Origin of the sequence: Pseudomonas sp. PB105, from assembly GCF_009764655.1 — a bacterium.
Classification (GTDB): Bacteria; Pseudomonadota; Gammaproteobacteria; order Pseudomonadales; family Pseudomonadaceae; genus Aquipseudomonas; species Aquipseudomonas cyclaminis.
Genome location: NZ_RWIO01000091.1, coordinates 1 through 57671, shown reverse-complemented (window position 1 = coordinate 57671; position 57671 = coordinate 1). Strand labels below are relative to the sequence as shown.

49 protein-coding genes and 1 pseudogene (1 of these 50 running past the window's edge) are annotated in these 57671 nt (G+C 62.1%); 33 read left to right on the top strand and 17 right to left on the bottom strand.

Annotated features, from left to right (window positions below; all coding sequences use genetic code 11):
* On the bottom strand, nucleotides 1-256 hold the 5' end (the start) of the coding sequence (gene treS, locus EJD88_RS21680; protein ID WP_158879000.1) for a maltose alpha-D-glucosyltransferase. Its footprint begins 3092 nt before the window's first position; 256 of the gene's 3348 nt are visible here — the first part of the coding sequence; the start codon lies at nucleotides 254-256; its stop codon lies off the left edge, out of view.
* A gap of 93 nt (nucleotides 257-349) precedes the next feature.
* Nucleotides 350-2338: an alpha-1,4-glucan--maltose-1-phosphate maltosyltransferase gene (locus tag EJD88_RS21675; protein ID WP_112195104.1), complete on the bottom strand. Its 1989-nt coding sequence runs from the start codon at nucleotides 2336-2338 to the stop codon at nucleotides 350-352.
* A 204-nt stretch (nucleotides 2339-2542) separates the two neighbouring features.
* On the opposite strand from EJD88_RS21675, the gene EJD88_RS27040 reads away from it, so the two are divergent.
* On the top strand, nucleotides 2543-2719 hold the full coding sequence (locus tag EJD88_RS27040) for a hypothetical protein (RefSeq protein ID WP_178075366.1): 177 nt from the start codon (nucleotides 2543-2545) through the stop codon (nucleotides 2717-2719).
* Here EJD88_RS27040 and EJD88_RS21670 read toward each other — a convergent pair.
* Nucleotides 2697-3188, bottom strand: coding sequence for an MgtC/SapB family protein (locus EJD88_RS21670; RefSeq protein WP_112195102.1), 492 nt, complete (start codon nucleotides 3186-3188; stop codon nucleotides 2697-2699). The genes EJD88_RS27040 and EJD88_RS21670 overlap by 23 nt on opposite strands.
* Nucleotides 3189-3308: 120 nt before the next feature.
* Between EJD88_RS21670 and EJD88_RS21665 the strand changes: the two genes are divergently transcribed.
* The 3 genes from EJD88_RS21665 (at nucleotide 3309) to mapR (ending at nucleotide 6590) form a co-directional block, all read left to right on the top strand.
* A complete protein-coding gene (locus EJD88_RS21665; protein ID WP_158878999.1) occupies nucleotides 3309-3548 on the top strand; it encodes a DUF3203 family protein in 240 nt (79 codons plus the stop codon).
* A gap of 184 nt (nucleotides 3549-3732) precedes the next feature.
* Complete coding sequence (gene ccoG, locus EJD88_RS21660) at nucleotides 3733-5142, top strand: cytochrome c oxidase accessory protein CcoG (RefSeq protein WP_158878998.1); 1410 nt, start codon at nucleotides 3733-3735, stop codon at nucleotides 5140-5142.
* 38 nt (nucleotides 5143-5180) lie between these two features.
* On the top strand, nucleotides 5181-6590 hold the full coding sequence (gene mapR / locus EJD88_RS21655) for a GntR family transcriptional regulator MpaR (RefSeq protein ID WP_158878997.1): 1410 nt from the start codon (nucleotides 5181-5183) through the stop codon (nucleotides 6588-6590).
* A gap of 122 nt (nucleotides 6591-6712) precedes the next feature.
* On the opposite strand, the gene EJD88_RS21650 is transcribed toward mapR, so the two are convergent.
* The 7 genes from EJD88_RS21650 to tpx all read right to left on the bottom strand — a co-directional run bounded on the left by EJD88_RS21650 (nucleotide 6713) and on the right by tpx (nucleotide 19871).
* Nucleotides 6713-7459, bottom strand: coding sequence for an SDR family oxidoreductase (locus EJD88_RS21650; RefSeq protein ID WP_158878996.1), 747 nt, complete (start codon nucleotides 7457-7459; stop codon nucleotides 6713-6715).
* A gap of 53 nt (nucleotides 7460-7512) precedes the next feature.
* Entirely contained in the window at nucleotides 7513-9609 is a 2097-nt protein-coding gene (locus EJD88_RS21645; RefSeq protein WP_099585178.1) for a bifunctional diguanylate cyclase/phosphodiesterase, read from the bottom strand.
* Nucleotides 9610-10172: 563 nt separating this feature from the next.
* Nucleotides 10173-11642: an efflux transporter outer membrane subunit gene (locus tag EJD88_RS21640; RefSeq protein WP_158878995.1), complete on the bottom strand. Its 1470-nt coding sequence runs from the start codon at nucleotides 11640-11642 to the stop codon at nucleotides 10173-10175.
* Nucleotides 11639-14746, bottom strand: a complete 3108-nt coding sequence (locus EJD88_RS21635) for an efflux RND transporter permease subunit (RefSeq protein WP_112195093.1) — start codon at nucleotides 14744-14746, stop codon at nucleotides 11639-11641. The genes EJD88_RS21640 and EJD88_RS21635 overlap by 4 nt, the downstream gene beginning before the upstream one ends.
* The gene (locus tag EJD88_RS21630) at nucleotides 14743-17844 is read right to left on the bottom strand and encodes an MdtB/MuxB family multidrug efflux RND transporter permease subunit (protein WP_112195091.1); all 3102 of its coding nucleotides are present in this window, start codon (nucleotides 17842-17844) and stop codon (nucleotides 14743-14745) included. The genes EJD88_RS21635 and EJD88_RS21630 overlap by 4 nt, the downstream gene beginning before the upstream one ends.
* A complete protein-coding gene (locus tag EJD88_RS21625) occupies nucleotides 17841-19139 on the bottom strand; it encodes an MdtA/MuxA family multidrug efflux RND transporter periplasmic adaptor subunit (RefSeq protein WP_158878994.1) in 1299 nt (432 codons plus the stop codon). Before EJD88_RS21625 ends, EJD88_RS21630 begins: the two co-directional genes overlap by 4 nt.
* A gap of 231 nt (nucleotides 19140-19370) precedes the next feature.
* Nucleotides 19371-19871, bottom strand: a complete 501-nt coding sequence (gene tpx / locus EJD88_RS21620; RefSeq protein ID WP_158878993.1) for a thiol peroxidase — start codon at nucleotides 19869-19871, stop codon at nucleotides 19371-19373.
* Nucleotides 19872-20029: 158 nt separating this feature from the next.
* Between tpx and EJD88_RS21615 the strand changes: the two genes are divergently transcribed.
* The 11 genes and pseudogenes from EJD88_RS21615 to EJD88_RS21570 all read left to right on the top strand — a co-directional run bounded on the left by EJD88_RS21615 (nucleotide 20030) and on the right by EJD88_RS21570 (nucleotide 31378).
* The gene (locus EJD88_RS21615; protein ID WP_158878992.1) at nucleotides 20030-21319 is read left to right on the top strand and encodes a glycosyltransferase; all 1290 of its coding nucleotides are present in this window, start codon (nucleotides 20030-20032) and stop codon (nucleotides 21317-21319) included.
* Nucleotides 21320-21391: 72 nt separating this feature from the next.
* Nucleotides 21392-22297 (top strand): AraC family transcriptional regulator, encoded by a 906-nt coding sequence (locus tag EJD88_RS21610; RefSeq protein ID WP_099585185.1) that lies wholly within the window; start codon nucleotides 21392-21394, stop codon nucleotides 22295-22297.
* A gap of 218 nt (nucleotides 22298-22515) precedes the next feature.
* Nucleotides 22516-23799 carry a sugar ABC transporter substrate-binding protein gene (locus tag EJD88_RS21605; protein WP_371926577.1) on the top strand — a complete coding sequence of 428 codons (1284 nt, stop codon included), beginning with the start codon at nucleotides 22516-22518 and terminating at the stop codon, nucleotides 23797-23799.
* 88 nt (nucleotides 23800-23887) lie between these two features.
* The gene (locus EJD88_RS21600; protein WP_099585188.1) at nucleotides 23888-24778 is read left to right on the top strand and encodes a carbohydrate ABC transporter permease; all 891 of its coding nucleotides are present in this window, start codon (nucleotides 23888-23890) and stop codon (nucleotides 24776-24778) included.
* A 10-nt stretch (nucleotides 24779-24788) separates the two neighbouring features.
* The gene (locus EJD88_RS21595; protein WP_017848429.1) at nucleotides 24789-25619 is read left to right on the top strand and encodes a carbohydrate ABC transporter permease; all 831 of its coding nucleotides are present in this window, start codon (nucleotides 24789-24791) and stop codon (nucleotides 25617-25619) included.
* A gap of 23 nt (nucleotides 25620-25642) precedes the next feature.
* The gene (locus EJD88_RS21590) at nucleotides 25643-26746 is read left to right on the top strand and encodes an ABC transporter ATP-binding protein (RefSeq protein WP_158878991.1); all 1104 of its coding nucleotides are present in this window, start codon (nucleotides 25643-25645) and stop codon (nucleotides 26744-26746) included.
* 18 nt (nucleotides 26747-26764) lie between these two features.
* Nucleotides 26765-28246 (top strand): mannitol dehydrogenase family protein, encoded by a 1482-nt coding sequence (locus EJD88_RS21585; protein ID WP_158878990.1) that lies wholly within the window; start codon nucleotides 26765-26767, stop codon nucleotides 28244-28246.
* 126 nt (nucleotides 28247-28372) lie between these two features.
* Complete coding sequence (xylB, locus tag EJD88_RS21580; RefSeq protein ID WP_158878989.1) at nucleotides 28373-29854, top strand: xylulokinase; 1482 nt, start codon at nucleotides 28373-28375, stop codon at nucleotides 29852-29854.
* A gap of 12 nt (nucleotides 29855-29866) precedes the next feature.
* Nucleotides 29867-30805, top strand: coding sequence for a carbohydrate kinase (locus tag EJD88_RS21575; protein WP_158878988.1), 939 nt, complete (start codon nucleotides 29867-29869; stop codon nucleotides 30803-30805).
* Between the two features lie 15 nt (nucleotides 30806-30820).
* Nucleotides 30821-30901 (top strand): annotated as a pseudogene (locus EJD88_RS27310) (DUF2790 domain-containing protein); the annotation flags it as partial.
* Nucleotides 30902-30979: 78 nt separating this feature from the next.
* The gene (locus EJD88_RS21570; protein ID WP_112195076.1) at nucleotides 30980-31378 is read left to right on the top strand and encodes a hypothetical protein; all 399 of its coding nucleotides are present in this window, start codon (nucleotides 30980-30982) and stop codon (nucleotides 31376-31378) included.
* Here EJD88_RS21570 and EJD88_RS21565 read toward each other — a convergent pair.
* Together EJD88_RS21565 and ilvA are read right to left on the bottom strand one after the other, a co-directional pair.
* Complete coding sequence (locus EJD88_RS21565; protein ID WP_158878987.1) at nucleotides 31375-31644, bottom strand: DUF1652 domain-containing protein; 270 nt, start codon at nucleotides 31642-31644, stop codon at nucleotides 31375-31377. The genes EJD88_RS21570 and EJD88_RS21565 overlap by 4 nt on opposite strands.
* A gap of 218 nt (nucleotides 31645-31862) precedes the next feature.
* The gene (gene ilvA / locus EJD88_RS21560; protein WP_158878986.1) at nucleotides 31863-32894 is read right to left on the bottom strand and encodes a threonine ammonia-lyase, biosynthetic; all 1032 of its coding nucleotides are present in this window, start codon (nucleotides 32892-32894) and stop codon (nucleotides 31863-31865) included.
* A 272-nt stretch (nucleotides 32895-33166) separates the two neighbouring features.
* Between ilvA and EJD88_RS21555 the strand changes: the two genes are divergently transcribed.
* Entirely contained in the window at nucleotides 33167-33367 is a 201-nt protein-coding gene (locus EJD88_RS21555; protein ID WP_099585196.1) for a ParD-like family protein, read from the top strand.
* Nucleotides 33367-34122 carry a type I methionyl aminopeptidase gene (gene map, locus EJD88_RS21550; RefSeq protein WP_158878985.1) on the top strand — a complete coding sequence of 252 codons (756 nt, stop codon included), beginning with the start codon at nucleotides 33367-33369 and terminating at the stop codon, nucleotides 34120-34122. The genes EJD88_RS21555 and map overlap by 1 nt, the downstream gene beginning before the upstream one ends.
* Before the next feature lie 13 nt (nucleotides 34123-34135).
* On the opposite strand, the gene sfnG is transcribed toward map, so the two are convergent.
* A complete protein-coding gene (gene sfnG, locus EJD88_RS21545; protein WP_099585198.1) occupies nucleotides 34136-35221 on the bottom strand; it encodes a dimethylsulfone monooxygenase SfnG in 1086 nt (361 codons plus the stop codon).
* Between the two features lie 266 nt (nucleotides 35222-35487).
* Here sfnG and EJD88_RS21540 point away from each other — a divergent pair, with 266 nt between their 5' ends.
* On the top strand, nucleotides 35488-36726 hold the full coding sequence (locus EJD88_RS21540) for an acyl-CoA dehydrogenase family protein (RefSeq protein ID WP_158878984.1): 1239 nt from the start codon (nucleotides 35488-35490) through the stop codon (nucleotides 36724-36726).
* A 28-nt stretch (nucleotides 36727-36754) separates the two neighbouring features.
* On the opposite strand, the gene EJD88_RS21535 is transcribed toward EJD88_RS21540, so the two are convergent.
* Entirely contained in the window at nucleotides 36755-37540 is a 786-nt protein-coding gene (locus EJD88_RS21535; protein ID WP_099585200.1) for a sulfite exporter TauE/SafE family protein, read from the bottom strand.
* A gap of 194 nt (nucleotides 37541-37734) precedes the next feature.
* Here EJD88_RS21535 and EJD88_RS21530 point away from each other — a divergent pair, with 194 nt between their 5' ends.
* The 3 genes from EJD88_RS21530 (at nucleotide 37735) to EJD88_RS21520 (ending at nucleotide 39514) form a co-directional block, all read left to right on the top strand.
* Complete coding sequence (locus EJD88_RS21530) at nucleotides 37735-38256, top strand: DUF3455 domain-containing protein (protein ID WP_158878983.1); 522 nt, start codon at nucleotides 37735-37737, stop codon at nucleotides 38254-38256.
* 68 nt (nucleotides 38257-38324) lie between these two features.
* Entirely contained in the window at nucleotides 38325-38843 is a 519-nt protein-coding gene (locus tag EJD88_RS21525) for a sigma-70 family RNA polymerase sigma factor (RefSeq protein WP_256674405.1), read from the top strand.
* A complete protein-coding gene (locus EJD88_RS21520; RefSeq protein ID WP_158878981.1) occupies nucleotides 38840-39514 on the top strand; it encodes an anti-sigma factor domain-containing protein in 675 nt (224 codons plus the stop codon). The genes EJD88_RS21525 and EJD88_RS21520 overlap by 4 nt, the downstream gene beginning before the upstream one ends.
* On the opposite strand, the gene EJD88_RS21515 is transcribed toward EJD88_RS21520, so the two are convergent.
* Both EJD88_RS21515 and EJD88_RS21510 read right to left on the bottom strand, forming a co-directional pair.
* Entirely contained in the window at nucleotides 39515-40816 is a 1302-nt protein-coding gene (locus EJD88_RS21515) for an ATP-binding protein (protein ID WP_099585204.1), read from the bottom strand.
* Between the two features lie 3 nt (nucleotides 40817-40819).
* Nucleotides 40820-41521 (bottom strand): response regulator transcription factor, encoded by a 702-nt coding sequence (locus EJD88_RS21510; protein ID WP_099585205.1) that lies wholly within the window; start codon nucleotides 41519-41521, stop codon nucleotides 40820-40822.
* Nucleotides 41522-41698: 177 nt separating this feature from the next.
* On the opposite strand from EJD88_RS21510, the gene EJD88_RS21505 reads away from it, so the two are divergent.
* From EJD88_RS21505 to EJD88_RS21460, 10 genes are all read left to right on the top strand, one after another.
* A complete protein-coding gene (locus EJD88_RS21505) occupies nucleotides 41699-42856 on the top strand; it encodes an efflux RND transporter periplasmic adaptor subunit (protein ID WP_099585206.1) in 1158 nt (385 codons plus the stop codon).
* Between the two features lie 13 nt (nucleotides 42857-42869).
* Nucleotides 42870-45971: an efflux RND transporter permease subunit gene (locus EJD88_RS21500; protein WP_158878980.1), complete on the top strand. Its 3102-nt coding sequence runs from the start codon at nucleotides 42870-42872 to the stop codon at nucleotides 45969-45971.
* A gap of 136 nt (nucleotides 45972-46107) precedes the next feature.
* Nucleotides 46108-46749: a DUF1345 domain-containing protein gene (locus EJD88_RS21495; RefSeq protein WP_158878979.1), complete on the top strand. Its 642-nt coding sequence runs from the start codon at nucleotides 46108-46110 to the stop codon at nucleotides 46747-46749.
* A 71-nt stretch (nucleotides 46750-46820) separates the two neighbouring features.
* Nucleotides 46821-47675 carry an AraC family transcriptional regulator gene (locus EJD88_RS21490; protein ID WP_158878978.1) on the top strand — a complete coding sequence of 285 codons (855 nt, stop codon included), beginning with the start codon at nucleotides 46821-46823 and terminating at the stop codon, nucleotides 47673-47675.
* 40 nt (nucleotides 47676-47715) lie between these two features.
* The gene (locus EJD88_RS21485; RefSeq protein ID WP_158878977.1) at nucleotides 47716-48291 is read left to right on the top strand and encodes a LysE family translocator; all 576 of its coding nucleotides are present in this window, start codon (nucleotides 47716-47718) and stop codon (nucleotides 48289-48291) included.
* 107 nt (nucleotides 48292-48398) lie between these two features.
* Complete coding sequence (locus tag EJD88_RS21480; protein WP_158878976.1) at nucleotides 48399-49418, top strand: LacI family DNA-binding transcriptional regulator; 1020 nt, start codon at nucleotides 48399-48401, stop codon at nucleotides 49416-49418.
* A 181-nt stretch (nucleotides 49419-49599) separates the two neighbouring features.
* Nucleotides 49600-50382, top strand: a complete 783-nt coding sequence (locus tag EJD88_RS21475; protein ID WP_099585213.1) for a sugar phosphate isomerase/epimerase — start codon at nucleotides 49600-49602, stop codon at nucleotides 50380-50382.
* On the top strand, nucleotides 50375-51316 hold the full coding sequence (locus tag EJD88_RS21470; protein ID WP_158878975.1) for a sugar kinase: 942 nt from the start codon (nucleotides 50375-50377) through the stop codon (nucleotides 51314-51316). Before EJD88_RS21475 ends, EJD88_RS21470 begins: the two co-directional genes overlap by 8 nt.
* A 45-nt stretch (nucleotides 51317-51361) precedes the next feature.
* On the top strand, nucleotides 51362-52654 hold the full coding sequence (locus EJD88_RS21465; protein ID WP_112195045.1) for an MFS transporter: 1293 nt from the start codon (nucleotides 51362-51364) through the stop codon (nucleotides 52652-52654).
* Entirely contained in the window at nucleotides 52651-53628 is a 978-nt protein-coding gene (locus EJD88_RS21460; RefSeq protein WP_158878974.1) for an NAD(P)-dependent oxidoreductase, read from the top strand. Before EJD88_RS21465 ends, EJD88_RS21460 begins: the two co-directional genes overlap by 4 nt.
* A gap of 74 nt (nucleotides 53629-53702) precedes the next feature.
* Here EJD88_RS21460 and EJD88_RS21455 read toward each other — a convergent pair whose 3' ends face one another.
* Nucleotides 53703-55328, bottom strand: a complete 1626-nt coding sequence (locus EJD88_RS21455; RefSeq protein ID WP_158878973.1) for a methyl-accepting chemotaxis protein — start codon at nucleotides 55326-55328, stop codon at nucleotides 53703-53705.
* 232 nt (nucleotides 55329-55560) lie between these two features.
* On the opposite strand from EJD88_RS21455, the gene EJD88_RS21450 reads away from it, so the two are divergent.
* Nucleotides 55561-56988, top strand: a complete 1428-nt coding sequence (locus tag EJD88_RS21450; RefSeq protein WP_112195041.1) for a nucleobase:cation symporter-2 family protein — start codon at nucleotides 55561-55563, stop codon at nucleotides 56986-56988.
* 12 nt (nucleotides 56989-57000) lie between these two features.
* On the top strand, nucleotides 57001-57462 hold the full coding sequence (locus EJD88_RS21445; RefSeq protein ID WP_112195039.1) for an LEA type 2 family protein: 462 nt from the start codon (nucleotides 57001-57003) through the stop codon (nucleotides 57460-57462).
* Nucleotides 57463-57671 lie beyond the last annotated feature (209 nt).

The following is a 57671-nucleotide window of genomic DNA, read 5'->3' as shown; positions in this document are numbered from 1 at the left end:
AGTCGCTGTGCACGCCACGGTACTCGGCGATGTCGTAGCCGTCATCGCGGCGTGGCGAGGGGTAGAACGGCAGCAGCCAGATGGTGTTCACGCCGAGGTCGGCAATGTAGTCGAGCTTGGCGATCAGCCCGGGAAAGTCACCGATTCCGTCATTGTTGGAGTCGAAGAAGGACTTGACGTGAACCTGGTAGATCACCGCGTCCTTGTACCAGAGCGGGTCCTTGATGAAGCTGGCAGCCTTGGGTTTCTTCGCCATTGGAAACTCCTGGAATACTCAAATTCTTTCAAACTGAACTCGGTCAATGTGGGAGGGGGCTTGCCCCCTTCCACATGTTGATCTTCACCAGGCTCAGGAGGTGGTGATGCGCCAGATCCCGAACGGCATCTGCGGCTCAAGGCGCGTCCACTGGGTCTTGCCATACCAGGTCCAGCGATGGCCGTTCATCAGGTCCTCACCTTGGGTTTGCGCATCATCGGGCAGGCCCAGCTCCCACAACGGCAATTCGAAATGCGCTTCCTGGGCATTGAACGGGTCGAGGTTGATGGCGACCAGGATGAAGTTGTCGCCCTCCTCACTGCGTTTGCCGAAGTACAGGATGTTGTCGTTCCATGCGGTGTAGAGCTTCAACCCCAGGTGTGTCTGCAACGCCGGGTTTTGCCGGCGGATGCGGTTGAGCTGGGCGATCTCGGCGATGATGTTGCCGGGGGCGGTGAAGTCGCGGACACGGATCTCGTACTTCTCGGAGTCCAGGTATTCCTCTTTGCCCGGCACCGGCGCGGCTTCGCACAGTTCAAAGCCCGAATACATGCCCCACAGGCCCGAGCCCATGGTCGCCAGCGCGGCGCGGATCAGAAAGCCAGCGCGGCCGGACTCATGCAGGAAGCCTGGGTTGATGTCCGGGGTGTTGACGAAGAAGTTCGGCCGGTAGCACTCGCGCCATGGCGTCTGGTTCAACTGGGTGAAGTACTCGCTCAACTCGGCCTTGGTATTGCGCCAGGTGAAATAGGTGTAGCTCTGGGAATAACCGACCTTGCCCAGCCGCGCCATCATCGCCGGCGTGGTGAAGGCCTCGGCGAGAAAAATCACCTCGGGGTGCTTTGAGCGCACATCGCTGATCAGCCATTGCCAGAACGGCAGCGGCTTGGTGTGGGGGTTGTCGACGCGAAAGGTCTTCACGCCCTCTTCCACCCAGCCCACCACGATGTCGCGCAACTCGGTCCAGAGACCCGGAATCGCATCCGCCGCATAGAAGTCGACGTTGACAATGTCCTGGTACTTTTTCGGCGGGTTTTCAGCGTATTTGATCGTCCCGTCGGGGCGCCAGTTGAACCAGCCCGGATGCTGCTTGAGCCACGGGTGGTCCTGGGAGCACTGGATGGCAAAGTCCAGGGCGATTTCCAGCCCGTGGTCGGCGGCCGCCTGGACCAGGCGGCGAAAGTCGTCGCGACTGCCCAGTTGCGGGTGAATGGCCTCGTGACCGCCCTCCTCACTGCCAATGGCGTACGGGCTGCCCGGATCATCGGGGCCGGCGGTCAGCGAGTTGTTCTTGCCCTTGCGGTGGCTGCGGCCGATGGGGTGGATCGGCGGGAAGTACAGCACGTCGAACCCCATGTCATGGATCATCGGCAGCCGTGCGTGCACATCGTTGAAGGTCCCGTGACGCGCTGGATCGTCGGTGATCGAGCGCGGAAACAGTTCGTACCAACTGGCGAACTGCGCCGCCTCACGCTCCACGTCGATCGGGTAAACGGTGCTGATGCTCAAATAGGCGCGGTGATCGGCCTGGGTCATCAGGTGTGCACTGTCTTCGTGCAGGAACAGCGCGACCTGTTCGGTTTCCAGCAGGCCGGAGAGTTCGTGGTGCAGCAACATCAGGCGGTCGCGCAGTTCGTTGTCACTGCGTTCGGCGGCCTGCAGCACCAGGCTGCGGCCTTCCTGCAACTCCAGGCTGACCGGCACGCCGGCTTCGTGCTTCTTGCGCAGCTCGTAGCAGAAGCTGGCGAAGGTATCGATCCAGGCTTCAATGCAGTATTCGTGAGGGCCTTGGGTGGTGACGGTAAACGCGCCCTCCCAGCCATTGTTACCCACGTCGGTCATCACCACGCTGTGCCAGCTTTCGTCCTGCAACGGCCGCCAGCGGATCAGGACAGCGAGCTTGTCGTGGCCGTCGGCGAATACCTTGCTGGTCACGTTGACCCGCTGGCCCACGACGGCCTTGACGGCGAATTCACCGCCATCAATTACCGGCATGGTGCTTTCGATCGCGATCCTGGGCAGCAACAGCGCCTGGGACAGCGGCAGTGAGCAATTATCTGGAACCTGAGTGTCAGCAGTCATCGAGCATCTTCCCCTTACGCCCTGTGGACGCTCTTTGCTTGATCCGAATTCTGAAACGGCAGTGATCTCCCTGAGCAAGGCCGTCATAGGTCCGAGCCTGAGCCTTGGCCAAAAGTTCAGGTGGATGTGCCGCCATTGAGCGGGGAATCAAATCCCCCAGGCGGTTGTCCACCGGTAGAGCAAAGCACAAAGGAGGCCACACCGATGAATATCCCGATCCCGGCTGAAACCCCTGACCCGAATATCGACAACCCGACCCTGCCGCCCACTGAACCGGAACCGATTCCCGAAAAAGAGCCCCCGGAAAATCTGCCACCCCCCGTGGAAGAGCCGCCGACAACCATGCCCCCGGTGATCGTCAGTCCTTCTCGAAGCGCTTGACGATTTTCGGCATGACGCGGAACACCGCCAACGCCAACAACGTACTCAGGACCGCTGTCGATTCCCGGCCCAACCCGGTCGAGACCCCAATCGCAGCGGTCATCCAAAGGCCGGCGGCGGTGGTCAGGCCTTTGACATGCCCCTCTTCATCATCCTTGCCTTTAATGATGGTGCCGGCGCCGAGAAAGCCGATCCCTGCGATCACGCCTTGCACCACGCGGCTCATGGCGTCCGCCTGATTGCCCGACATCTGCGGCACCATCACAAACAGCGCGGCGCCCAAGGCCACCAGCATATGGGTGCGTATCCCGGCCGCCTTGCCCTTGCTCTCGCGTTCAAAGCCCAAGATGCCGCCCAGCAAGGCGGCGATCAGCAGGCGCACGGTGACCTGGGTCAGTTGCCTGGCATCGCCGATATCGGCGAATTCGGCCTGCAGGGTTTGCCACACTTCATGCCACCAAGCGTCCATGAAAGCTGTCCTTCAAAGAAGTCGATAATTCATGGACAGCGCCTACCGCCAGTCAGTTGCCTTGAACCCTGCCTCGCCACCCTCCCCTAAGGTGCATAGCCGATGAAAAAGGAGTCCAACATGACGCTGCGTATTGAAAACCACCTGTGCTATTTCAAGCTCGACGACAGTGGCCAGGAGCAAAGCGTGCCTGCCACCCGCGTGAAGATAGTGACGGACGATGACAAGTCCATGTCCTACGTAGAACTCGCGGGCGAGCGCATCTACATCACCGAAGCCGAAGCAGACGCCCTGACGGTCGAAGGCGCGACGGACGGGCGTAACCATGTGAAGGCCACCAAACCTGGTTCGCTGATTTGATTGATCCGTGTCATCACCGCTGGAATCAACCTGCACCCCAGGCGCGCCGGGGTGCAGCAGATTGTCGCAGGGCCCGGCCCGCAGGCCATCTGATCCGCTTTTTATCGCTTTAGCTGAGTCTGTTATGCAAACAGCCGCCGGCCCATAGTTCATCCGCCTGATGGAGGCTGATGAGCGAATGACCATGAGCGAACGCATCCCAACCGTGGAAACCTTTGAACCCATTCACCCCAAGAAGGTGAAGGCCAAATCCAGCGACACCCTGATTCATACCCGCAGCTTCACCGGCCTGTTCCGCACCTTGCGCGTGGCGGGCGCGGGCTTTCTGTTCCTGGCGTTTTTCGGCACCGTATGGCTGAACTGGGGGGGGCGCCAGGCCGTGCTGTGGGATCTGGCGGAGAGCAAATTCCATATTTTTGGCGCGACCTTCTGGCCCCAGGATTTCATCCTGCTGTCAGCGCTGCTGATCATCTGCGCCTTCGGCCTGTTTGCGGTCACGGTGTTTGCCGGCCGTGTGTGGTGTGGCTACACCTGCCCGCAAAGCTCGTTCACCTGGTTGTTCATGTGGTGCGAAAAGGTCACCGAGGGCGAACGCAACCAACGCATCAAGCTGCAAGCGGCGCCCTGGAGCCTGAACAAACTGGCGCGGCGTTCGGCCAAGCACACCTTGTGGCTGGGCATCAGCGTGCTGACCGGGCTGACCTTTGTCGGTTACTTCACGCCTGTCCGCCCGTTGGCCGAGGAACTGCTGACCCTGGAAATAGGCGGCGTGAGCCTGTTCTGGGTGCTGTTTTTCACCGCTGCCACCTACCTCAATGCCGGCTGGCTGCGCGAGGCGGTGTGCATGCACATGTGTCCGTATGCGCGATTCCAGAGCGTGATGTTCGATAAAGACACTCTGACCATTTCCTACGACAGCGCCCGTGGCGAAAGCCGCGGCCCGCGCAAACGCGAGGTCAGGCCGGCCGATGTCGGCCTGGGTGATTGCATTGACTGCCACCTGTGCGTGCAGGTCTGCCCCACCGGCATCGACATCCGCGACGGCCTGCAAATGGAGTGCATCGGCTGCGCGGCGTGCATCGATGCCTGCGATTCGATCATGGACAAGATGGGTTATGCCCGTGGCCTGGTCAGCTACACCAGCGAACATCAACTGCAAGGCGGCAAGACCCATCTGCTCCGGCCCCGCCTGATCGGCTACAGTGCGGTGCTGCTGGTGATGATTGCCGCGCTGGTGGTAGCCCTGGTGGAACGGCCGATGGTGTCGTTGGACGTGACCAAGGACCGTGGCCTGTTCCGCGAGAACGCCGTGGGCCAGATCGAAAACATCTACAGCCTCAAGGTCATCAACAAAACCCAGCAGCGCCAGGATTACCGGGTGGAACTGATCGACGCCGACGGTTTCCAGCTGCACGGCAAGACCGAGGTCAGCCTGGCGCCGGGGGAAATCATTGATGTGCCGGTGTCGGTGGCGTTGCTCGCGGATAAACCGGCGAGCAGTTCGCAGACGTTGCGCTTCAAGGTCATGGATGTGAATGAACCGGGCATTTACAGCGTGGCCGACAGCCGGTTTGTGGCGCCGCTCAACCGCTGATACCTCGGTATCAAAAAAAACACTTGTTTAAGGCCAACATGAAACGCTACGAAAAATTCGCCGAAGACATTGCCGAACTGATCCGCTCCGGCGTCCTCGGGCCCGGCCAGCGCGTGCCGTCGGTGCGCTACGCCAGCCAGACCTACGGTGTCAGCCCGTCCACGGTGTTCCAGGCCTATTACCTGCTGGAGCGCCGTGGCCTGATCCGCGCGCGGCCGCGTTCCGGGTACTTCGTCAACACCCATGCGCCGAGCCCGTTCTCCGAGCCGGTGGTGAGCGAACAGGTGCACGAGTCCACCGAGGTGGATGTCAGCGAGTTGGTGTTCTCGGTACTCGACTCGATCAAAGACCCCAACACCGTGCCCTTCGGCTCGGCGTTCCCCAGCCCGATGCTGTTCCCGCTGCCGCGCCTGGCCCGCTCCCTGGCCAGCGCCAGCCGTGAGATGGACCCGCGCCTGGTCGTCACGGACATGTCGCCGGGCAACCCCCAACTGCGTCGGCAAATCGCCCTGCGCTACATGGTCGGCGGGCTGATGCTGCCGATGGAAGAACTGCTGATCACCAACGGCGCCCTGGAAGCGCTGAACCTGTGCCTGCAAGCCGTCACCGAGCCCGGCGATCTGGTAGCCATTGAAGCCCCGGCGTTCTATGCCTGCCTGCAAGTGCTCGAACGCCTGAAGCTCAAGGCGGTGGAGATCCCCGTGCACCCGCGCGACGGCATCGACCTCAACGCCCTGGCGCAAGCCCTGGAGCGCTACCCGATCAAGGCCTGCTGGACCATGACCAGTTTCCAGAACCCCATGGGCGCAACCCTGCCGGAAGAGAAGAAACAGGCGCTGGTGGAGTTGTTGCGCAGCCATCAGGTGCCGCTGATCGAAGACGATGTCTACGCCGAACTGTATTACGGCCAACAGGCCCCCAAGCCGGCCAAAGCCTTCGACACCGAGGGCCTGGTGATGCACTGCGGTTCCTTCGCCAAGAGCCTGGCGCCCGGCTATCGCGTGGGCTGGGTGGCCGCTGGGCGCTATGCGCAGAAAGTCGAACGCCTGAAGCTGATGACCTCGCTGTGCCCGTCAATGCCGGCTCAGGCGGCGATTGCCGATTACCTGCAACATGGCGGCTACGACCGGCACCTGCGCAAATTGCGCTATGCCCTGGAAGAGCAGCAAAGCGCCATGCTCGCCGCCATTGCCCGGTATTTCCCCGCACAGACCCGCGTCAGCCAGCCGGCCGGGGGGTATTTCCTGTGGTTGGAATTGCCGGAACAGACGGATTCACTGAAGTTGTTCCAGATGGCCTTGGCCCAAGGCATCAGCATTGCGCCGGGGCCGATCTTCTCGGCGACCCAGCGCTTTCGCAATTGCATTCGGCTGAACTACGGCAGCCCGTGGACCGAGGCGTCGGAGAAAGCGATGGAGACGTTGGGGCGGATTGTGCGGTCGTTTTGAGGGCTGGGTGGTGTTCTTTCTGACGTCATCGGGGGCAAGCCCCCTCCCACACTGAGGGTATTCACACATCTGAATGTGGGAGGGGGCTTGCCCCCGATGGCGCCCGAACAGACGCTACCGACTCACCGCCCGCCGCCCAGATCCACAAACGTCCCGGTGGCATACGAGGCCTTATCCGACAACAACCAGATAATCGCTTCCGCCACTTCATCCGGTCGGCCGCCACGCGCCATGGGAATGCCGGACTCCAGCTTGCTGACCCGGTCCGGGTCGCCGCTCAGGGCATGGAAGTCGGTGAAGATATAGCCGGGGCGCACGGCGTTGACGCGTATCCCCTCGCCCGCCACCTCTTTGGACAGGCCGATGGTGAAGGTATCGAGCGCGCCCTTGGAGGCGGCGTAGTCCACGTACTCATTCGGCGAGCCCAAGCGCGCGGCCACTGACGAAACGTTGACGATGCTGCCGCCCTGCCCGCCGTGCTTGGGCGACATGCGCAGCACCGCATGCTTGGCGCACAGAATCGGCCCCAGCACGTTGGTTTTCATGATGTTGAGGATACGGAATTCGGACATTTCATCGACCCGTGACTTATGTGCCACGGTGCCCGCGTTGTTGACCAGGGCGGTCACGCGGCCCAATTCGGCGTCGACGCGGTGGAACAAGGCGATCACTTCATCTTCGATGCTGACATCCGCCCGCACAGCAATCGCCTGGGCACCCAGGCCACGCACCTGTTCCAGAACACTGAGGGCGGCTGTTTCGTCGCAGCGGTAGTTGATGCAAACGCGATAGCCTTCACGCGCTGCCAGCAATGCCGTTTCGGCGCCTATGCCACGACTGCCCCCGGTGATGATGACAACTTTGTCCATGCGTGCGGTCTCCTGGTCCAACCTGGTGATAGGGTTGGATCCAATACTAACCGTCACGCACGGTTTTTGTCAGGCGCCAATACGTCCTCGGCCCGTTGGATATTCGCCATGAAACCATCGGCCGGCAGCGGATGCCCCAGCAGGTAACCTTGCAGGGAGTTGCAACCCAGCCGCGTCAGGAAGTTCTGCTGCGCATCGGTTTCCACACCTTCGGCGACAATGCGCAATCCCAAGGCTTGGCCGAGGGCAACGATGGCCGAAACAATGGCCGCGTCGTCGCTGTCGTGCTCCAGGTCGCGCACAAAACCGCGGTCGATCTTCAACTCGTTGGCTGGCAGGCGCTTGAGGTACATCAGGCTGGAATAACCGGTGCCGAAGTCATCGATGGACAGGTCGACGCCCATGTCCGAGAGCTGCTGCAACACCGTCATGCTCGCGTCGGCATCGCTCATGGCGGTGGTCTCGGTGATTTCCAGAGTCAGGCTGTTGGCCGGCAACTGATGCCGATCCAGGGCGTTGGCCACGCTCTTGACCAGCCCCGCATGGCAGAACTGCAGCGCCGACAGGTTCACGGCGATGCGCCAATCCTCATAACCCTGGGCATACCACACGCTCATCTGGCGACAGGCTTCATTGAGCACCCATTCGCCGATGGGAATGATCAAGCCGGTCTTTTCCGCCAGTTCGATAAAGGTCACCGGCAACAACAGGCCCTGCTGCGGATGTTCCCAACGCACCAGCGCTTCGGCGCCCACGGGGATGCCACTGACCGCATCGAACTTGGGCTGGTAGTACAGGCGAAATTGCTCTTGCTCAAGGGCATTGCGCAGGTCCTGCAACAACTGCAATTGCTTGCGCGCATTGGTGTTCATCGACACATCGAAAAAACTGTAGCCGTTCTTGCCCATGCCCTTGGCGTGGTACATCGCGGCGTCGGCGTTCATCAACAGTTCCTGGGGGTTGCCACCGTTGCCGGGGAACAATGCGATACCGACACTGGCCGAGATTTTCAGCTCGTGCTCGGCCACATGGAATGCGCGGTTGATCAGCCCGACCTGGCGCTCGGCCAAGCGCAGGGCATCGTCCGGCTGGCTCAATTGCACCAGCAGCACAAACTCATCACCACCGATGCGCGCCAGGGTGTCATGGCTGCGCAAGTCCTCGCGCAGGCGCAGGCCGACTTCGCGCAACAATTGGTCGCCCATATGATGGCCAAAGGCATCGTTGACCGGTTTGAAGCCATCCAGGTCGATAAACATCAAGGCGAAGCAACCGCCCTGCTCTTTGACCGCCTGCATGGCCTGTTGAATCCGGTCGGCCAGCAAGGTGCGATTGGGCAGGCCGGTGAGCATGTCATGCAGGGCCAGGTGAGTCAGTTCCTGGTTGGCCAGGCTGAGGGAATCGGCGAGCACTGCGGTGCGGGCTTCCAGGCGCGCGTCGAGCAGCGACGTCAGCAACGCAATGGCGAGCACCGCCAGGGTGGTGACCAGCACCAGGTTATCCAGGCCGTTGCCGGTCAAGCCGTCCAACGCAGCGGCGCAGTAGCTTTCATCGGCAAAGCGTGCGGCCGCCATGCCGGTGTAATGCATACCGACGATGGCAAAGCCCATCACCACCGCTGCGCCGCCCCGTGCCAGACGCACGTACGGCGTGTTACGGCGCAGGTTGAACGCAATCAACAACGCCGCACCGGACGCCACCACGGCGATCAGCAGCGACAGGCCAAACAACGTGGGGTCGTAGTCGATGCCTGGGGTCATGCGCATCGCCGCCATGCCGGTGTAGTGCATGCTGGCAATGCCGGTGCCCATCACCAACGCACCCAACACCAGCTGCCACGCCGGTAAACGCGCCTGGCTGACCAGCCATAACGCAAAGCCACAGGACAGCATCGCGATCAGCAACGACAGCGCGGTAATACCGATGTCAAAACCCAGCGCAAACGGCAGCCGCAGGGCCAACATGCCGATGAAGTGCATGGACCACACGCCCACGCCCATGGCCAACGCACCGCCGGCCATCCACAAATAAACGCCACGGCCCCTGGCGGTCGCGATGCGGCCGGTCAGGTCCAGCGCGGTATAGGACGCCAGGATCGCGACGAACAGGGAGATCACGACGAGGGGGGTGGAATAACTACCGATGAGCATGGGATTTCTCGCGGGCAACGGTCTTGAAACGTCCGTACCAAGTGGCAAAGCGCGCGATTGTAGCGAGAATAAATCTTGAACAGGTGATTAATTAGCAGAGGGCCATCACCTTTAATTTGGCGTCAAAGGACTGGCTTTTAAACGGCTAAAAACGGGCGAGTTGGCAGGGGTGGGCTTGATCAAAAGCATGCTGAGACCTATCTGATTTATGGAGATAAAAATGTGGGAGGGGGCTTGCCCCCGATGGCAGTGGATCAGTCATGGATGTAGGGACTGACACACCGCTATCGGGGCATGGGCATCTACACAACTCTTAAAGGCTGACACATAACCCTGTGGTGAGCGGGCTTGTCCCGCGCTGGGCTGCGAAGCAGCCCCAAAACGTTCACCTCGATTGATTCTGGCACTCTGCGGTGACCCTATTGGGGCTGCTGCGCAGCCCAGCGCGGGACAAGCCCGCTCACCACAACAGCCCATTTGCCATAGATTCAGCATCCACTGGAAGTTGTGTAGATACCTATGGCTATCGGGGGCAAGCCCCCTCCCACATTTGAGGCACGATGCTAGTCCTTGGCATCAATCGCGGTCTGACCGTCCCAGCCACCGCCCAACGCCGCGATCAACTGCACACTGGCCACCAGCCGCGTTTGCAGCAAGGTCAATACGGTACGCTCGTTACTCAGGGCAGTCGCTTGTACGGTGACCACATCCAGATAGGCAATCAGCCCCGCCTTGTACTGGTTCTGCGTCAGGCGCAGCGACTCACGTGCCGCGTCCAGCGCTTCATTGCTGACCACCGCCTCGTCTTCCAGCACTTTGAGCTGGACCATGTAGTTTTCCACTTCGCGGAAGCCGTCCAGCACCGTCTGGCGGTACTTGGCCACGGTTTCGTCGTAGCTGGCCACAGTACGGTCGACCTCAGCCGAGCGCTGGCCGCCATCGAACAACGTCATCGCCAGTTTCGGCCCCACCGACCAGAAGCGGTTCGGCAGGCTGATCCAGTCGGCGTAGGTGCTGCTGGAGTAGCCGCCGGCCAGGCTCAGGCTCAGGTCCGGGTAGTACGCCGCCTTGGCCACGCCGATATTGGCGTTGGCGGCGATCACCGAGCGTTCGGCCGAGGCGATGTCCGGGCGGCGCTCCAACAGTTGCGACGGCAGGCTCACGGGAATCTGCGGCAATGCTGGAATGTCCTTGCTCACGGCGAGGTTGAAGTTGGCCGGGGCTTCGCCAATCAATACGGCGATGGCGTTTTCCAGTTGCGCACGCTGCCAGATCAGGTCGATCAGGCTGGCCTGGGTGCTCTTGAGCTGGGTTTGCGCCTGGGCCACCGCGTCCTTGCCGGAGACACCGGCGCGGTACTGGTTTTCGGTCATTTGCAGGGATCGCTGGTAGGTGTCCAGCGTGGCTTGCAGCAGACGGGTCTGCTCGTCCATGACCCGCAGTTGCAGGTAGCTTTGCACCAGTTCGGACTGTTGGCTCAGGCGCATCGCCGCCAAGTCTGCCGAGCTGGCTTCGGCGCTGGCCTCGTTGGCCTCCAGGCCTCGTCGCAGTTTGCCCCAGATGTCGGCTTCCCAGCTCACCCCGAGCTGGGCATTGAGGGTGTCGCGGATACCGCTGCTGGAACTGCTGAGGCTGGCACTGCTGCTGCCGGTGCCCTGGCTGGCGCGGGTTTTACCGGCGCTCAGGTCGACCGTCGGGTAAAACGCCCCGCGTGAGCTGCGCACCAACGCCTGGGCCTGGCGAAAACGTGCCTCGGCCTGGGCCACGGTCTGGTTGGCGTTGTTCAGGCGCACCACTAGGTCATTGAGCTGGCGATCACCGTACAACTCCCACCAGGCGCCACGGGCCAGCGAATCACTCGGCGTGGCCTGGCGCCAACCCTGGGCTTCCTTGAATTGCACGGGTTCGATAACGTCCGGGCGCTTGTAGTCGGGGCCGACGGCACAGGCGCTGAGCAATGCACCGCAAAGCACCAGGCTCGCGACGCGGGAACCGCGGGTCATGGCCAATTTGGCAAAGGTTGAATCGGTCATAGCGCAGTGTCCAGGGCAGCATCGGTACGCACGCCGCGCCATTTGTTGAAACGATGGCGCGCGCGGTCGAGATAAAGGTAAACCACCGGAGTGGTGTAAAGGGTCAGGATCTGGCTGAAGACCAGGCCACCAATGATGGTCAGGCCCAGGGGGCGGCGCATTTCCGCGCCGTCGCCCATGCCGAGCAGCAAGGGCAAGGCACCGAGAATCGCCGCCAACGTGGTCATCAGGATCGGCCGCAACCGCAGCAGGCAGGCGCTGCGAATTGATTCAAGGGGGCCCATCCCATTATTGCGCTCCAGTTGCAGGGCCAGGTCGATCATCAGGATCGCATTCTTCTTCACCACGCCGATCAACAGGAACAGGCCCAGCAATGAGATCAGGCTGAACTCGCCCCCCGTCAGGTAGATGGCGAGCAACGCGCCGACACCGGCCGAAGGCAGTGTCGAGAGGATTGTCAGCGGGTGAATGTAGCTTTCGTACAGAATGCCCAACACCAGGTACACCGCCACCAGCGCGCCGAGGATCATGAACGGCTGGCCCTTCTGCGTCGCCGCAAAGGCATCGGCGGTGCCGGCCATCTTGGCGATCACATCTTCGGGCAAACCGACCTTGGCAATCGCCCGTTCGATAGCCGCTGTGCCCTGCTCCACCGTCACCCCTTCGGCCATGTCGAAGGCGATGTTTTCCGAGGCGAACTGGCCTTCGTGACTCACACGGTCATCCGCCAGGCTGTTCTCGTAATGGGCAATGGTCGACAACGGCACGCGCGCGCCATCGGCGGTGATGACCTGCATCTGGTTCAGGGTGATCGGGTCCTGGGCGTATTTGGGGTTGACCTCCATCACCACCTGATACTGGTTGAGGCTGTCGTAGATCGTGGAAATCTGCCGCTGGCTGTAGGCGTTGTTCAACACCCCGGTGACCATGTCCATGTCGATGCCCAGGCGCTTGGCCTGGTCACGGTCGACAATCAGCGTGACCTGGGCCGCGCCGCGACCTTCACGGGCGTCGATGGCGGTGAGTTCCGGCAGCCCGCGCAACGCGGTGACGACTTTCGGGTACCACAGGCGCAGTGCGGCCAGATCACCGCTTTGCAGGATGTAGGAATACTGCGCACTGGTCTGGTCGCGACCGCCGCCAAATTGCAGGTCCTGGTCGGCCATCAGGAACAGGCGCCCACCCGGCACCAGCGGCACGTCCTTGCGCAGGCGCTCGATCACCGCCTGGGCGGACACTTTACGCTCGCTGATAGGCTTGAGGCGTACCAGCATCACCGCGTTGTTGGTGCCGTTGTTGCCGCCAATAAAGCCGGCCACGCTGAGCACCGCCGGATCCTTGAGCACGGCCTGGCGGAAGATCTCCATCTTCGGCTGCATCACACTGAACGACAGGCCATCATCGCCGCGCACAAAGCCGATCAACTGGCCGGTGTCCTGCTGGGGCATGAAAGTTTTCGGCACGACCACGTACAGCGCAATGTTCACGCCCACGGTGATCAACAGGCTGAGCAAGGTCAGGCGCCGATGGCGCAGCACCCAGTCCAGGCTCGTGGCGTAGCCGGCGACCATGCGGTCGTTGATCTTCTGGCTCCAGCGCTGCAAGCCGGTCATCCGGCCTTTGACATGGGGCTTGAGCCAGCGGGCGCAGAGCATCGGGGTCAGGCTCAGGGACACCACCAGCGAGACAATGATCGCCGCCGACAAGGTGATGGAAAACTCACGGAACAGGCTGGTAACGATCCCGCCCATGAACAGGATGGAGAGAAACACCGCCACCAGCGACACGTTCATCGACAGCAAGGTAAAGCCGACTTCCTCGGCGCCCAGGTACGCCGCCTTCATGGGCGGCACGCCATCGTCGATATGCCGGGAAATGTTCTCCAGCACCACGATGGCGTCGTCTACCACCAGGCCGGTGGCCAGGATCAACGCCATCAGCGAGAAGTTGTTCAGCGAAAACCCGTACAGGTACATCACCGCAAAGGTGCCCACCAGCGACACCGGCACCGCCAGGGTCGGGATCAGCGAGGCGCGGAAGTTACCGAGGAACAGGTACACCACCAGAATCACCAGCCCGACGGCAATCAGCAGGGTCATCTCGGCTTCGTGCAAGGTGGCGGTGATCACCGGCGAGCGGTCCATGGCCAGGCTGAGCTTGACGCTGGACGGCAGCACGGCCTGCAACGCCGGCAGTTGCGCCTTGATCTGGCGGACGGTCTCGATGATGTTCGCGCCGGACTGGCGGTTGATCACCAACAGCACCGCCGGCTCATTGTTGAAGAAGCCGCTGTTGTAGCGATCTTCAACGCCGTCGGTGATTTTCGCCACATCCGACAGGCGCAGGGCCGCGCCGTTCTGGTAGCGAATCAGCAGCGGTTCGTAGTCCTTGGCTTTTTCCAGTTGGTCGTTGGCCTGGATCTGCCAGTTGCGCTCGCTGTCTTCCAGGGAACCCTTGGGCCGGCGCTGGTTGGCGTTGGCGATGGTAGTGCGCACATCGTCCAGGGCCACGCCGTACTGGTCGAGGGCCTTGGGTTCCAGCTCGATGCGCACCGCCGGCAGTGAACTGCCGCCGATCTGCACTTCGCCCACGCCCGGCACCTGGGACAGGCTTTGGGACAGGATGGTCGAGGCCAGGTCGTAGAGCTGGCCCTTTTGCAACACGTCCGAGGTCAGCGACAGCACCATGATCGGCGCCTGGGACGGGTTGATCTTCTTGTAGGTGGGCATGCTGCGCATGCCGCTGGGCAAGAGGTTGCGCGAGGCGTTGATCGCTGCCTGCACTTCCCGCGCCGCGCCGTTGATATCACGGTCGGAGTCGAACGCCAGGATCACCCGGGTTGAGCCCTGGCTCGACGAACTGCTCATAGTAGTGATGCCGGCAATCGCACCGAAGGAGCGCTCCAACGGTGTGGCCACGGTCGAGGCCATCACCTCAGGGCTGGCCCCCGGCAGGCTTGCCGAAACCACGATCACCGGGAAGTCGATCTGCGGCAGCGGCGACACCGGCAACAGGTTGAAACTCACCCCGCCCAGCAACATGATCGCCAGGCTCAGCAGCAGGGTCGCTACCGGCCGGCGGATGAAAGGTCCGGACAGGTTCATGGCTCAACCGGCTCCAGGCGTTGCGGCTCTTTGCGCCAGCGGCGCCCCAGGCGATCGAAGTACAAGTAGATCACCGGCGTGGTGAACAGCGTCAACACCTGGCTCACCAGCAGGCCGCCGACCATTACCAGGCCCAGCGGCTGGCGCAATTCCGCGCCGGAGCCGGTGGCCAGCATCAGCGGCACCGCACCGAACAACGCCGCGAGGGTGGTCATCAGGATCGGCCGGAAACGCAACAGCGCGGCCTGGTAAATCGCGGTCTGCGGGTCAAGGCCCTGGTTGCGTTCGGCGTCGAGGGCGAAGTCGATCATCATGATCGCGTTCTTCTTGACGATACCGATCAGCAAGATGATGCCGATGATCGCGATCATGCCCAGGTCATTGCCACTGAGCAGCAAGGCCAGCAAGGCGCCCACCGCGGCCGACGGCAAGGTCGACAGGATGGTGATCGGGTGGATATAGCTCTCGTAGAGCACGCCGAGCACGATATACATGGTCACCACCGCCGCCAGGATCAGCAGCAAGGTACTCGACAGCGAGGCTTCGAACGCCTGGGCCGCGCCCTGGAACTGGGTCTGCACGCCCACCGGCATGCCGATGTCCTTCTGGGTCTGGTTGATCAGCTCCACGCCCTTGCCCAGCGCCACGCCAGGGGCCAGGTTGAACGACATCATTACTGCCGGGAACTGGCCGATATGGGCGATGGCCAACTGCGCCTGACGCTGCTCGACACGGGCCAGGCTCGACAGTCGCACCTGGCCGCCATCGGTGGTTTTCACATGGATCTGGTTCAGCGCATCCGGGCCGAGGGTTTCGCCGGACTGGGCCTGCAACACCACGCGGTACTGGCTGGCCTGGGTGTAGATCGTGGAAATCTGGCGCTGGCCGAAGGCGTCGTACAGCGCGTCGGTGATGGTCGACACACTGACGCCCAGGCGCGAGGCCGCATCACGGTCGATCACCAGGTACACCTGCAAGCCTTTGTCCTGCAGGTCGCTGGCAACGTCGGTGAGTTCCGGCAACTGGCCAAGGGCGTGCACCAGCTTGTCACTCCACAGCGCCAGCAGCTCGGAATCCGGGGAGGACATGCTGAACTGGTACTGGGTGCGGCTCACGCGGTCTTCGATGGTCAGGTCCTGCACCGGCTGCATAAACAAGCGGATGCCTACCAACTTGTCGATTTCCGGTTGCAGCCGGGCGATGACCTGGGCTGCGCTCAAGTCGCGCTGGCCGTGGGCCTTGAGGTTGATCAGCAGGCGGCCGCTGTTGAGGGTCGCGTTATCGCCATCCACACCGATGTAGGACGACAGGCTTTCCACCGCCGGATCCGCCAGGATGATCTTGGCCAGTGCCTGCTGGCGCTGGCTCATCGCTGCAAAGGAAATCGACTGCGGCGCCTCGGAAATGCCCTGGATCACCCCGGTGTCCTGTACCGGAAAGAAGCCTTTGGGCACCACCAGGTACAGCACCACGGTGAGGCCCAGGGTGGCGATGGCCACCAGCAGGGTCAACGGCTGGTGCTTGAGGACCCACTGCAACTTGCGGCCATAGGCTTCGATCATCCAGTCGATCCAGGCGCCGCTGGCCTTGTAGAAACGGCCCTGCTCTGCTTCCTTGGGCTCACGCTTGAGCAACCGCGCGCACATCATCGGCGTGAGGGTCAGCGACACCACCAGGGAAATCAGGATCGCCACTGCCAGGGTGATGGCAAATTCACGGAACAGGCGCCCCACCACGTCGGCCATGAACAGCAACGGGATCAGCACCGCGATCAGCGACAGGGTCAGGGAAATCAGGGTGAAGCCAATCTGTTTGGCGCCCTTGAGGGCGGCGGCCATCGGGGTTTCGCCTTCCTCGATGTAACGGGAGATGTTCTCCAGCATCACGATGGCATCGTCCACCACAAAGCCGGTGGCGATGGTCAAGGCCATCAGCGTCAGGTTATTGATCGAGAACCCGGCCAGGTACATCACGCCGAAGGTGCCCACCAGGGACAACGGCACGGCGATGGACGGAATAATCGTCGCGCTGACCCGGCGCAGGAACAGGAAGGTCACCATCACCACCAGGGCGATGGCGATCAGCAATTCGTGCTGTACGTCCTTGACCGAGGCGCGGATGGTCTGGGTGCGGTCGGTGAGTACGGTAACGTCGAGGCCGGCCGGCAGGTTGTCGGTGATGCTCGGCAGCAGCGCCTTGATGCGGTCTACCACCTCGATGACGTTGGCGCCCGGCTGGCGCTGGATGTTCAGCAGCACCGCCTGGTTTTCATTGGCCCAGGCGGCCAGACGCTCGTTTTCGGCGCCGTCGACGATTTGCGCGACGTCTTTAAGGCGCAACGGCGCGCCATTGTTGTAGGCCAGGATCAGTTCGGCGTATTGCTGGGGCGAGACCAACTGGTCATTGGCATCCAGCATCGACACCCGCGTCGGCCCGTCGAAGTTACCCTTGGGCTGGTTGACGTTGGACGCGGCGATCAAGGTGCGCACATCCGACAGGTTCAAGCCGTTGGCCGCCAGGGCCTCGGGGTTGACCTTGATACGCACGGCCTGGCGCTGGCCGCCGGCGATGCTGACCATACCGACGCCGCTGATCTGCGCGATTTTCTGCGCCATGCGCGTGTCGACCAGGTCATTGAGCTTGGGCAGCAGCATGGTCTTGGAGCTGATGGCCAAGGTCAGCACCGGGGTATCTGCCGGGTTGACCTTGTTGTACACCGGCGGTGCCGGCAAATCCTTGGGCAGCAGGTTGGTAGCGGCGTTGATCGCGGCCTGCACCTGTTGCTCGGCAACATCCATATTGATGTCGAGGTTGAAACGCAGGGTCAGTACCGACGCGCCGCCAGAACTGGTGGACGCCATCTGGGTCAGGCCGGGCATCTGCCCGAACTGGCGCTCAAGGGGCGCCGTCACCGCGCTGGTCATTACGTCGGGGCTGGCGCCGGGGTACAGGGTCATCACCCGGATGGTCGGGTAATCCACCTGGGGCAAGGCCGAAACCGGCAGCAAGCGGTACGCGATGATGCCGGCCAGGACGATGGCCAGCATACTCAGCGTGGTGGCGACCGGGCGAAGGATAAACAGCCGCGACAGGTTCATGCGCCGACCTTTTGCGCCTTGCCGGCGTCAGCGCCGGTCTCCCCTTTCGCCGCGGGTTTGCCTTGCAGGTGTTCAGTCGGCGTGGTCGGGACTTCGGTGCTGTCGTTGACCACTTCGATTTCGCTGCCTTCCTTGAGGCGGTCGGTGCCTTCGAGCACCACACGGTCACCGGCGACCAGGCCTTCCTTGATCACGGTGTTTTCACCGTCGGTATCGCCGACTACCAGGGGCTGGACCTTGACCTTCTTGTCGCCATCGAGCTTGTAGACGAAGGTGCCGCTGTTGCCGAACTGGATCGCCGCAGACGGCGCCAGCACCACGTTGTGCAGGGTGTCGGCCAGCAGGTGCACGTTGACGAACTGGTTGGGGAACAGCGCCTTGTCCTTGTTATCGAAACGCGCCTTGAATTTCAGGGTGCCGGTGGTGACGTCGATCTGGTTGTCCAGGCTCTGCAACACACCGATGGCCTGCTGTTTTACGTCGCCACGGTCCCAGGCTTCCACCGGTAGCTTGTTGCCGGCGTGGTAACGGGCGAGCACGGTTTCCAGGGTGTTTTCCGGCAGGGTGAAGGCCACGCTGATCGGCTGGGTCTGGGTGATCACGGCCAGGGCGGTGGTGTCGTTGGCGGCCACCAGGTTGCCAACGTCGAGCTGGCGCAAGCCGACGCGACCGGCGATCGGGGCACGGATCCTGGTGAATTCAAGGTTGAGCTTGGCGTCGTCGACCGCGCCCTGGTTGGTCTTGACCGTGCCCTGGTATTGCAAAACCAGCGCTTCGGCGGTGTCCAGGGTCTGCTTGGCGATACTGTCCTGGGCGTACAGGCCACGATAACGCTCCACATCGACCTGGGCGTTTTTCAGCTGGGCCTGGTTCTGCATCAGCGTGCCCTGGGCCTGGAGCAAGGCGTTTTGATAGCTGCGCGGGTCAATCTCGGCCAGCAGATCGCCGGCCTTGACCATCTGTCCTTCTTCAAAGGCAATCTTCACCAGCTCTCCGCCCACCCGGCTGCGTACATTAATGGTGTTGAGCGCGGTGACCGTGCCCAAGGCCTTGTAGTACACCGGAAACTCTCCCAGCACCGCCGGTGCCACACGCACTGGCACCGGGCCAGTGGAACCGCCGAAGCCGGGGCGCGCCATGCCGGTTTTGCCGGTGTGCCCGGCCGGTGCGTCTTTTTGGGCCGCGCCGCCGGGCCAGAATTTCCAGCACAGACCGGCGATAACCAGCAGCACGAGCAGGCCGAACAGCCAACGACGGGAGTTGCGGGGGGAGGATTGCATGGAGTGATCAACCATTGGGCGCGAGAGCTTCTTCTTTGGGAGGCTGAAAGATAAGCACTGGGGCGCATTAAGAAAAGCGCCTTTACCGGCTATTTACCTTGGGCTTACAACTTTTAACGTCTGGGCTTAGTCCGTCGGCTATTTCGCTAAACGTCTGAAGCACAAATGAAAACGGCCTGGACTAGGCCAGGCCGCAATCATGTATCACGGGTGTTACTGCAAAACGACAGACATGCGCAGAAACAGTTACTTCAGAACAGCCAATGCTGCTTCGTAGTTCGGTTCTTCAGCGATTTCCTTGACCAACTCGCTGTGCAGCACATTGTCGTTTTCGTCCAGCACCACGACGGCGCGGGCGGTCAGGCCTTTGAGCGGGCCGTCGGCAATCGACACACCGTAATCAACGGCGAAATCCGAATCGCGGAAATCCGACAGGTTTTTCACGTTTTCCAGGCCTTCGGAGCCGCAGAAGCGTGCCTGGGCGAATGGCAGGTCGGTGGAAATGCACAGCACCACGGTGTTTTCTACATCATTGGCCTGGGCATTGAATTTGCGCACCGACGTCGCGCAGGTCGGGGTATCGACGCTTGGGAAGATGTTCAGCACTTTGCGCTTGCCGGCAAAGGACTCCAGGTTTGCGTCCGACAGGTCGCCGGCGGTCAGAGTGAAGTCTGCAGCTTTGGTGCCGACTTTCGGCAATTCGCCTTCAACCTGGACCGGGTTGCCTTTGAGGGTGACTTGAGCCATGAACGGAATCCTTATGCGGGTTTTGGTTAAACGAATTCAAGAGGCGGAAGTTAACCACAAAGTGCCGTGGCGACCTACCGCCAGACACAAATTGTCATGCGTGCCGGTTGTGGTTTAATTGCGCGCTTTTCGCCCGCCCTTTAAGGAAGCTGTTGTTGATGAAACCGCCTGCCACCAAAGTTCTGGTCATTGGTTATGTCTGGCCGGAGCCGCGTTCCTCGGCCGCAGGCGGGCACATGATGCAGATTCTGGAAACTTTTCTTACGCAAGGTTGGGAGGTTACCTTCAGCAGCCCTGCCGCACTCGGCGAACACAAGGCCGACCTGCTCGCCCTGGGCATCGCCGAATGCGCCATCGAGCTCAATAACAGCAGTTTCGATGATTTTATCCGCCAACTCGCCCCGGATATCGTATTGTTCGACCGTTTCATGATGGAAGAGCAGTTCGGCTGGCGCGTGGAAAAATACTGCCCCGACGCCTTGCGCGTGCTGGAGACCTGCGACCTGCATAGCCTACGCGACGCACGCCAGCAACGGCTCAAGAACCACCTCAAGACCCATCCCGACAGCGACGACTTCAGCGCCCTGTTTGCGCCCGCGCTGGAGGAAGAATTCCAGCTGATGGCCGACTCCGAAGTGGCCAAGCGTGAAATCGCAGCGATTTACCGCTGCGACATCAACCTGATGATCTCCGATGTGGAAATACGCCTGCTGACCGAGCAGTTCAAGGTGCCAGCCGCCCTGTTCCACTGGTGCCCGCTGATGCTGGAGCCCGCCACCGAAGCCTTCGTTCCCTTTGAGGACCGCGCGCACTTCCTCAGCATCGGCAACTTCCGCCACGCGCCCAATTGGGACGCCGTGCTGTGGATGAAGAACAGCCTGTGGCCGCTGATTCGACAACAGTTACCCGGCGCGCAACTGCATATCTATGGCGCCTACACCCCGCCCAAGGCCACTGCCCTGCACAACCCGGCCCAGGGTTTTCATGTGATGAACTGGGCCGAAGATGCGCTGCAAGTGATGCGCGCCGCACGCATTTGCCTTGCCCCCCTGCGCTTTGGCGCGGGCATCAAGGGCAAGCTGGCGGACGCGATGCTGTGCGGCACGCCGAACATCACCACGCCCATCGGCGCCGAGGCCATGGGTGATGAGCAGCCATGGCCGGGCATGATCGAACCCAGCGCGCCGGCCCTGGCCGCAGCCGCGGTGGCCTTGTACCAGGACCGCGAGCGCTGGACCCAGGCCCAGGAAGACGGGCGCCAGTTGATTGCCCGCCGCTACGACCAGAACGTCCACGGCCCCGCGCTGGTGGAGTGCCTGGAGCATTGCCGCCGTCACCTCGCCGCTCATCGCCGCGACAACTTCACCGGCAGCATGCTGCGCCATCACGCCCACAAAAGTACCCAGTACATGTCCCAGTGGATCGAGGCGAAAAACCGCACGTTCTAAACGCCGACGCTGGCAGGGTCGCGCACAAGGGGGCATTATTCGGGTCGCAACCAACAATAAAGCGACGCCAGCATGACCCGAGCAGCGCGCATCACTGATCCTTCCTACGAACTGATGGACGACCACAACGGTCTGTCCATCATCTATCGCCAGCACGGCTTCCCCTGCCCGCTGGTGCGCTGGCATTTCCACAAGGAATACGAACTGCACCTGATCGTCGCCAGCTCCGGCAAGGTGTTTATCGGCGACTACATCGGCAACTTCTACCCTGAAAGTCTGTTCCTCACCGGCCCCAACCTGCCCCATAACTGGATCAGCCAGGTGGAGGAAGACGAAGTGGTGCCCAAGCGCGACATGCTGGTGAACTTCACCGATGACTTGCTGGAGAACGGCAGCCATATCTTCACCGAGTTGAAGACCCTTGCCCCGCTGCTGGAACGGGCGCAGTACGGCATCGAGTTCCGCTGCAAAAAGACCATCGCCCAGGCCGTGACCCTGATGCAACGCATCGAAGACGCCCAGGGCATGGCACGCCTGGGCCACTTCTTTATCCTGCTGGAAGTGCTCAGCGCGTGTGAGGACTATCAGCTTCTGTCCGGCGTGACCACGCCACAGCTGGCTGACGAGCACAGCATCGACCGCACCAACCGGGCGGTGGACTACATCTTTGCCCATTACGCCCGCGAGTTGCCGCTGGAGGAAGTCGCTGAGTACCTGGGCATGAAGCCGACGTACTTTTCGCGGGTGTTCAAACAGGCCACCGGGCGCACATTTATCGAGTTCGTCAATCGGTTGCGCATCAGCAAGTCCTGCGAATTGCTGGCAGATGGCGATAAGGCCGTCACCGATGTGTGCTTTGAGTCGGGGTTCAACAATATTTCCAACTTCAACCGGCGCTTTCAGCAGCTTAAAGGCATGACCCCTTCCCACTACCGGCGCCTGGCGGTACAGCGGCTGACCGAGCAGAACCTGGCTTGAGGGGTTCAACGGCCGTGTGATCGAGTGCAAAAAAGTATCAGTCCAAGTGCGCCCAAGGATTTGTCACAACCCCATTTGAAGGCTGTAATCAACGCACACTCTTCCTGACTCCCCGTAGGAAGACACAACAACAATAACTGTCCTTCTGTAGCCCCCTGGGCGCGGAAATGGAGTGCGCGATGAAGTTCACAGCAAAAACTCTGCTTGCCTGTTCTTGCATGACTACCTGCATGACCCTCAGCGCCGTCAGCTTTGGCGCGCAGACCCTGACCATTGCCACCGTCAACAACAGCGACATGATCCGCATGCAAAAGCTCTCGAAGACCTTCGAGGCCGAGCATCCCGAGATCAAGCTGAACTGGGTGGTGCTCGAAGAAAACGTGCTGCGCCAACGCCTGACCACTGACATCGCCACCCAAGGCGGGCAGTTCGACGTGCTGACCATCGGCATGTACGAAGCTGCACTCTGGGGCGCCAAGGGTTGGCTGGAGCCGATGAAGGATCTGCCGGCGTCCTACGACCTCGACGACGTGTTCCCTTCGGTGCGTGACGGTTTGTCCGTCAAAGGCTCGCTGTACGCGTTGCCGTTCTACGCTGAAAGCTCGATCACCTATTACCGCACCGACCTGTTCAAGGACGCAGGGCTGAGCATGCCCGAACACCCGACCTGGACCCAGATCGGCGAATTCGCAGCCAAACTCACGGATAAAACCAAAGAGCAATACGGCCTGTGCCTGCGTGGCAAAGCCGGTTGGGGTGAGAACATGGCGCTGATCACCACCCTGGCCAACGGCTATGGCGCGCGCTGGTTCGATGAGAAGTGGCAGCCTGAATTCAACGGCCCCGAGTGGAAGGACGCGCTGAACTTCTACGTCGACAACATGAAGAAATCCGGCCCGCCGGGGGCGTCCAGTAACGGTTTCAACGAAAACCTGGCGCTGTTCAACAGCGGCAAGTGCGCGATCTGGGTCGACGCCAGCGTGGCCGGCTCGTTTGTCACCGACAAGTCCCAGAGCAAGGTGGCCGATAACGTTGGCTTCACCTTCGCCCCACACGAAAAAACCGACAAAGGCACTTCTTGGCTGTACTCCTGGTCACTGGCGATCCCGACCAGCTCCAAGGCCAAGGACGCCGCCAAAGTGTTCACCAGTTGGGCAACCTCCAAGGAATATGGCGCACTGGTCGCCAAGACCGACGGCGTGGCCAACGTACCGCCAGGTACGCGCAAGTCGACCTACAGCGACGCCTACATGAAAGCCGCGCCGTTCGCCAAGGTGACCCTGGAATCGCTGAAAGTCGCGGACCCGACCAAACCGACGCTCAAGCCGGTGCCGTATATCGGTATCCAGTTGGTGACCATTCCCGAATTCCAGGCGATTGGCACGCAGGTCGGCAAGTTCTTCTCCGGTGCGTTGACCGGCCAGCAAACGGTGGATGCGGCGTTGACTGCGGCGCAGACCACCACCGAGCGTGAAATGAAGCGCGCCGGTTACCCCAAGTAACCTGAGCCTCACCACAGTCAAATGTGGGAGGGGGCTTGCCCTTCCCACACTGACCGCGTTTGCATGTACCTGACTGGTCTTGATCCCCATGAATACACCCGCCAAAAACCGCCTGGCCAACCCTGGCTGGTTTCTCGTCAGCCCCTCGGTGGCCTTGCTGCTGCTGTGGATGATCGTGCCTCTGGGCATGACCCTTTACTTTTCGCTGATCCGCTACAACCTGCTCTACCCCGGCGAAAACCAATTCGTGGGCCTGGAGAACTTCACCTACTTCATTACGGACTCGGGCTTCCTGCCCGGCGCCACCAATACCCTGTTGCTGGTGGGCAGCGTGCTGTTGATCAGCGTGGTGTTCGGCGTGTTGATCAGTGCCTTGCTGGAGGCCAGCGAGTTCTTCGGTCGCGGCCTGGTGCGGGTGCTGCTGATTTCGCCGTTCTTCATCATGCCCACCGTCGGTGCGCTGATCTGGAAGAACCTGATTTTCCACCCGGTGTCGGGGGTGCTTGCCGCCGTATGGAAGCTGTTCGGCGCCGAGCCGGTGGACTGGCTGGCGCACTATCCGTTGCTGTCGATCATCATCATTGTGTCGTGGCAATGGCTGCCGTTCGCGATCCTGTTGCTGATGACCGCCATGCAGTCCCTCGACCAGGAACAAAAGGAGGCCGCACGCCTGGACGGTGCCGGCGCCATCGCGATCTTCTGGCACCTGACCCTGCCCCACCTGGCCCGCCCGATTGCCGTGGTGGTGATGATCGAAACGATCTTTTTGCTCTCGGTGTTCGCCGAAATCTTCACCACCACCAACGGCGGCCCCGGCTACGCCTCGACCAACCTCGCCTACCTGATCTACAACCAGGCGCTGGTGCAGTTCGACGTGGGCATGGCGTCGGCCGGCGGCTTGATTGCCGTGGTCATTGCCAATATCGCGGCGATCATCCTGGTGCGGATGATCGGCAAAAACCTGACTGACAAGCCTTGAGGGCCGCGCCATGACGCTTCAACAATCCCGCCGCCTGCAAAGCCTGTTGCTCGGCACATTGGCCTGGGCCATCGCGATCCTGATCTTCTTCCCGATCTTCTGGATGGTGCTGACCAGCTTCAAGACCGAAATCGACGCGTTCGCCACGCCGCCGCAGTTCATCTTCACGCCGACGCTGGAGAACTACCTGCACATCAACGAGCGCAGCAACTACTTCAGCTATGCCTGGAACTCGGTGCTGATTTCCTTCAGCGCCACCGCTCTTTGCCTACTGATCTCGGTGCCAGCGGCCTACTCCATGGCGTTCTACGAAACCCAGCGCACCAAGGGCACGCTGCTGTGGATGCTGTCCACCAAAATGCTGCCGCCGGTGGGCGTGCTGATGCCGATCTACCTGCTGGCCAAGAGTTTTGGCCTGCTGGATACGCGCATCGCGCTGATCATCATCTACACCCTGATCAACCTGCCGATTGTGGTGTGGATGGTCTACACCTACTTCAAAGACATCCCCAAGGACATCCTCGAAGCCGCCCGCCTGGACGGGGCCACCCTGTGGCAGGAAATGGTCCGCGTGCTGCTGCCGATTGCCAAGGGCGGCCTGGCCTCCACGGTGTTGCTGTCGCTGATCCTGTGCTGGAACGAGGCGTTCTGGTCGCTGAACCTGACCTCATCGAACGCCGCGCCGTTGACCGCGCTGATCGCCTCCTACTCCAGCCCCGAAGGCTTGTTCTGGGCCAAATTATCCGCCGTCTCGACCCTCGCCTGTGCGCCGATCCTGATCTTTGGCTGGATCAGCCAGAAACAGCTGGTACGCGGTTTGTCCTTCGGCGCCGTTAAATAATAATTTCTAGCGGAGGGCCCATCATGGCCAACCTGAAAATCAAGAATCTGCAAAAAGGCTTCGAAGGTTTCTCGATCATCAAAGGCATCGACCTGGAAGTGAACGACAAGGAGTTCGTGGTCTTCGTCGGCCCGTCGGGCTGCGGTAAGTCCACCCTGCTGCGCCTGATCGCCGGCCTGGAAGAAGTCAGCGCAGGCACCATCGAACTCGACGGTCGCGACATCACTGAAGTGACCCCGGCCAAGCGCGACCTGGCGATGGTGTTCCAGACGTACGCGCTGTACCCGCATATGAGCGTGCGCAAGAATATGTCGTTTGCCCTGGACCTGGCCGGCGTTGACAAGAAGCTGGTCGAAAGCAAAGTCAGCGAGGCGGCGCGCATCCTGGAACTGGGCCCGCTGCTGGAGCGCAAGCCCAAGCAACTGTCGGGCGGCCAGCGCCAGCGCGTGGCGATTGGCCGGGCGATTGTGCGCAACCCGAAGATTTTCCTGTTCGATGAACCGCTGTCCAACCTTGACGCCGCCCTGCGCGTACAGATGCGCCTGGAACTGGCGCGCCTGCATAAAGAACTGCAGGCGACCATGATCTACGTGACCCACGACCAGGTCGAGGCCATGACCCTGGCCGACAAAGTGGTGGTGCTGAACAGCGGCCGTATCGAGCAGGTCGGCTCGCCGCTGGAGCTGTATCACCAGCCGGCCAACCTGTTTGTGGCGGGCTTTCTCGGCACGCCGAAGATGGGCTTTCTCAAGGGCAAGGTCACCCGCGTCGAGTCCCAGGCCTGCGAAGTGCAACTGGACGCCGGCACCTTGATCACCCTGCCGCTCAGTGGCCCGACCTTGAACGTCGGCAGCGCGATCACCCTGGGCATTCGTCCGGAACACCTGGAAATCGCAGCGCCTGGCCAAACCACCCTGACCGTCACCGCCGATGTGGGCGAGCGCCTGGGCAGCGACACGTTCTGCCACGTCAACACCGCCAACGGCGAGCCGTTGACCCTGCGCATCCGCGGCGACATGGCCAGCCAGTATGGCGAAACCCTGCACCTGCATCTGGACCCGGCGCACTGCCACCTGTTCGACACCGACGGCGTGGCCGTGGCCCGCCCACTGCGCGCTGCCGCCTGATTTCGCGAGTATTACGTTATGAAACTGAATAAACAGAACCTCACGCAACTGGCTGGGCAGGTGAAAATCCCGGCCTACGCCATTGCCGACACCCGCCAGGGCATCGCCCATATCGGCGTCGGCGGTTTCCACCGGGCGCATCAGGCGTATTACACCGATGCGCTGATGAACTCAGGTGAAGGTCTGGACTGGAGCATCTGCGGCGTCGGCCTGCGGGCCGAAGACCGCAAGGCCCGCGACGACCTGGCGGGTCAGGATTTTCTCTTCACCCTGTATGAACTGGGCGACACCGACGACACCGAAGTGCGTGTGATCGGTGCCATCAGCGACATGCTGCTGGCCGAAGACGGCGCCCAGGCGCTGATCGACAAACTGGCCAACCCGGCCATTCGTATCGTCTCCCTGACCATCACCGAAGGCGGCTACTGCATCGACGACAGCAACGGCGAGTTCATGGCTCATCTGCCGCAGATCCAGCATGATTTGGCCCACCCGAGCGCACCCAAAACCGTCTTCGGCTTTATCTGCGCCGCCCTCACCCAGCGCCGCGCCGCCGGTATTCCCGCGTTCACTGTAATGTCCTGCGATAACCTGCCCCACAACGGCGCCGTCACACGCAAGGCGCTGCTGGCCTTCGCCGCCCTGCACAACGCCGAATTGCACGACTGGATCAAGGCCAACGTAAGCTTCCCGAACGCCATGGTCGACCGCATCACGCCGATGACCAGCACCGCCCACCGCCTGCAATTGCACGACGAGCACGGCATCGACGATGCCTGGCCGGTGGTGTGCGAACCCTTTGTGCAGTGGGTGCTGGAAGACAAATTCGTCAACGGCCGCCCGGCCTGGGAAAAGGTCGGCGTGCAGTTCACCGATGACGTCACGCCCTACGAAGAAATGAAGATCGGCCTGCTCAATGGCAGTCATTTGGCCCTGACTTACCTGGGGTTTCTCAAAGGTTATCGGTTTGTGCACGAAACCATGAACGACCCGGTGTTTGTGGCCTATATGCGCGCCTATATGGACCTGGACGTCACGCCGAACCTCGCGCCGGTGCCGGGAATTGACCTGACCGAATACAAACAGACCTTGGTCGACCGTTTTTCCAACCAAGCGATTGCCGACCAGTTGGAGCGGGTGTGCTCGGATGGTTCGTCGAAATTTCCCAAGTTCACCGTGCCGACCATCAATCGTCTGATCGCGGACGGCCGCGAGACTGAACGCGCTGCACTGGTGGTCGCCGCCTGGGCCTTGTATTTGAAGGGCGTGGATGAGAACGGCGTGAGCTACAAGATCCCGGATCCACGTGCCGAGTTTTGCCAGGATCTGGTGAGCGATGACGCGCTGATCAGCAAGCGCTTGCTGGGCGTTGAAGAGATTTTCGGCACGGCTATTCCCAACTCGCCTGAGTTTGTGGCAGCGTTCGAGCGGTGTTTTGTGAGCTTGCGTGACAACGGCGTCACTAAAACGCTGAAGCTGTTACTGAAGAAACCGGCCTAAAAATGTGGGAGGGGGCTTGCCCCCGATGAGGGTGTATCAGTTAATAAATCTGTCACTGACACACTGCTATCGGGGGCAAGCCCCCTCCCACATTTACACTCCAACAATAATGCTGAGCACACCATCATGACCCAGCAAAACCTGTTCCTCGGCATCGACTGCGGCACCCAGGGCACCAAGGCGATCGTCCTCGACGCTTCCAGCGGCAAGGTGCTGGGCCTCGGCGCCGCCGCGCACACGCTGATCAGCGGCGCCAACGGCCGCCGCGAGCAGCACACCCAGGAATGGCTGGACGCCTTTACCGAAGCCACTCACCGCGCCCTGCAACAGGCCGGCGTGGACGGCCAGGACATCCTCGGCATCGGCGTTTCCGGCCAGCAACATGGCCTGGTCTTGCTGGATGCCGAGGGCCAGGTATTGCGCCCGGCCAAGTTGTGGTGCGACACCGAAACCGCCTCCGAAAACGAGCGCCTGTTGCAGCACCTGGGCGGCGAAAGCGGCTCGCTGGAGCGCCTGGGCGTGGCCATCGCGCCGGGCTACACCGTGTCCAAACTGCTCTGGACCCGCGAACAGCACCCGGACATCTTCAAGCAAATCGCCCATGTCCTGCTGCCCCACGACTACCTCAATTACTGGCTGACCGGCCGTGCCGTCGCGGAATACGGCGATGCCTCGGGCACCGGCTACTTCAACGTGCGCAGCCGCGAGTGGGATGTGGCGCTGCTCAAGCACATCGACCCGAGCGGACGCCTTGAAAAGGCACTGCCGCAATTGGTTGAAGCCAATCAAAGCGTCGGCACGATTCTGCCGGCCATTGCCGAACGCCTGGGCATCAACCCCAATGCGATTGTCGCCAGCGGCGGCGGCGACAACATGATGGGCGCCATCGGCACCGGTAATATCGCGCCGGGCGTGATCACCATGAGCCTGGGTTCATCGGGAACCGTCTACGCATTTTCGGACCAGCCCAACGTGAGCCCACAGGCCTCGGTGGCGACCTTCTGCTCATCCAGCGGCGGCTGGCTGCCGCTGATCTGCACCATGAACTTGACCAACGCCACCGGGGTGATGCGCGAGCTGTTCGAGCTGGACCTGAACACCTTCAACGCCCTGGTCGAGCAAGCACCGATCGGCGCCGACGGCGTGAGCATGCTGCCGTTCCTCAACGGCGAGCGCGTGCCTGCCCTGCCCCACGCCACCGGCAGCCTGCACGGGCTGACCATGACCAACCTGACCCGCGCCAACCTGTGCCGCGCCGTGGTCGAAGGCACCACCTTCGGCCTGCGTTACGGCCTCGACCTGCTGCGTCAGACCGGCCTGCAAAGCCAGAGTATCCGCCTGATCGGCGGCGGCTCGAAAAGCCCGGTATGGCGGCAGATGGTCGCCGATATCATGAACACCGAAGTGATCTGCACCGAACAAAGCGAAGCCGCCGCCCTGGGCGCGGCGATCCAGGCGGCGTGGAGCCAGTCCGGCGAATCCCTGGCCAGCCTGTGCGACAAATGCGTGAGCGTCGATCCGGCCAGCCGTACGCTGCCGATCGCGGCCAATGTCCGCGCCTATCAACAGGCGTACGAGCGTTATCAACAGCTAGTGGCAACCCTTTAAGAGCGAACGACTATGTATCTGGTGTGTGGTGAAGCGCTGTTTGATTTCTTCAGCGAAGAGGATGCCAGCGGGCTGGCGTCGAAGGTCAACTACAAGTCGATTGCCGGCGGTTCGCCGTTCAATGTCGCCGTCGGCTTGCGCCGCCTGGGCATTGAGGCGGGGCTGTTCGGCGGCGTGTCCACTGACTTCCTCGGTCGTCGCTTGGTGCAGGTGCTCAAGGATGAAGGCGTGAGTCAGCAATTTCTGGTGGAATTCGCCGCGCCGACGACCTTGGCAATGGTCGCCGTGGGCGCCAATGGCTCGCCGCAGTACAGTTTTCGCGGCGAAGGCTGCGCCGACCGGCAACTGCACGTCGCGCACCTGCCCGTGCTGGGTGATGACGTGCGTGGGCTGCATATCGGCTCGTTCTCCCTGGTGGTGCAGCCGATTGGCGACACCCTGCTGGCCCTGGTCCGGCGCGAAAGCGGCCGGCGCCTGATCAGCCTCGACCCCAACGTGCGCCTCAACCCGCAACCGGATATCCAGTTATGGCGCGACCGCGTCGCGGAGTTGGCCAAACATGCCGACCTGATCAAGGTCAGCGACGAAGACTTGCACCTGCTGTACCCCGGCCAATCCCCCGAAAGCGTGCTGCAAGGCTGGTTGCAGCACCGGTGCCAGTTGGTGTTTCTCACCCGTGGCGGCGACGGCGCCACGGTGTTCAGCCGCCAGCATGGCACGTGGTCGCAACCGGCGGTCAAGGTGGTGATGGCCGACACCGTGGGCGCCGGCGATACCTTCCAGGCGGCGTTGATTGCCTGGCTGACCGAGCAGCAGTTGGATTCGGTCGACGGCCTGCAGCAGCTCACCCGGGCGCAGATCGACGCCATGCTTGGCTTCGCGATTCGCGCCGCCGCCCTGACCTGCACCAAGACCGGCCCGGACTTGCCGTATCGCCAGCAGTTGGGCTGAACGCCCGGTTTCATGATCAAGTTCGTGGACAAGGCCGGGAAAATCGAGGATGTGGGCTATCGCAAGCTGTCCGATGCGTGCAGCTTCCAGAATTGAGCCTTGCACGGTCACACAGCAAGCCCGCGTAGATAGGCGTATTCTGGCGGGCTTGTCCCCAGGCCGAAAGGAATCGCCATGCCGTTGAGTTTTCGTACCCTCGCCACCGCAACCGCCCTGCTGTGCTTCGCCCTCGCGCTTATCTGGGGGCTGCGCCCCGAGCTGCTGCTCGGCATGTGGGGCGTGACATCGTCCGACGCCACCGGCCTGGTGGCCCGCCGCAGCGCCGCGCTGTTCCTGGCCATCGGCATCATGTTTTACCGCGCCCGCCATGCGCCACCCTCGGACACACGTCGCGCCATGACCAGTGGCTTTGCCATCGGTTGCCTGGTGTTGGCTGTGCTGGGCGTGTGTGAGTGGTTCAGCGGCAATGCCGGGCCGGGGATTTTCCTGGCCGTGGCAACGGAAACCGTACTGGGCCTGGCATTTGTCCAGGCCCATAGGTCTTCGGTGGTTCATTCTCAGGCGTCTGCCTAGTAAAAGGCTCGACCTCCCGCTCTCTTGAGGGCGGGTGCATGGGTATGTTTGAGGTCTTCACGCAACCCGGTGATCAGGTTGCAAATCGCTCGACTGCTGTCGAGTTTGTCTGCGTTGATGCCTTTGACTTCCAAATCCACCCGGTCACGATCGCGGTCGTCGTAGATCTTGATCGTCAGCGAAGCATCTTCGGCTTTGGTGCATTCGCACCGTTTGGGCAGGAAACTTCCTTCAATAATGCTGCGTAGCTCTAGTTCCGAAAGCATGGCTAACCTCTCCTTTTTTGAGACTGCCAACAGAGTGTTTTGTTATGTGTCATGCAGGCGCTTGCCAGCCTTGGAAGACGCCTTCATCCACTCAGCGTACTCAACAAAATGCGCGCGTGTAGTAACAATTCCTCATAAGAACGGTACAAGTTTATATAACTTAAACCTAGCCTCGCCCGAAGCGTTTATATCATCGGCGAACAGCCACGATTAAACGTTTAACCCTGCAGTTCGTGTGCGTACGCTGTGACCCTTTCAGCAACATGTCGCAAACTATCAAAGTTGATATTCGCCCCGGAATTCACCGCCACCAGGGTCTGGGCACGCACGCCATGCTCCAGGACGTACTTGCGAATGCCCGCCACCGCCAGCGCGCCGGAGGGTTCGGTGATGGAGCGGGTATCGTCGTAGATCAGCTTGATCGCGCTGCATAGCTGGTCGTTGCTCACGGTGATGACCTCGTCCACCCAATCGCGGCAGATTTCAAACCCGTAGGCGCCGATCTGCGCCACTGCGGTGCCGTCGGCAAACCCGTCCACGCTGGGCAGCACCACGCGTTCACCGGCGCGCAAGGCGGCCAGCAGGCAACTGGAGCCTTCCGGCTCGACCCCGATGACGCGCACCTCCGGCCGCAGGTATTTGACGTAGGCGGCGATGCCGGCGATCAGGCCGCCACCGCCCACCGGCACGAAGATCGCGTCCAGCGGGCCCTGTTGCTGGCGCAGGAGTTCCATGGCCACGGTGCCCTGGCCGGCGATCACGTCCGGGTCATCGAACGGCGAAACGAAAGTACAGCCCGAGGTCTCGGCCAGTTGCAGCGCATGGGCCAGGGCGAACGGGAAACTCTCGCCGTGCAGCACCGCTTCGGCGCCTCGGGAGCGCACACCCAAGACCTTCAACTCAGGCGTGCTGCAGGGCATGACGATACGCGCCTTGATCCCCAGCTCCCGCGCCGCCAGCGCCACGCCCTGAGCGTGATTGCCTGCCGAGGCCGTCACTACGCCACGCGCCTTTTGCTCGTCGGTGAGCTGCACCAACTTGTTGTAGGCACCGCGGATCTTGAAGGAAAAGGTCGGCTGCAAGTCTTCGCGCTTGAGCAGCACCGTGTTGCCGAGCAACGCCGATAACGCCGGCGCCGCCTGCAACGGCGTGCGCACCGCCAGGTCGTAGACGGGCGCGGCGAGGATCTTTTTCACGTAGTGCTCAAGCAGTGCGGTGTCTTGGCTAGCCCTTGGGGTTGATGCGCTCATCGGTGTCTCCTGGCTTTTTTTGGATGGCCCTGGAGACGGAAAAACAAAACCCGCCTCTAAGGCGGGTTTGGGTGCAGCCGTGTGCTATCCCGCCAAATGAGGAATGGCGGTAATAATGCTTGGCTGGCTGCGGAAGGCTTGAAATGTCATGTCACGAAATTAACCGGGCGTTGCCGTGCAAGTCAATGACCCAGCGCCATTTAGCCCGTGGGGTTTACGCCGGACATACGAAACGTATACGCTTTGTATATCCAACTTAAACAGTGAACCCCATGGGCATCGTCAAGATCACCGACCAACTGCACGAACAACTGCGCCTGGCCAGCGCGACGATGGACCGTTCCATCAACGCTCAGGCCGAGTTCTGGATCAAGATCGGCCTGCTCGCCGAACTCAACCCCAGCCTGCCCTACAACGAGCTGATTAACAGATTGTTGCTCGACAAACCCGACCTGATCCGGGGGCGCAGCTGATGATCAAGACCACCGCCCAACTGGCCGTGATGCGCGAAGCCGGGCGCCTGCTGGCCCAGGTGTTCAGCATGCTCGACGGTTTTGTCGCCGCCGGCCGCTCCACCCTGGAGCTGGACGCCGCCGTCGAAGCCTTCATCCGTAACGACCTCAAAGCCCGCCCCGCCAGCCTGGGGCAATACGATTACCCGTTCTCGATCAACACCTCGATCAACGAGGTGGTGTGCCATGGCATGCCCAGCGCCAAGGAGGTCCTCAAGGACGGCGACATCATCAATATCGACATCACCCTGGAAAAAGGCGGCTACATCGCCGATTCCAGCAAGATGTACATGATCGGCACCGTTGCCCCCAAGGCCCGGCGCCTGGTGGAGATGACCTTCGAAGCGATGTGGGCCGGCATCCGCCAGGTCAAGCCCGGCGCCCGCCTGGGTGATATTGGCCACGCGATCCAGAGCCACGCCCAGGCCAACGGCTACAGCGTGGTGCGTGAATACTGTGGTCATGGCATCGGCAAGCAGATGCATGAGGAACCGCAGATCCTGCATTTCGGCCGCCCCGGCACTGGTCTGGAGCTGCGCGAAGGCATGGTGTTTACCATCGAGCCGATGCTCAACCAGGGCGGCGCCAAGACACGCAGCCTCAAGGATGGCTGGACGGTGGTTACCAAGGACAACAGCCTGTCGGCGCAGTGGGAACACACCGTGGCGGTGACGGCGGACGGGTTCGAGGTGTTGACCTTGCAGCCAGGCGCCTGAGCCTGGCCTGGGCTCAGGCCACTTCCCTGATTCCGTGCTTGGCTTCCAGCTCACGCACCAGCGGCAACACGCGCTTGCCGAAGTACTCCACTTCTTCCTGGAAGTGCAGGAACCCCGCCAGCACCAGATCCACCCCCACCGCCTTGAGCGCAATGATGCGCTCGGCGATCTGCTGCGGGGTGCCGATCAGGTTGGTCTTGAAGCCGTCGTTGTATTGCACCAGGTCTTCAAAGCTGGACTTGGCCCAGTTGCCCTCGCCTTCCGGTGAAGCCTTGCCCGCCTGCCTGGCCGCATCGCCAAACGCATTGACCGCTTCCGGGTCCGCCTTGTTGATAATCTCGGCGAGCACAGCGCGGGCTTCTTCTTCGGTGTCGCGGGCGATCACAAATGCGTTGACGCCGACCTTAACCGAATGGTTATTCGCCGCCGCCTTGGCGCGAATGTCATCGACCTGGGCCTTGATCCCTTCCGGGGTGTTGCCGTTGGTGAAGTACCAGTCGGAGACTCGTGCCGCCATGTCCCTCGCCGCCCGTGAACTGCCGCCCTGGAACACTTCCGGCTGGCCCAGTGGCTTGGGCTTGAGGGTGTAGTTATTGAAGCGGTAGAAATCGCCCTTGAAGGTAAAGTCGTCCTGGGTCCAGATGCCTTTGAGGGCGCGGATAAATTCTTCGGAGCGGCGATAGCGCTCGTCGTGCTCCAGCCAGTGTTCGCCGATGGCCTGGAATTCCCCCTTGAACCAGCCGCTGACGATATTCACCGCGATGCGGCCATTGGTGAGTTGGTCGATGGTCGCCAGTTGCTTGGCCGCCAGCGCCGGCTGCCACGGGCCAGGCAGGATCGCCGCGATGACCTTGAGCGTGGTGGTGGCCGCCAGCAGCGCATGGCTGAACGCCACGGATTCATGCTGGTTCTCGGCGCCGTAGCCGGCGGTGAAACGGATCTGGGTCAGGCCATACTCAAAGCCGGCAGCTTCGGCCAGTTGCGCCAGTTTGCGGTTGTAGTCGATGCCCCAGTCGGTGCGTTGTTCAATCTTGCTGACCACCAGCCCACCGCTGACGTTGGGCACCCAATAGGCAAATTTCACGGCTTGCTGACTCATCGAACGGTACCTCGTGCAAAAGGGATGTAACAGGGCTTGAGCAGCAAGCGTGCCAGCCAGACGCAAACGCCCACGCCATCAGGGTTGCGGCCAAAAATCAGGCCATGGTGGGCGCGCAGGCAAATGTCAGGGATTGCGCCGGTTTGTCGGATTGCTGTTGCTGGCGCAACAGTGACCCAGGCAAATCCCCCGTAAACATTGGGCCACGCACCCGGCACGGAGTGTGCAATCCCCCCTGCATTGACCACTGCCCCGGAGCCTTGCCCATGACTGAACATCACGTCATCAACCCGCTGTCCATCGGCGTCGATTACCCCACCCTGGCCGCGCGTTTTCGCCCGATCTTCCAGCGCATTGCCGACGGTGCGGTGCAGCGCGAACTCAGCCGCACCCTGCCCCATGAGCCGATCCAATGGCTCAAGGAGGCCGGCTTTGGCGCGGTGCGCGTCCCGGTGGAATACGGCGGCGGCGGTGCGTCCCTGCCCCAGTTGTTTGAACTGTTGATCGAACTGGCCGAAGCCGACTCCAACGTGCCGCAGGCCCTGCGCGGGCATTTCGCCTTTGCCGAAGACCGCCTGAATGCGCCGCCGAGCGCCGGCCGTGACCTGTGGTTCAAGCGGTTTGTCGACGGCGACATCGTCGGCTGCGCCTGGACCGAAATCGGCAACGTGGCCATCGGGGAGGTGGTCACCCAGGTCAGCCCCGACGGCGACAAGTGGAAACTCAACGGTGAAAAGTTCTACAGCACCGGCAGCATCTTCTCTGACTGGATCGACGTGTACGCCCAGCGCAGCGACACCGGCGCCGACGTGATCGCCGCCACCCGCGCACGCCAGCCGGGCGTGGTGCACAGCGACGATTGGGACGGCTTCGGCCAGCGCACCACTGGCAGCGGCACTTCGCGCTTTACCGACGCCGAGGTCGAGGCCGACAACGTCATCGACTTCGCCACCCGCTTCAAATACCAGACCGCTTTCTACCAGTTGGTGCTGCTGGCCAGCCTGGCCGGTATCGGCCGTGCGGCCCTGCGCGACGTGGCCCATCAAGTGCGTAGCCGAAAGCGCATCTACAGCCATGGCAATGCGCCCCATGTGAGCCAGGACGCACAGATTCAACAGGTAGTCGGCGAAGTGGCGGCGCTGGTGTATGCCGCGCAAGCCAGTGCCTTGAGGGCGACGTTACCGGCACAACAGGCCTACGTGGCACGGTTTGGCGGTGATGATGCGGTGGAGCGCGAAGCCAATGTGGCGGCCGAGACTGAATCGGCGACGGCGCAGGTGGTGGTGTCGCAGTTGATCCAGCGCGCGACCAGCGAGCTGTTCAATGCGCTGGGGGCGTCAGATGTGCGCCAGGGCAAGGCCCTTGATCGGCACTGGCGCAATGCGCGGACGGTGTCGTCGCACAACCCGGTGATCTACAAGGCGCGGATTGTGGGGGACTGGGTGATCAATGGAACCGAGCCGCCGTTCGTATGGCAGATCGGCAACGGCCCGGCAAAGCACTGAGGCCTGGCACACTTGGAGTGCCTATAGCCTAGAAGGCCAGTTTGTACCCGACCGCCATCAACATGATCGCCAGGCACGGGCGCAGCACGCCGTCCGGGATCTTGCCGGTCATGTGGCTGCCCACATAAATGCCCGGCAGTGAGCCCATCAGCAGAAAACCCAGCAGGTGCCAGTCCATATTGCCCATGCCCGCATGGCCCAGGCCCGCCACCAGGGTCAGGGGCACGGCGTGGGCGATTTCGGTGCCGACCAGACGGCGGGTGGCCAGGAACGGGTACAGGATAAACAACGCCACGGTACCGAGTGCGCCGGCGCCGATGGAGGTCAGGGCGACCATGGTGCCGAGGATGGCGCCGGTAAGCACCGTCAGCGCGTTGAGATTGCGCGGGTTCATGTGATAGCTGTCGCCCGCATGGCGCTGGGCAAAGGCCAACAGGGTTTTCTTGAACAGGATCGCCAGGGCCGTCAGCAGCAGCACCACGCCGAGGGCTTGCTTGATCACCGCGTTCATCGCCGTCGGGTCGGTGTGCAAGCTGGCGAGGAACCACAAAGTCAGCAGCACCGCAGGCACGCTGCCCAGGGTGAGCCAGCCGGTGATGGTCCAGTCGATGTTCTTGTTCTTGCTGTGGACCAGCACGCCACCGGACTTGGTGATGGCGGCGTACAGCAGGTCAGTACCCACGGCCGTGGCCGGGTTGATGCCGAACCACAACAGGATCGGGGTCATCAACGAGCCCCCGCCGACACCGGTCATGCCCACGATAAAACCCACGATCAGGCCGGCAATTACGAAACCAAAGTTACCCACTTCCATTACAGCTACCCGCGGCCTTATAAATTTCTGGCGGCAGGATAGCGATTTTTCTTATAACGACTTATACCAATATGATCTGACTTTAGATCTTTTTCGCCTGATGCAGTTTTTTTTGCCGAGCCCTGCATCCAGTTGGCGTGCCCATGGGTAGTCCTTGCAGCAACCCTGCTGTTTCATCTAATGGAGAAACACCCATGAACGCTAAAGCCCTGCTCTGCCTCACCGGTTTGCTCGTGGCCAGCCCTGCCGCCTTTGCCCAGGCCGGCCTGCCCGACAGCATCAAGGTGCCTGACGGCCATAAAGTGGCGATGGAAACCACCGGCGTCGGCGAAATCACCTACGAGTGCCGTGATAAAGCCAACGCTGCGGGCCAGACCGAATGGACCTTCGTCGGCCCCAAGGCCGTGCTCAATGATCGCAGCGGCAAGCCAGTCGGCACTTACTTCGGCCCACCGGCCACCTGGCAAGCCAAGGACGGTTCGAAAATCACCGGTACGCAACTGGCCGTGGCGCCATCGAGCCCGGGCAACCTGCCGTATCAACTGGTCAAGGCCAACCCGGCCGAAGGCAAAGGCGCGATGAGTGGCGTGAGTTACATCCAGCGTGTCGCCCTGAAAGGCGGCGTGGCGCCGAGCAGCGAGTGCACAGCCGCCAACAAGGGCAAGCAGGAAGTGGTGAAGTACCAGGCCGACTACATCTTCTGGGCGGCCAACTGAGCAAACTGCGCTACGCTGCCTGTGGCGAGCACGCTCGCCACAGGGGTTCAGCCATTTGAGGGATGCGCGTGTTTGATTACGAAGCCTGTCTGCTGGCCTGTGCCCGTGGCGACCAACGCGCCCTGCGCCGACTGTACGAGCAGGACAGCAGCCATTTGCTCGGCGTAGCCCTGCGTATCGTACGTGATCGAGCGCTGGCCGAGGATATCGTGCATGACGCGTTTATCAGGATCTGGCGCGGCGCTGGCAGTTTCGACCCCAGCCGTGGTTCGGCGCGGGGTTGGGTATTCAGCGTGACCCGTCACCTGGCCCTTAATCTGGTGCGCAATCATTACCGTGAGGTCCCGCTGGGCGACGAACACGAACAGGTCGCAGCGCCCACTGACACGTTTGAATTTTCCGCGCGTTCCGGGCAGATCCACATCTGCCTGGAGCAGCTCGACCCGGCCCGTCGCACCTGCATCCTGCATGCGTATGTCGACGGCTATTCCCACAGCGAAATCGCATCGAGGCTGGATACCCCGCTGGGGACCGTCAAAGCCTGGATCAAACGTAGCCTCGCCGCGCTGCGGGAGTGCATGGCATGAACAACCCCTTGGACGAATTGGCCAGCGAATACGTGCTGGGCACCCTGCCCGCCGAACAACGGGCCGAGGTGGAGCAACGCCTGCCCCACGATGCCGAGTTGCGTGCGGCGGTGGATGCCTGGGAACAGCGCCTGCTGCCCCTGACTGCGTTGGCCGAACCGGTGTTGCCTTCAGCACAGTTATGGCGGCGTATCGAACGCCACACCGCCAGCCCGGACGCCCGCGTCCCCTGGTGGAACCTGCTGGCGTTGTGGCGTGGCCTGGCCGCTGCTGGCTTGGCGGCGAGTGTGGTGCTGGCGACGTTATTGCTGACCCGCCCGCCCATCGCGGATCCGGCCTTTGTGGTGGTGCTGGTGGCACCGCAAAGCCAGGCACCAGGTTGGGTGATCCAGGCCAGCAATGACCAGAACATCCAGCTGATTCCATTGGGTGTGATGGAGGTCCCGGCGGACAAGGCCCTGCAGTTCTGGACCAAGGGCGATGGCTGGCAAGGTCCGGTATCACTGGGGCTGGTCAAGCCGGGTCAAACGCTGTCGGTGCCGCTGGACCGGCTCCCGCCGCTGTCGCCCAACCAATTGTTCGAGCTGACCCTGGAAGACCCGCGCGGCTCGCCGACCGGCAAACCCACCGGGCCGATCCAGGCCATCGGCCGTGCGGTCAAGGTGCTCTGATCAACCGACGCACGGCAGCCACACGCGAAACCGTGCGCCGCCCAACGGCGATGTCTGGGCCGTCAAGGTACCGCCCTGGGCTTCCAGGGCGCGGCGGCTGATGGCCAGGCCCAGGCCGAAGCCGCCGGTGCTGCGGTCGCGGCTGCGGTCGAGGCGGTAGAACGGTTCGAAGATGCGCTCGCGCTGGTCCAACGGGATGCCGATGCCATCGTCATCCACCCAGATTTCACACCCCTTGGGACACACCTTGACCCCCACCTGGATGCGTTTGTCGCAGTAGCGCGTGGCGTTGCGCAACAGGTTTTGCAAGGCGCGGGCCGTCAGGCGTGGATCGAGGCTGAAGCGCTCGACGGCGCAGTCGAGCACCACGTCGATGACGATCTCGGGGTTTTCCAACTCGTCGTCGACGCTGCCCAGGACGCTGTCGATAAATTCATCAAGCACTACGTCCACCCGCTCCGGCAGTTGCGCCGGGTTTTGCAGGCGGCTGTAGGAGAGCAACTCCAGCACCAGTTCATCCAGCTCACGGATATGCGCCACCAGGCCGTGCAGGCGCTCGCGGCTGGCCTCGGGCAAGTCTTCGGACAGCGCAAGCGCCAGGCCGAAATCCAGGCGCGTCAACGGCGTGCGCAGTTCGTGGGAGACGGCGTTGAGCAAATCCCGCTGCTGGTTGAGCAGGTGTTCGATGTCGTCGGCCATGGTGTCGAACACCGCCGCCAGGCTGCCGATGTTGGAGCTGGGCGGGATACGTGTGCGCTCGGCCAGGTTGCCCTTGCCCAATTGGGCGGCGGTGCTTTTCAGGCGTTCCAGGTCGCGCCAGTGCGGGCGCAGCCAGAACAGCAGGCACGCGAGCAACGCAGCACCGATCAGCACATTCATCGACCAGTACAGCAGGTTCATGTCCAGCGGGTCTGGCGGGACGGTCAGCTTGACCACGAACTGCTGGTTGAGCGGCGAGCTGATTTCTTCCATCCAGCCCCACTCCCCCAGGCGAATCACCGGTTTGCCCTGCTCCAGCAGCGCTGCTTCCTGCGGGGTGTAGCTGGCGTCCTGGCGTAGCAGCAGTTGCACTTTGAGCGGTGCAAAGTCGCGGCCCAGTTGCTCGGTCACCTGGGACCAACGCTCCACCGGCGCCCGTTGGTACTGCCTGACGATCAGGGTTTGCTGGCCACGGGACTGCTCGACGTTGTAATCCAGGTAACGGTGTTCGAACAGCTGGATGACCAGTTTGGGAATCAGGTACATCGCCGCACTGTAGGTGACGATGGTGATCAGGTAGAGGCGCAGCAGCACACGAAACATGGCTCAGCATTCCCACTCGGAACGGCTGAACAGATAACCCTTGCCCCACACGGTCTTGATCTTGCGCGCCTCGCCGGCGTGGTCGTCGAACTTGCGGCGCAGCTTGGAGATGGCCACGTCCACCGAGCGGTCGGTGCCATTGAACTCGATGCCGCGCAGGCGTTGCAGGATCTGGTCGCGGCTGAGCACTTCACCGGCATGCCGGGCCAGCACCACCAGCAGGTTGTATTCGCCGCTGGACAGCTCCACCGGCTGCTCGCGCCACACCACCGTACGCTCCGACAGATCAATGCACAGGTTGCCCATGAGGATCTGGTCGTTGGCCACCTGGGGCTCGGACAAACTGCTGCGGCGCAACAAGGTACGCACGCGAGCCAGCAGCACACGTGGCTCGCAGGGTTTGGTCACGTAGTCGTCGGCACCCATTTCCAGGCCCAGCACCTGGTCATGGCTGTCGTCGCGGGCGGTGAGCATCAGGATCGGCAGGCCGGCCGAATCGGCACGCAGCAGGCGGCACACTTGCAGGCCATCGAGGCCCGGCAGCATCAGGTCAAGGATCACCAGGTCCGGCGGGTTGAGGCGGGCGCGTTCCCGAACGAGGTCGCCACGGCTGAGCACGCTGACGTGATAGCCATTGCGCTCCAGGTAGCTGGCAATCAGCTCGGAAAGTGCGGCGTCGTCTTCCACCAGGAGGATGTCGGGCATGAAGGTGTTCCATGAATACAGTGGGGGATCTTTGGAATTGCGAGATTTTGTAAGGATATACGTCCCCATTGGGATGATGTGCAGTACCTTACATTTCTTCACACACCACCTACACAGCTTCACAGCACCACGGCGCAGGTGACCTTAGGATGCGCCAGTCACTATTGGGATAAGAGCATGTCGAAGAATCTGTTGGCGCCGTTTTGCCTGTTGGCCCTCACCCTGGCGCTGGGCGCGTGTGGCAACTCCGCCGCCGAGGCGCCAGAAATGCCCCTGGCCAAGGTGCGCATCGAAACCCTGCAAGCCAAGCCCCTGTCCATCACCAGCGAACTGAGCGGACGCATCGCCGCGCCGCGGATTGCCGAAGTGCGTGCGCGGGTAGCCGGTGTGGTAATGCAACGGGTGTTCAAGGAAGGCCACGACGTCAAACAGGGCGACGTGCTGTTTCGCATCGACCCGGCGCCCTTCAAGGCCGATCTCGACAGCGCCCAGGCCAACCTGAGCAAGGCGCAAGCCAATGCGTTCCAGGCGCGCCTGCAAGAGCAGCGCTACAGCCAGTTGGTGGAAGGCAACGCCATCAGCGGCCAGGACTACGACAACGCCCGCGCGGCGGTGCGCCAGACCAACGCCGAAGTCGCCGCCAACAACGCCGCCGTCGAGCGCGCCAAATTGAACCTGGGCTACGCCACTGTGACCGCGCCGATTTCCGGGCGCATCGGCCGCGCCCTGGTGACTGAAGGCGCGCTGGTCGGCCAGAACGAAGCCACGCCCCTGGCGATCATCCAGCAACTGGACCCGATCCACGCCGACCTGACCCAATCGACCCGCGAGTTGAATGACCTGCGCCGCGCCTTTCGCGCCGGCAGCTTGAAGCAGGTCGGCCAGGATCAGGCCAAGGCCACGCTGATCCAGGACGACGGCAGCCTCTACCCGCTGCCGGGCAAATTGCTGTTCTCCGACATCAGCGTCGACCCCGGCACCGGGCAGATCATCCTGCGCAGCGAGTTCCCCAACCCGGACCTCGACCTGTTGCCCGGCAGCTTTGTGCGGGTGCGCCTGGAGCAAGCGGTCGATAAGCAAGGCATCAGCGTGCCGCAACGCGCCATCACCCGCGACAGTGCCGGTATCCCGATGGTGTTGCTGCTGGATGCCGAGCAGACCGTCAGCCAGCAACCGGTGGAACTGGGTGCGGTGATCGACGACCGCTGGATCGTCAGCAGCGGCCTCAAACCCGGTGATCGCATCGTCGTCGAAGGTGTGCAACACGCGCGGCCCGGTGAAAAAGTCCAGGTAGACGACAGCCCGACGACACCTGCCCAGGCTTTGGGCCAATAAGGATTATTCGACCATGCCGCAGTTCTTTATTGACCGCCCGATTTTCGCCTGGGTGGTCGCCCTGTTTATCCTGCTGGCCGGCGTGCTGGCCATCCCGCAATTGCCGGTGGCCCAGTACCCTAACGTCGCGCCGCCGAAAGTCGAGATCTACGCGGTGTACCCCGGCGCTTCGGCCCAGACACTGGATGAAAGCGTGGTCAGCCTGATCGAGCAGGAGCTCAACGGCGCCGATCACTTGCTGTATTTCGAATCCCAGAGCAGCCTTGGTTCGGCCACCATCACCGCGACGTTCCAGCCCGGTACCGACCCGGAAATGGCCCAGGTCGATGTGCAGAACCGGCTCAAGGCCGTGGAACCCCGGCTGCCCCAGGCGGTGACACAGCAAGGCTTGCAGGTGGAGAAAGTCTCCGCCGGCTTCCTGCTGCTGGTGACCCTGACCTCCAGTGACGGCAAGCTCGATGACGTGGCGCTCAGCGATTACCTGGCGCGCAACGTGATGAACGAACTCAAGCGCCTGGACGGCGTGGGCAAGGCGCAGCTCTACGGCGCCGAACGGGCCATGCGCATCTGGATCGACCCGCAGAAGCTGATCGGCTTCAACCTGACGCCGGCTGACGTGAACACTGCCATCAGCGCGCAGAACGCCCAGGTTTCCGCCGGTAGCATTGGTGATCTGCCGGGCACCAAGACCCAGGAAATCACCGCCGCGATCCTGGTCAAGGGCCAGCTTTCAACCCCGGCGGAATTCGCCGACATCGTGCTCAAGGCCAATCCGGACGGCTCCACTGTGCGCGTCGGCGACGTGGCGCGGGTGGAAATCGGCAGCCAGGAATACCAGTTCTCCACGCGCCTGAACGGCAAGCCCTCCACCGCCGTCAGCGTGCAACTGGCACCCGGCGCCAACGCGCTGAACACCGCGACCCTGGTGCGGGCGAAGATGGATGAGCTGTCGCGCTACTTCCCGGCCAATGTGGAATACAAGATCCCGTACGACACCTCGCCCTTCGTCAAAGTCTCGATCACCAAGGTGGTGTACACCTTGCTGGAGGCCATGGCGCTGGTGTTTGCGGTGATGTTCCTGTTCCTGCAGAACGTGCGCTACACGCTGATCCCCACCCTGGTGGTGCCGATTGCGCTGATGGGCACGTTTGCCACCATGCTGTTGCTGGGTTTCTCAATCAACGTGCTGACCATGTTCGGCATGGTGCTGGCCATCGGCATCCTGGTGGACGATGCGATTGTGGTTGTAGAGAACGTCGAGCGGATCATGGTCACCGAGGGCCTGTCGCCCAAGGACGCAACCAAGAAAGCCATGGGCCAGATCACCGGCGCCATCGTCGGGATTACCCTGGTGCTGGTGGCGGTGTTCCTGCCGATGGCGTTCATGGCGGGCTCGGTGGGGGTGATCTACCAGCAGTTCTCGCTGTCGATGGCCACCTCGATCCTGTTCTCGGCCTTCCTTGCCCTGACCTTGACCCCGGCCTTGTGCGCCACCCTACTCAAGCCGATTGCCAAGGGCGAGCACCATGCCAAGGGCGGCTTTTTCGGCTGGTTCAATAAGCGCTTCGAGCAGCTCACCGACCGCTATGAAGGTTGGGTGGCCTACGCCCTCAAGCGCAGCGGCCGTTACCTGCTGATCTATCTGGTGCTGCTGGTGGGCCTGGGGCTGATGTTCATGCGCCTGCCCGCCTCGTTCCTGCCGGTGGAAGACCAGGGCTACACCATCACCGATATCCAGTTGCCACCGGGCGCGAGTAAAAACCGCACGGTGCAGGTGGCGGAGCAGATCGAAGCGCACAACGCCGGCGAACCGGGCGTGGGCGATACCACCATGATCATGGGCTTCAGCTTCTCCGGTTCGGGGCAGAACGCGGCGTTGGCGTTTACCACCTTGAAGGATTGGTCCAAACGCAGCAATGAAGACTCCGCCGCGTCCATCGCCGACCGCGCCAACATGGCGTTCAGCGAGCTGAAAGACGCGATTGCCTACGCCGTGCTGCCACCGCCGGTGGATGGCCTGGGCACGTCCAGCGGTTTTGAGTTCCGTTTGCAGGACCGTGGTGGCGTCGGCCATGCCGCGTTGATGGCGGCGCGCACCGAGTTGCTGGCGGCCGCCGGAAAAAGCCCGATCCTGGCCAACGTGCGTGAAAGCGCCCTGGCCGAAGCGCCGCAAGTGCAGTTGGAAGTGGACCGCAAGCAAGCCAACGCCCTGGGCGTGTCGTTTGCGGATGTGGGCAATGTGCTGTCCTCGGCGATTGGCTCTGCCTACGTCAACGACTTCCCCAACCAGGGCCGCATGCAGCGCGTGGTGGTGCAGGCCGAAGGCGACCAGCGCAGCCAGGTGGCGGACTTGATGAAAATCAACGTACGTAACAACGCCGGGAAAATGGTGCCGCTGTCGGCCTTTGTCGAGGCCAAATGGACCCAGGGCCCGGCGCAGTTGACGCGCTATAACGGCTACCCGGCGATTGCCATCAGCGGTGAAGCGGCGCCGGGGCACAGCACCGGCGAGGCGATGGAAGAAATCCAGCGCCTGGTCAGTCAACTGCCGGCGGGCCTGGGTCAGGAGTGGACCGGGTTGTCGTTGCAGGAACGCTTGTCCGGCGCTCAGGCACCGATCCTGCTGGGCCTGTCGCTGCTGATCGTGTTCCTGTGCCTGGCGGCGCTGTACGAAAGCTGGTCGATCCCGACCTCGGTGTTGCTGGTGGTCCCGCTCGGCGTGCTCGGCGCAGTCTTGGCCGTGACCTTGCGTGGCATGCCCAACGATGTGTTCTTCAAAGTCGGCTTGATTACCATCATTGGCCTGTCGGCGAAGAACGCGATTCTGATCATCGAATTCGCCAAGGACTTGTATGACCAAGGTGAAGATCTGATCGACGCGACCCTGAAAGCCGCGCGGCTCAGGTTGCGCCCGATCATCATGACCTCACTGGCGTTCATCCTCGGCGTGGTGCCGTTGGCGATTGCCACCGGGGCCAGTTCCGCGAGCCAGCAAGCGATTGGTACCGGGGTGATTGGCGGGATGATCACCGCGACGCTGGCAGTGGTGTTTGTGCCGGTGTTTTTTGTGGTGGTCATGAAGCTGGTGAAGAAATCTTCCGGTAACCCGGGTTAAAACATGTGGGAGGGGGCTTGCCCCCGGTGGCGGTGTATCAGTTGAAATACCTTTCACTGACCTACTGCTATCGGGGCAAGCCCCCTCCCACATGATGAGGTACAGTCAGTTGACCCACTGTCAGCTGTGAGCTCCCATGCCCTTCCTCGCCCGCACCCACCCTCGCCTCTCCAGCGCCGCCGTGCTCGGCCTTGCCGTGGGCATTCTGGTACCTGCCGAAACAATCGCCAGCAAAATCCTCATCGGCTGGAACGCCGGGGTCTGGACCTACCTGGTGCTGATGCTCTGGCTGACCATCCGCGCCAAGGCGCCAGACGTCAAACGCATTGCCGAGATCGAAGACGAAAACGCCGGCCTGGTGTTGTTCATGGTCTGCATCGCCGCCATCGCCAGCCTGGCCACCATCACCTTTGAACTGGTCGGCAGCAAGGACCTGGCGACCGGCGAACGCCTGCTGCACTACGGTTTCACCGGGCTGACGGTGATCGGTTCGTGGTTGCTGATCGGGGTGATTTTCAGCGTGCACTACGCCCGGCTGTATTACACCTGGGACGGCAAGGAGCCGGCGTTGCGTTTTGCCGAAGGGTTGCTGACCCCCAATTATTGGGACTTCCTGTACTTCTCGTTCACCATCGGCGTCGCGGTGCAGACCTCGGATGTGGGTGTGGCCACCCGTGGCCTGCGCAAGGTGGTGCTGGGGCAATCGCTGATCGGGTTCCTGTTCAATACCGCGATATTGGGTTTCTCGATCAATATCGCGGCCGGGCTGTTCAGCTAGGCTGCACAAACCTTCTAGACCGTCATGAAGCGGCACGCATTAATAAGCTCACCTATTACGTTCGGTGTTGTATGAGCGCGCACAATTGGATCGACCTGTCCCAGGATGCCGACACCGGCATCGAGACCCTGCGCGCGCATTTTGAAGGCCACGCCTACGACCCGCACTGGCACGACAGCTACCTGATCGGGGTGACCGAACAGGGCGTGCAGCAATTCAACTGCCGCCGCGCCCGCCATCACAGCGTGCCGGGCCAGGTATTCCTCGTAGAACCCGGCGAACTGCATGACGGCGATGCCCCCACGCCGGACGGCTTCACCTACCACATGCTGTACCTCGACCCGCAGTGGCTGGCGCGGGAAGTGAGCGCGGTGTTCGAAGAAGCACCACTCAACAGCCAGCTGAGCTTCACTCGAACATTGACCGATGACCCGCGCCTGGCGTTGGCTACCAGCCAGGCCTTTCGCACCCTGCACAGCGGCGAGTTGCGCATCGTGCGGCAACGGGCCATGGACCAATTGCTGGAACGCCTGACCGACCAACTGTACTGGCGCACCCGCTACCGCGACGATCCGCGCCTGCCGCTGGTGGCCCATAAAGCCCGGGAATACCTGCATGCCTATCTGCATCAGGATACAGGCATGGACGAACTGGCCGTGGCCTGCGGCGTCGACCGCTTCCGCTTGACCCGTGCGTTCAAGAACGCCTTCGGTTTGCCGCCCCATGCCTATCTGGTGCAACTGCGCCTGGCCCGCGCCCGGCATTTGTTGGCCAAGGGCGAGCAACCGGCCGACGTGGCGATTGCCTTGGGCTTTGCCGATCAAAGCCACATGGGCCGCTGGTTTGTGCGCGCCTATGGCCTGACTCCGGCGGCGTACCGCAAGCGCTGCACAAACCTTCCAGACAGCGAACGCCCCGGCTTGTGAAGATCGACTCCATCGATTGGTTTACCGGAGTCACGCCGCCATGCTGCCGTTTATGTTGTTTGCCTTTGTTGCGTCCATTACCCCCGGCCCGACCAATATCCTGGTGCTGAGCAACAGTGCCCGTTACGGTTTCAAAGCCGCCCTGCCGATCATCTTCGGCGCCTGCGCGGGTGCGGCCGGAATCGTCTGGCTGGTGGGGTCCGGCGTGGGCCAATCGCTGGTGCAACTGCCCAAGGTACAGGCCGCCATGCAATGGGTCGGCGTTGCCTGGCTGACCTACCTGGCCTGGCAGATTTTCAGCGCGCCCCCCCAGGCCGTCGAGACGGAATCGGTACAAAAGCCGCTGGGCTTGTTCGGGGCTGCCAGCCTGCAATTGATCAACCCCAAGACCTGGATGATGGCGCTGGCGGTGGTCAGTGTCTTTGCCGTTAACGGCACACAGGTGGCCGCGCTGTCCCTGGTGTTTTTCTTGATCGCGCTGCCGTGCCTGGGCGCTTGGGCACTGCTGGGCGCCGGGTCTGCGCGAGTACTTCGTTCGGCCAAGGCCATGCAGCGTTTCAACCGTGCAATGGCTTTGCTGCTGTTGGGTGCAACTTGGCTGGGTGTGGTGGTTTGACGCACCAGTCATCCGACTTTGTCCTACAACTCCTTGACGACTTTCCTACTTTGATGGTTTCCTGAAACCGGTTTCAGTCATTCCAATAAAAAAGAAGGTCTATGACCGTGAACAATTTTTCTGCCGCCCAGCGCAGCCGCGTCACCATGCTTGATGTGGCCGAACGTGCGGGCGTGTCCAAGGCCAGCGTGTCGCGTTTTATCGGCGACGACCGCGCCCTGCTCTCCGACGCCATCGCCCTGCGCATCGAACAGGCCATCGAGCAACTCGGCTACCGCCCCAACCAGATGGCCCGTGGCTTGAAACGTGGGCGCACGCGCTTGATCGGCATGCTGGTGGCCGATATCCGCAACCCCTATTCCATTGCCGTGATGCACGGCGTCGAAACCGCCTGCCGCCAGCACGGCTACAGCCTGGTGGTGTGCAACACCGACCGCGACGACGAGCAGGAGCGCCAGCACCTGGCCGCGTTGCGCTCGTACAACATCGAAGGGCTGATCGTGAACACCCTCGGCCATCACCTTGAACAACTGCTGGAACTGCAACGAGAAATGCCGCTGGTGCTGGTGGACCGCAAGGTCGAGCCGCTGCACAGCGACTTGGTCGGGCTGGACAACCCGGCAGCGGTGCGCATGGCGGTGGTGCATCTGGAACAACAGGGTTATCGCCAGCTATTGCTGGTGAGCGAATCCGCCGATGGCACCAGCTCACGGGTAGAACGCCTGGAGAGCTTCAAGGCCGAGATTGCCCGGCGCCCATCGCTGACTGGCGTGGTGCTGGAACTGGATGGCCACCTTGAAACCGGCCTGCAGGCCTTTCTCACTAAAACCGGTCCCAAGGCGGTGTTCTGTGCCAACGGCGTCGCCACACTGGCCTGCACCCGCGCGCTCAAGGCGTTGGGCTGCAACCTGTTCGACGACGTGGGCCTGATCGCCCTGGATGACCTGGATTGGTATCCGTTAGTGGGCAACGGCATCACCGCCCTCGCCCAGCCGACCGAGGCGATTGGCGCCAGCGCGTTCGACTGCCTGCTCAAGCGTTTGCGCGGTGACGATGCGCCAACACGCACCCTGGATTTTCTGCCACAACTGATCATCAGAGGCTCAACCCTGTGCCCCTCCCCGTAGCAGCTGTCGAGCCTTGGCGAGGCTGCGTAGCGGACGTATTGACACGCCGCGATCTGCGGGGCGCCTAACGCAGCCTCGCTTGCGCTCGACAGCTGCTACGGGGCGAACCCCGCGAACGCGCCAAGGTTGATTGAATTTTTATCACGTCGAAAAATGAAACCGGTTTCAGAGGTACACAACAATGCATAAATACCCCGTCTCCATCAGCCTTTCCAGCTACGGCGCGGACTTGGTCCGCCAGCAGGGCCAGTTGAGCTTTGTGCAGCTATTGGCCGCGGCCGGTGCCCAGCGCATCGAATGGCGCGAAGAGCTGCTGACCGCCGAGCAGCCCACCGAACTGGCCGAAGCCGCTGCCGCCCAAGGCCTGGAAGCGGTGTTCTCATCGCCCCTGGAATTATGGGTTGCCGGCCGCGCCCAGCCCAACGCCGAACTGAGCGCAACCCTGGACCGCGCCCAGGCCTTCGGCGCGCGCTGGCTGAAAGTCTCCCTCGGTTACTTCACCGACACCAACGACCTAGAAAGCCTGCACGCCCTGCTCAATCGCCACCCGGTCCAGCTGTTGGTGGAAAACGACCAGACCCTGCACGGCGGGCGCATCGAGCCGATGCAACGGTTCTTTACCGAGGTCGAGCGCCTGGGCCTGCCGGTGAAGATGACCTTCGATATCGGCAACTGGCAGTGGCAGGACCAATCTGCCCTGACCGCCGCACGCCTGTTGGGCCGGCATGTGGACTACCTGCACTGCAAGGCCGTGGCCCGTCGCCCGGACGGCAAGCTGGTGGCGCTGCCGCCCGGCGCCACCGACCTGCATCTGTGGGAACAACTGCTCAAGCACATGACTCAAGGCATTACACGGGCGGTGGAATTTCCACTGCAAGGCGATGACCTGATCGACGTGACCGCGCAGCAGGTCGCCGCCCTCGCCGTCCTAGGCCAACCCACTGCGGAGCATGCCCATGTCTGAGATCGATATCCTCTCGTTTGGTGAAACCATGGCGATGCTGGTCGCCGAGCAGCCCGGCGATCTGGCCCAGGTCAGCCAGTTTCACAAGCGTATTGCCGGGGCCGACAGCAATGTCGCCATTGGCCTGTCGCGGCTGGGCTTTAATGTGGCGTGGCTGAGTCGGGTGGGCAGCGATTCGCTCGGCCGCTTTGTGGTCGACACCCTGCAAAAGGAAGGTCTGGATTGCCAGCACGTGGCCGTCGACCCGCTGCACCCCACCGGTTTTCAGTTCAAGTCCCGTGAAGAAGCCGGCGCCGATCCGCAGGTGGAGTACTTCCGCAAAGGCTCCGCCGCCAGCCATTTGTCCATCGCGGCCATCAGCCCGGCGCTGCTGCAAGCCCGCCATCTGCACGCCACCGGAATTCCTCCCGCGCTGTCCGAGGCCACTCGCGAACTGTCGGTCGAGTTGATGACCCAGATGCGCAAAGCCGGGCGCAGTGTGTCGTTCGACCCGAACCTGCGGCCGTCGCTGTGGGCCAGCCAAGCGCAGATGATCCGCCAGATCAACACCCTCGCCGGCCTGGCCGATTGGGTATTGCCGGGCTTGAGTGAAGGCCGCCTGCTGACCGGTTTCGACGACCCGGCCGATATCGCCGCGTTCTACCTGGACCAGGGCGCCGAAGCCGTGGCCATCAAGCTCGGCCCGGACGGCGCCTACTTCCGTACCCATCTGGACCAAGGCTTTGTCGCCGCCGTGCGCGTGGACAAGGTGGTGGACACCGTCGGTGCCGGCGACGGCTTTGCCGTGGGCATGATCAGCGCCCTGCTGGAAAACCTCAGCTTCCCCGAGGCGGTGCAACGCGGCAACTGGATCGGCAGCCGCGCCGTGCAAAGCCGTGGCGATATGGAAGGCCTGCCGACCCGCGCTGAACTACCCACCCGATCCGTTGCGTGACCCACACCCTGTTGCCACAACTACAACAAGCTCAGGAGCAACCCCATGGAAACCGTGAAACTCGCCACCCGCCGTTGGTGGTACATCATGCCCATCGTTTTTATCACCTACAGCCTGGCCTACCTGGACCGCGCCAACTATGGCTTTGCCGCCGCCTCCGGGATGGCCGAAGACCTGATGATCACCCCCGGTATGTCGTCATTGCTGGGTGCACTGTTTTTCCTCGGCTACTTTTTCTTCCAGGTGCCGGGGGCGATCTACGCGCAGAAGCGCAGTGTCAAAAAGCTGATTTTCGTCAGCCTGATCCTGTGGGGCGGTTTGGCCACACTGACCGGCGTGGTGTCCAACGCCTACATGCTGATCGTCATTCGCTTCATGCTCGGCGTGGTCGAAGCCGCGGTGATGCCAGCGATGCTGGTGTACCTGTGCCACTGGTTCACCCGTGCGGAACGCTCGCGGGCCAACACCTTCCTGATCCTCGGTAACCCGGTGACCATGCTGTGGATGTCGGTGGTGTCGGGCTACCTGGTGCAGCATTTCAGCTGGCGCTGGATGTTTATCATCGAAGGCCTGCCAGCCGTGTTGTGGGCGTTTATCTGGTGGAAGCTGGCCGATGAGCGGCCCAAGGATGCCAAGTGGCTGAGCGACAGCGAAAAGCACAGCCTGGAAACCGCCCTCGCCGCCGAACAGGTCGGCATCAAGGCCGTGAAGAACTACGCCGAAGCGTTCCGCTCGCCCAAGGTGATCATCCTGGCGTTGCAGTTCTTCTGCTGGAGCATCGGTGTGTATGGCTTTGTGCTGTGGCTGCCGTCGATCCTCAAAGCCGGTTTGCAGATGGACATGGTCGAGGCCGGCTGGCTGTCGGCGCTGCCCTACCTGGCGGCGGTGATCGGCATGCTGGTGGTGAGTTGGGGCTCGGACAAGCTGCAAAAACGTAAACGCTTTGTGTGGCCGCCGCTGTTGATCGCGTCCATCGCGTTCTACGCATCCTACGTGCTCGGCGCCGAACACTTCTGGTGGTCCTACACCCTGCTGGTGATTGCCGGGGCCTGCATGTATGCGCCTTACGGGCCGTTTTTCGCCATCGTCCCGGAAATCCTCCCCGCCAACGTCGCCGGTGGCGCCATGGCACTGATCAACAGCATGGGCGCGCTCGGCTCGTTCGGCGGCTCGTACCTGGTGGGTTATCTCAATAGCAGCACCGGCTCGCCCGGCGCTTCGTACCTGCTGATGAGCGGTGCGTTGATGCTGTCGGTGGTGCTGACGATTTTCCTCAAGCCCGGTGCCAGCGACCGCTCGCCGGCACCCACTCTGGAGTTGAAGGTAAAGACCTCATGAAAAAGTCTGTCGTGTTGTACAAGAAACTCTCCGCGCCGCTGATGGCCCGCCTGCATGAACACGCCGAGGTCACGCTGATCGAAGCCCTGGATGACACCGGCCTGGCCAAGTTGCGCGACGCCCTGCCGACCGCCCATGGCCTGCTGGGCGCCAGCCTGCGCCTGGACGCCGGATTGCTGGACCTCGCGCCGCACCTGGAGGCCGTGGCCAGCGTGTCGGTCGGAGTCGACAACTACGACATCGACTACCTGACCCAGCGCGGCATCCTGCTCAGCAACACCCCGGACGTGCTCACCGAAACCACCGCCGACACCGGCTTTGCGCTGATCCTCGCCACCGCCCGGCGCGTGGTGGAACTGGCCGATATGGTGCGCGCCGGCCAATGGAACAAGAACATCGGCCCTGCGCACTTTGGCAGCGATGTGCACGGCAAGACCCTGGGCATCATCGGCATGGGCCGCATCGGCGAAGCCCTGGCCCAGCGCGGGCATTTTGGCTTTGGCATGCCGGTGATCTACCACAGCCATTCACCCAAGCCGCAGGTGGAACAGCGCTTTGGCGCGCAGTACCGCAGCTTGCAGGCGTTGCTCAAAGAAGCCGATTTCGTCTGCCTGACGTTGCCGCTCACGGCAGAAACCGAAAAACTGATTGGCGCAGAGGAATTTGCACTGATGGGCCCCGAGACGATTTTTATCAATATCTCGCGGGGCAAGGTGGTGGATGAGGCGGCGCTGGTCGAGGCGTTGCAGCAACGCACGATTCGGGCAGCTGGATTGGATGTGTTTGAGAAGGAGCCGCTGAATCACGCCTCACCGTTGCTGCGCTTGAACAATGTGGTGGCAACGCCGCATATCGGCTCGGCGACTCATGAGACAAGGGAGGCGATGGCCAAGTGTGCGGTGGATAATCTGCTGGCGGCGCTGGCAGGGGAAAAGCCGAAAAACCTGGTGAATCCAGGGTCCTGGAAGCAATAACCCCTGACACGACACAAAACCAAATGTGGGAGGGAGCTTGCCCCTCCCACAGTTGGATTGCATTGCAAAGTGAATCAAATTACAAACCTGGCCACCATCCCATTCAAATCCACCGCCAGGCGCGACAGCTCATGGCTGGCCGCGCTGGTCTGGTTGGCACCCGCCGCCGACTGGGTAGCCAGGTCGCGGATATTCACCAGGTTGCGGTCCACCTCGCGGGACACCTGGGCCTGTTCTTCCGAGGCGCTGGCGATGACCAGATTGCGCTCGTTGATCAGGCTGATGGACTGGGTGATCTGCTCCAGCGCCACACCGGCGGCGCGCGCCATTTCCAGGGTGTTCTGGGTGCGCTGATTGCTTTGCTGCATGGATTGCACGGCTTCGCCGGTGCCGTTCTGGATGCCGGCGACCATTTTTTCGATCTCCTGGGTCGACTGTGCGGTGCGATGGGCCAGGGCGCGCACCTCATCCGCCACCACCGCGAAACCGCGCCCCGCTTCACCGGCACGGGCCGCTTCAATGGCGGCGTTGAGCGCCAGCAGGTTGGTCTGCTCGGCGATCGCACGGATCACGTCAAGCACCTTGCCGATATCGCGGCCCTGGGTGGCCAGGCCTTCGATCATCGCGGCGGTGTTCTGCACGTCCTGGGTCATGGTCTGGATCGCACCAACGGTTTCCACCACCCGGTCGCGACCTTCGCGTGCGGCCTGGTTGGACTGGCTGGACGCCTCGGAAGTGGACACGGCGTTGCGCGCCACTTCTTCCACCGCTGCGGTCATCTCGTTGACGGCGGTGGCGGCCTGATCGATTTCATTGTTCTGTTGCTGCAAGCCTTTGGAGGCTTCTTCGGTGACCGCACTGAGTTCCTCGGCGGCGGACGCCAGTTGCGTGGCCGAGCCGGCGATGTGCTGGATGGTCTGACGCAGGTTGGCCTGCATGGCAGCCAGGGCGCCGATCAAACGGGCCGGTTCGTCGTTGCCGTCGTCTGCGATGGCGGTGCTGAGGTTGCCGGCGGCGATGGTTTCGGCCACGGCCACGGCTTTGCGCAACGGCGTGACGATGCTGCGGGTCAGCAGCCAGGCCAGCAACACCGTGAGCAAGGCGGCGGCGACCGAGACTACGATTACGCCGGTGATCGCGCTGTCGTAGCCGTGCCCGGCTTCAGCGTCGGCAGCCTTGGCATCCGCGGCATTGATGGCGATCAATTTGTTCAGTTGCTCGCCCATCTGGTCGGTGCCGTCCTTGATGCGGCTGTTGATCAGCGCACGCATCTCATCGACTTTGCCTTGTCTGGACAGGGTAAGCATGTCGGCCTGGGCCTTTAAGTAGTTGTCCAAGGTGGCGCCAAACGTCTTGTACAACGCCGCCTCTTCCGGCCCGGCAGGCAACGTGGCGTAACCGGCCTGGGCTGTCTTGACCTTGTCGGTCAGCACGCCGATGCGGGTTTCAGCTTCCTGCAACGCGGCAGGATCGCGATTGACCAGTACGCGAAACGACAGGATGCGCATGCGCAGCACGTTTTCCGTGATCGTGCCCAAGTACGTCACGCTGGGCAGCTGGTTGGCACTCATGGCCACCGACGCCTCGCGGATCAGCGTCATGCGGTTGACCGCAAACACGCCGAGAATAACCACTAACAACGCGATGAACGCGAAACCGAGAGAAGCACGAGGGGCGATATTCAGGTGACGGAGGGACATAGACGAGACTCTCTGGAGTAGTGTTTGCGCGCATCCTTGCCGCGAAACGATCCGCCGGCGTCAACGCACCGCTCAGACCTCGGCCCACTGTTGTTATTGATCGGTGGGCCTATACACGTTATCGGCTGAGTGCAGGGTTTTACGCAGGGCACTCATAAATATTTTTTTACACTTCTGACGATCGACCGTTTCTGGCATCCTGCGCCTCCATTTTCTGACCCGAGCCCTCATTTTGTCTGACGCTCAAGCCCCCCGCCCGCGCTATAAATCCGACCTGATCTACGGCCTGGAAGATCGCCCGCACTTCACTGCGGCGATCTTTGCCGCGTTGCAGCATGTCTTGGCGAGTTTTGTCGGCATCATCACCCCGACCCTGATCGTCGGGGGTGTGCTCGGGCTGGAAAGCGAAGTGCCGTATCTGGTGAGCATGGCACTGTTTGTGTCGGGGCTCGGCACCTTTGTACAGGCGCGTAAGTTCGGCCCGATAGGTTCGGGGCTGCTGTGCCTGCAAGGCACCAGTTTTTCGTTTATCAGCGTGATCCTCAGTGCGGGCTTCATGGTCAAGGCCCGTGGCGGCGGCACCGACGAAATCCTCTCGACGATCTTTGGCATCTGCTTTTTCGCGGCGTTTATCGAGGTGGTGCTCAGCCAGTTCATCGGCAAGCTGCGCAAGCTGATCACCCCGGTGGTGACCGGCACCATCATTACCTTGATGGGCTTGTCGCTGATCAAGGTGGCGGTCACCGACATGGCGGGCGGCTTTGGCGCCAGCGACCTGGGGGCCGCAAGCAATATGGGCCTGGCGGCACTGGTGCTGGTGACCATCGTGGTGCTCAACCGCTTCAACAACCCGTTCCTGCGCCTGGGTTCGATCGTGATCGGCCTGACCCTGGGTTTTGTGGTGGCGTGGTGGATGGGCCGCGTCGACCTGGCCGCCCTGCCCCACGTGCCTTTGATCAGCGTGCCGGTGCCGTTCAAGTACGGTTTCTCGTTCGACTGGGTCGCGTTTATCCCGGTAGCGGTGATCTTCCTGATTTCGCCGTTGGAAGCGGCCGGTGACCTGACCGCCAATTCGATGATTTCCCAGCAGCCGGTCAAAGGCCCGCTGTATATCAAGCGCATCAAGTCCGGCCTGCTGGCCGACGGCCTCAACTCGGCGATGGCCGCCACGTTCAACAGCCTGCCGATGGTGACCTTCGCCCAGAACAACGGCGTGATCCAGCTGACCGGCGTGGCCAGCCGCTACGTGGCGTACTTCATCGCGGGTTTGCTGGTGCTGCTGGGGCTGTTCCCGATGATCGGCGCAGTGCTGCAACTGATGCCCAAGCCGGTGCTGGGCGGCGCGACCCTGATCATGTTCGGCACGGTGGCCGTGGCCGGCATCAAGATCCTCGCCGAAGCCGGGCTGCACCGGCGCAATGTGCTGATCGTGGCCATCTCCCTCGGCATGGGCCTGGGCGTCGCCGCCGTGCCGGAAGTGCTGCGTGACCTGCCCAAGGCCCTGCACAACATCTTCGAGTCGCCGATTACCGTGGGCGCGTTCTGTGCCATCCTGCTGAACATTTTCCTGCCGGAAGAGTTCATAGCACTGCAAGAAGATGAATTTGATCCGGAGTCCTCTACCCTCAAAGTGATGCAGGACCCGGACGTCACGAAATAGGAGCACCTTTGTATGCGCAAGCTCATGGTTCTATCACTGTTGCTGCTGACCTTGAGCGCCTGCGCGCTGTTCCCCAACCGCGACCCGGTCAACATCACCGTGGTGGGCATCGAGCCCCTGCAAAGCCAGGAACTGGAAGTGCGCTTCGTGGTGAAACTGCGGGTGCAAAACCCCAATGAAACAGCGATCGACTACAACGGCGTGGCCCTGGACCTGGAGGTCAATGGCCGACCGTTAGCCTCCGGCGTGAGCGATCAGGCCGGCAGCATTCCACGCTTTTCGGAGACGGTGCTGAGGGTACCGGTCAGTGTTTCGGCGTTCTCTGTGTTGCGCCAAACCCTGGGCTTGAGCCAAACCCAGAGCTTGAACAATTTGCCTTATGTACTGCGCGGCAAACTCGCGGGCGGGTTGTTTGGCACGATGCGGTTTGTGGATCGCGGTACCCTGGACCTGCCTAACACTGCCACTTGGTAAACATGGAGTTCCGCTATCGGGGCATGGGTATCTACACATCTTTGGTGAACACATAACCTTAGCGAACGAGGCTGTTGTGGTGAGCGGGCTTGCCCCGCGCTGGGCTGCGAAGCAGCCCCAAAACCAGGCAACTTGGTTTTTTTGAAAAAACGCGGTGGCTTTGATGGGGCTGCTTCGCAGCCCAGCGCGGGACAAGCCCGCTCACCACA

Coding starts and splice junctions, on each gene's coding strand:
- EJD88_RS21505 (WP_099585206.1), top strand. CDS start 41,699: ATGTCGAAGAATCTGTTGGCGCCGTTTTGCCTGTTGGCCCTCACCCTG.
- map (WP_158878985.1), top strand. CDS start 33,367: ATGATCAAGACCACCGCCCAACTGGCCGTGATGCGCGAAGCCGGGCGC.
- EJD88_RS21515 (WP_099585204.1), bottom strand. CDS start 40,816: ATGTTTCGTGTGCTGCTGCGCCTCTACCTGATCACCATCGTCACCTAC.
- EJD88_RS21585 (WP_158878990.1), top strand. CDS start 26,765: ATGAAACTGAATAAACAGAACCTCACGCAACTGGCTGGGCAGGTGAAA.
- mapR (WP_158878997.1), top strand. CDS start 5,181: ATGAAACGCTACGAAAAATTCGCCGAAGACATTGCCGAACTGATCCGC.
- EJD88_RS21495 (WP_158878979.1), top strand. CDS start 46,108: ATGCCCTTCCTCGCCCGCACCCACCCTCGCCTCTCCAGCGCCGCCGTG.
- EJD88_RS21470 (WP_158878975.1), top strand. CDS start 50,375: ATGTCTGAGATCGATATCCTCTCGTTTGGTGAAACCATGGCGATGCTG.
- EJD88_RS21615 (WP_158878992.1), top strand. CDS start 20,030: ATGAAACCGCCTGCCACCAAAGTTCTGGTCATTGGTTATGTCTGGCCG.
- EJD88_RS21490 (WP_158878978.1), top strand. CDS start 46,821: ATGAGCGCGCACAATTGGATCGACCTGTCCCAGGATGCCGACACCGGC.
- tpx (WP_158878993.1), bottom strand. CDS start 19,871: ATGGCTCAAGTCACCCTCAAAGGCAACCCGGTCCAGGTTGAAGGCGAA.
- EJD88_RS21555 (WP_099585196.1), top strand. CDS start 33,167: ATGGGCATCGTCAAGATCACCGACCAACTGCACGAACAACTGCGCCTG.
- EJD88_RS21535 (WP_099585200.1), bottom strand. CDS start 37,540: ATGGAAGTGGGTAACTTTGGTTTCGTAATTGCCGGCCTGATCGTGGGT.
- EJD88_RS21460 (WP_158878974.1), top strand. CDS start 52,651: ATGAAAAAGTCTGTCGTGTTGTACAAGAAACTCTCCGCGCCGCTGATG.
- EJD88_RS21610 (WP_099585185.1), top strand. CDS start 21,392: ATGACCCGAGCAGCGCGCATCACTGATCCTTCCTACGAACTGATGGAC.
- EJD88_RS21445 (WP_112195039.1), top strand. CDS start 57,001: ATGCGCAAGCTCATGGTTCTATCACTGTTGCTGCTGACCTTGAGCGCC.
- EJD88_RS21640 (WP_158878995.1), bottom strand. CDS start 11,642: ATGACCGATTCAACCTTTGCCAAATTGGCCATGACCCGCGGTTCCCGC.
- EJD88_RS21510 (WP_099585205.1), bottom strand. CDS start 41,521: ATGCCCGACATCCTCCTGGTGGAAGACGACGCCGCACTTTCCGAGCTG.
- xylB (WP_158878989.1), top strand. CDS start 28,373: ATGACCCAGCAAAACCTGTTCCTCGGCATCGACTGCGGCACCCAGGGC.
- EJD88_RS21645 (WP_099585178.1), bottom strand. CDS start 9,609: ATGCTCATCGGTAGTTATTCCACCCCCCTCGTCGTGATCTCCCTGTTC.
- EJD88_RS21475 (WP_099585213.1), top strand. CDS start 49,600: ATGCATAAATACCCCGTCTCCATCAGCCTTTCCAGCTACGGCGCGGAC.
- EJD88_RS21455 (WP_158878973.1), bottom strand. CDS start 55,328: ATGTCCCTCCGTCACCTGAATATCGCCCCTCGTGCTTCTCTCGGTTTC.
- EJD88_RS21595 (WP_017848429.1), top strand. CDS start 24,789: ATGACGCTTCAACAATCCCGCCGCCTGCAAAGCCTGTTGCTCGGCACA.
- EJD88_RS21570 (WP_112195076.1), top strand. CDS start 30,980: ATGCCGTTGAGTTTTCGTACCCTCGCCACCGCAACCGCCCTGCTGTGC.
- EJD88_RS21540 (WP_158878984.1), top strand. CDS start 35,488: ATGACTGAACATCACGTCATCAACCCGCTGTCCATCGGCGTCGATTAC.
- EJD88_RS21465 (WP_112195045.1), top strand. CDS start 51,362: ATGGAAACCGTGAAACTCGCCACCCGCCGTTGGTGGTACATCATGCCC.
- ccoG (WP_158878998.1), top strand. CDS start 3,733: ATGAGCGAACGCATCCCAACCGTGGAAACCTTTGAACCCATTCACCCC.
- EJD88_RS21625 (WP_158878994.1), bottom strand. CDS start 19,139: ATGGTTGATCACTCCATGCAATCCTCCCCCCGCAACTCCCGTCGTTGG.
- EJD88_RS21675 (WP_112195104.1), bottom strand. CDS start 2,338: ATGACTGCTGACACTCAGGTTCCAGATAATTGCTCACTGCCGCTGTCC.
- EJD88_RS21650 (WP_158878996.1), bottom strand. CDS start 7,459: ATGGACAAAGTTGTCATCATCACCGGGGGCAGTCGTGGCATAGGCGCC.
- EJD88_RS21630 (WP_112195091.1), bottom strand. CDS start 17,844: ATGAACCTGTCGCGGCTGTTTATCCTTCGCCCGGTCGCCACCACGCTG.
- EJD88_RS21575 (WP_158878988.1), top strand. CDS start 29,867: ATGTATCTGGTGTGTGGTGAAGCGCTGTTTGATTTCTTCAGCGAAGAG.
- EJD88_RS21590 (WP_158878991.1), top strand. CDS start 25,643: ATGGCCAACCTGAAAATCAAGAATCTGCAAAAAGGCTTCGAAGGTTTC.
- EJD88_RS21520 (WP_158878981.1), top strand. CDS start 38,840: ATGAACAACCCCTTGGACGAATTGGCCAGCGAATACGTGCTGGGCACC.
- EJD88_RS21635 (WP_112195093.1), bottom strand. CDS start 14,746: ATGAACCTGTCCGGACCTTTCATCCGCCGGCCGGTAGCGACCCTGCTG.
- EJD88_RS21670 (WP_112195102.1), bottom strand. CDS start 3,188: ATGGACGCTTGGTGGCATGAAGTGTGGCAAACCCTGCAGGCCGAATTC.
- EJD88_RS21500 (WP_158878980.1), top strand. CDS start 42,870: ATGCCGCAGTTCTTTATTGACCGCCCGATTTTCGCCTGGGTGGTCGCC.
- EJD88_RS21565 (WP_158878987.1), bottom strand. CDS start 31,644: ATGCTTTCGGAACTAGAGCTACGCAGCATTATTGAAGGAAGTTTCCTG.
- EJD88_RS21600 (WP_099585188.1), top strand. CDS start 23,888: ATGAATACACCCGCCAAAAACCGCCTGGCCAACCCTGGCTGGTTTCTC.
- EJD88_RS21485 (WP_158878977.1), top strand. CDS start 47,716: ATGCTGCCGTTTATGTTGTTTGCCTTTGTTGCGTCCATTACCCCCGGC.
- EJD88_RS21665 (WP_158878999.1), top strand. CDS start 3,309: ATGACGCTGCGTATTGAAAACCACCTGTGCTATTTCAAGCTCGACGAC.
- EJD88_RS21530 (WP_158878983.1), top strand. CDS start 37,735: ATGAACGCTAAAGCCCTGCTCTGCCTCACCGGTTTGCTCGTGGCCAGC.
- EJD88_RS27040 (WP_178075366.1), top strand. CDS start 2,543: ATGAATATCCCGATCCCGGCTGAAACCCCTGACCCGAATATCGACAAC.
- sfnG (WP_099585198.1), bottom strand. CDS start 35,221: ATGAGTCAGCAAGCCGTGAAATTTGCCTATTGGGTGCCCAACGTCAGC.
- EJD88_RS21605 (WP_371926577.1), top strand. CDS start 22,516: ATGACTACCTGCATGACCCTCAGCGCCGTCAGCTTTGGCGCGCAGACC.
- ilvA (WP_158878986.1), bottom strand. CDS start 32,894: ATGAGCGCATCAACCCCAAGGGCTAGCCAAGACACCGCACTGCTTGAG.